Genomic DNA, 57,671 nt, shown 5'->3' with positions numbered 1-57,671 from the left:
ATTTTCTTCAACTAATTGTAATAACTTACGCTTAGAAACTACAGTATGTGACAAGTTTCTACGCGCAAACTCACGTTGTTTTGGACGTACTTTAGTTTCATCGTAAATTTGGTTTAAAAACCAATCGTATAATTCACGGTGTGGTAAAAATTCAAGTGTACAGAAAGAGTGCGAAACTTGTTCTAAATAATCACTTTCTCCATGCGCCCAGTCGTACATTGGATAAATGCACCAATCATTACCGGTACGGTGGTGATGTGCATGCATAATACGATACATAATAGGATCACGCATTAACATGTTATTCGCATTCATTGATATTTTAGCACGTAAAACGTGAGTTCCTTTTTCAAACTCACCCTTTTTCATACGTTCAAATAAATCTAAATTTTCTTCTATAGAGCGATTACGATAAGGAGAATCTGTACCAGGAGTAGTAGGCGTACCTTTTTGAACAGCCATATCTTCAGAGGATTGACTATCAACATAGGCTTTACCTTTTTTGATTAATTCAACAGCCCAATCATATAATTGTTGGAAATAATCAGATGCATAACATTCATTATCCCAATTATATCCTAACCATTCAACATCGCGCTTAATAGCATCTACAAATTCTTGTTCTTCTTTAGAAGGATTTGTATCATCAAAACGAAGGTTAACAGGTGCATTATAATCTATTCCCAAACCAAAATTTAAACAAATAGCACTGGCATGACCAATGTGTAAATAACCATTAGGTTCAGGTGGAAAACGAAAACGTAATTTATCTTTTGACAAACCATTTTTTAAATCTTGTTCTATGATTTGTTCTATAAAATTCAATGATTTCTCTTCAGTTGACATAAGAATTATTAATTTTGACAAAGATAAGTTTAATTAATCAATTATAAAATTTTCAAATTGGTTGTAATATTTAAAAATGGGAACAATAAAATTAAATAATATACGTACGTTTTCTTACCATGGATGTTTAATTGAAGAAGGTAAAATAGGTAGTGATTATAGTGTAGATTTAGAAATAAAAACAGATTTACGTAAATCTGCAAAAACAGATGATTTAGCTGATACTGTTGATTATGTGCATCTTAATAAAATTGTGTTTGAAGAAATGGCAATTAGGGCTAAATTATTAGAGCATGTTACACATAGAATAATTGTTAGAATTTTTAAAGAATTACCACAAATATCAAGAATAAAAATAGCTGTTTCTAAATTAAATCCGCCAATTGGTGGTGATGTAGCATCCGTAACAGTAGAAATGGAAGAATATAGAAATTAAAAAATAGAGTTATAAAAAGTAACTTAGTTTTAGATTTTTTAAAATAATTTTCTATATTTGCAATCCAATTGTAGGGCGTCGTGGCCGAGCGGCTAGGCACCGGTCTGCAAAACCGTCTACTCCGGTTCGAATCCGGACGATGCCTCAAAAAAAGAGCTACTGAAAAGTAGCTCTTTTTTATTTTTTAAATTTTTCTATAACCTCTTTAATTTTTTCTTTTTCTTTTGGAAAGAAACCTTGTAACATAAAAAACAATCCAAAAATTAAAATTACCATACTTATAACCCTTTTAATTTTATAAATATTCTGTGGTGTTAATTTATGTTTTAACTGCTTAGCTAATAAAATTTTTGCAGTATCAAATAGGAGATAAAAAAATAAAATAGCGGTAAAAAATAAAGATATTCTACTTGTATTCATTTCCATTTGAGGTCCATAAGTAATAATTATCATTAACCAAAAACCTAATACTCCTATATTTATAAAATTTAAAAGAAATCCTTTAAAGAAAAGTGCAAAATAATTATTCTTTTGAATATTATCTTCGTCATCTATTATTTCTTGTTTCTTTTTAAAATTTCTTTTTAATAAAATAAAAGATATTACTCCATAAGCTAACATAATAAATCCTCCAATAATAAATAAAAAAGGATTATCTTTTAATTGTTCAAGTAATTGATTAGTACTTAAATAAGCTATAAGTATAAAAATAATATCGGCAAAAACTATACCTAAATCTAAGGTAAATGCAGCGCGAAAACCTTTTGTTATACTAGTTTCTAGTAATACGAAAAAACCAGGACCTATTGAAAAAGCTAAAAGCAATCCCCAAGGAATTGCTGTTAATATATCATGCCACATAAAATATGTCGAAAATTAAAGTATTAGGAATACGAAGTTAATAAAAAAAAACTACTTCGCTTGTTCTATAGAACCTCCTGCAACTATTTTTTGATCTATTTGTCTTGGTTTACCATAAATTAAAATAGTTCCACCAGCTCTTACTTTTGCTTCTACAAAATCAGTAGCATTAATATCGGCTTCACCACCAGCATTTGCTGTAATTATAGTTTGTTTCGTAATTAAATTTTTTGCTTCAAATTTTCCTCCAGAATTAACTAAAACATCTGAATATTCAGCATTTCCTGTTAATTCTAAAATACTTCCTTGAGATGCTTTTGCAACTAATCTGTCTATATCTAGTTTTAATTTTACTTCTGAACCTTCTTTAGCAATAATATTAAAATTTATTCCTTCAAAAATTTCATTTGAAGCTACTCTAGATCCTTCATTAGCTTCAACTGCTTCTAATTTTGTATAATAAACTGTTGCAGAAATATTATCTCCTTTTAGTAAATTACCAAAACTCATTCTAATTTTTAATTCGCCATTTTTATTAACAAGTTCTACATCACTTGTTTTATCTCCTTTTAAAACTACTTTATTTTTATCTCCTTTAACTAAGATAACATCAATTTTATCAAAAGCGGTTACTTTTGAAAATTCACCAACAGTTTTTTCAACTTGAGAAAATGCTACTGAACTGATTAATAATAAACTAAAAACTATTTTTTTCATATTAAACTATTTTATTTATTGAATATATTTAGTACATCTCTTAAATAAAAAAATCTATTTATTCATTTTTTCTTATGTACCAAAAATCCAATTGTTTTTTAACTAAATCTGCATTTTTTACTTTAACGTAAACTTCATCTCCTAATTGTAAAATATTTTTAGAAACTTCACCTACTAATGCATATTGTTTGTCATCAAATGTATAATAATCGTCTTTTATTTCACGAATACGGCACATTCCTTCACATTTATTTTCAATAATTTCAACATAAATTCCCCATTCAGTTACACCAGAAATTACTCCTAAAAATTCTTCATCTTTATGATCCTGCATGTATTTAACTTGCATATATTTAATAGAATCTCTCTCTGCCTGAGCTGCTAAATTTTCCATATCAGATGAATGATGACATTTTGCTTCATAATCTTCTTCACTAACACTTTTCCCACCATCTAAATAATGTTGTAGCAAACGGTGTGCCATAACATCTGGATAACGACGAATTGGAGAAGTAAAATGACTATAATAATCAAAAGCTAAACCATAATGTCCTATATTTTCAGTAGAGTAAACTGCTTTACTCATAGTTCTAATTGCTAAAGTATCAACTAAATTTTGTTCTTTTTTACCTTGAACTTCTGTTAATAAACTATTTAGAGAACTTGAAATATCTTTTTTAGATTTAAAATTAATAGAATATCCAAACTTAGAAATTACAGCTTGAAGATTCATTAATTTATCTTCATTAGGTTCATCATGAATACGATATACAAATGTTTTTTTCTGTTTTCCAATGAATTCTGCTACTTTTCTATTAGCTAATAACATAAATTCTTCAATAAGATGATTAGCATCTTTAGCAACCTTAAAGTAAACACCTGTTGGCTCAGCTTCTTGATTTAAATGAAATTTAACTTCTACTTTATCAAAAGATATTGCACCATTAGACATTCTTTTTCTACGAAGAATTTTAGCTAATTCATCTTGTTTTAATGTTGCTTCTACAATTGGTTGAGGAACTTTATATTCTTTTCCTGTTAATGAAATTTCGGCTGGAATAATATCTGATTTACTTTCAATAATACTTTGCGCTTCTTCATAAGAAAAACGTTGATCAGAATAAATAACAGTTCTTCCAAACCATGAATCTATAACTTCCGCTTTATTATTTAACTGAAAAACGGCTGAGAAAGTATATTTTTCTTCATGTGGACGTAGTGAACAAGCAAAATTAGAAAGTACCTCAGGAAGCATAGGAACTACTCTATCTACAAGGTAAACAGAAGTTGCTCTATTATATGCTTCTTCATCTAAAATAGTTCCTTCTTGTAAATAATGTGACACATCGGCAATATGAACACCTATTTCATAATTCCCATTATCTAAAACTTGAAACGATAAGGCATCATCAAAATCTTTAGCATCTTTAGGATCAATAGTAAACGTTAAAACATTTCTCATGTCTCTTCGTTTTGCTATCTCTTCAGTTGTTATTGACGTATCAATTTTATTAGCATAAGCTTCTACTTCGATAGGAAAATCATAAGGTAAACCATATTCGGCTAAAATAGCATGAATTTCAGTATTATGTTCTCCTGGTTTTCCAAGTACTTTTATTACTTTTCCAAAAGGAGAATCGGCTTTTTTAGGCCAATCTTCCATTTCTACTAATACTACATCTCCATTTTGAGCTTCTCCTAATTTATTTTTTGGTATAAAAATATCAGTGTACATTTTAGCATTTGTAGTGGTTACAAATGCAAAATTCTTTTGAATATCGATAACTCCAACAAATTCAGTCTTTGCTCTTTCTAATATTTCTAATACTTCAGCTTCTGGCTTACGCGAACTTCTTCTGTTATACACATAAACTTTTACTTTATCTTTATCTAAAGCATGATTCAAATTTTGTTTAGGTACATAAACATCTTCTTCTAATTCATCACATACAAAATATCCTGATTTACGAGAATTCATATCTAAATATCCTTCATAATATTCTGCTTTAGAAATTACTTGATATTTACCTATTTCAGTTTCATGAATTTTATCTTGAGCCTTTAATACTTTTAGATCTCTAATAATTTCATTTCTACTTTTAGTATCTTTTAATTCTAAAGTAGCAGCAATTTGTTTATAGTTAAAAGACTTTGAAGGCTCTTTTGAAAGTATTTTAAAAATTTGTGCGGTAAAATCTTTACTTTTTTTACCCATTTTTCTTGGTTTCTTATTCATTATATCTTTTCAATTAATGCTGAAAGTTACAAAATAGTTATAAGTTACAAGTTTAAAATTATAAGTTTTAATATAAATCTAACATTAAGTATCTTTATACAAACCTTTTACTATGAAAAATTATATAACAGTTGCTATTTTTAATTTCCAACATGAAACTTATATTGTTAAAAATCTTCTAGAACAGGAAGATATTCAACACTTTTTTGAAAACGAAACATTAGTTTCAATAGATCCTTTTGCATCTATCGCTTATGGAGGAATAAAACTTAAAGTACATCCAAACGATATTAAAAGAACTAAAGAAATTTTAGATAGTCTAAAAAATGACAATCATTTAAAAATTGTTTAGTTTTAAAAATCAAAGTTTTCAACATATATTAAATACAACAAAAAAAGATTTAATTAAATTTTAAAAAAATGATCGTTATTATAGCTTGTTAATATGTACTATAAGTTTTTAAAAAATAGTGTTTTTTTTAAGTTTAAGTTTTTTATACAATTCTATTAACATTAATTTAAACTTATAAAAGCTTGATTTTAAACTTTAAACTTAATTTTATTTTTTACTTATTAACAGTTGTTAATTATTACTTTTCTATTAAAATTGTAAATAACTTAACCTGTTAGTTTCTGTTAATAACTCATAGATATATATTAATAAGTTTAGAATAAATAATCAAAACTAATTAGCTTTTATCCAATTCAATTTTTGCTTATAAAAAAACATGTATCATTATAAAAAAACTTCTCTTTTTTTGTCTTTACTTATTAACAAGTTATGTTAATTTAAAGTTAACTGATTATCAATGGATTGTAAAACATTGTTAACAATCTATAAATTTAATATTTGATTAACTTATAAGTGTTTGATAATTAATTAAATAAAGTAATATTCTATTTGAATTATTAAAGTAGTTTAACATGCTGAGTATTATTCCTTACTTTTGTAAAAATAATAACAACACAACACTTACATTATGATTATATCAATAGGAAACGATCATGCTGGTCCAAATTATAAAAATGCAATCGTTACATTTTTAAAAGAAAAAGGATATACAATTATTAATCATGGAACAGATACTTTTGATAGTGTAGATTATCCAGATTTTGGTCATGCAGTTGCAAATGATGTTGAAAGTAAAAAAGCAAATTTTGGAATTGTAATTTGCGGTTCTGGAAATGGAATTGCTATGACAGTTAATAAACATCAAGATATAAGAGCAGCACTTTGTTGGACAAAAGAAATTGCAGAATTAGCACGTTTGCATAATAATGCAAATATTTTAAGTATTCCAGCTCGTTTTACTTCTATAGAACAAGCAGTTCAAATGGTTGATGTATTTTTATCAACAGCTTTTGAAGGTGGAAGACATGCAAATAGAGTAAATAAGATTGCTTGTAAATAAATGAATGTAGAAAAATTATCAGACTATCAATTACTTATATTGTTAAAAAATGATAATTTAGATAAAGAGTTTAAATCAAGTATAATTTTAGAAAAAAATAAAAGAAAATTAAATCAGGAAATTATTTGTGTTAATTTTAAATTCTCTAATTATTTAAAACTTAAAATAATTATAACTAGTTTATTTCTTTTTATATATCATATAAAATTTTCTTCTACTTTTTTAATATATCAAGATAGAAATCTTATAAAAAATATTGGAAGTATTTTAATATTGGAATAGTTGTTTGGATATTTTTTCTTTTGTTAATTGCTAGGTATATAATTCAACCCTATTTTTATAAGGTAACATAATTATAAAGTTCAAGGAAAAGTACTTTTAAATTTTTAAAGGTTATATTGTATAAAATATAAAAATAAAAAAGTTTCTTTTTTTAAAGAAAATCAAATCATGAATGATAATAAACCACAATTTAAAAAGAAATATTATCCTATAAATAGCCAGTTATATACTTATTTAGAAAAATATAAAAGAGTAACTAGAACAAACGTATTTTACGACGATTTATTACGTTTTCAAGGTTCAATAGTTGTAAATGATAAAGATGATAAAGATACATTATGGGTTAGAGTTTTTTACAATGAATTTGAAAAAATTGAAATAGACAATAGTTTAAAAAAAATATATACTCTTTTACATTCAGATGGAGATGAAAGTAACATACAATTTTTAAATGTAGATTATATAGATTTTTGTACTTTCGGAAACTCTCAACCTTTTAGAGTTAAAATTAGAAATATATTAAATGATAATTATACTCATTTTTATATAAAAAAAGCCGACGCTTCGCGTATTTTCGGATTAGAATTAGAACATATTTTATCACCTAATAGAATTAATTTCTTAGTTTTTGAAGATACATTAATAGAAGAGCATATAGTAGGAATTCCAGGCGATATTTTTCTTGAACATAATTTAAAAGAATGTAATGAGCATGAAAAAGCTCAAATAGCAAAAGAATTTGTAAAATTTAATGAGCGATGTATGATAGGCTTATTAGGAGATATGCGTTCTTATAATTTTGTAATTATTCCCATTTATGATTTTGATCAAAGAGTATTTAAAATTAGAGCAATAGATTTTGATCAGCAAAGTTATGAAGGAAGATTTAAACTATATAAACCACATCTTTTTAAAGAAAATTTTAAGTTTTATCAGCTTGTACAAACAAAATTGAATCAAAATGCAATTGAGCAATATCAAAATGAAGAGCGCTCTATTTTAGTTAAAAGATTAATAGAATCTGAAACCAGGTTAAATAATTTATTAACAGCAATGAAATCAATAAAATTAGCACCAAACGAACATGTAAACCAATTGAGAGAAGAAGTTTATGAATTTACATTAGATATGGATTTTAAAAAAGCTAGCTCAATGGGAGAAATAGTAGAAGTTGCTTTAAATTTTATGAAACGAAATTTCAAATATGAAGATTATTAGTAAATATAATATTCAAAAATTGTATTTTAAAAAAATCACATTTATACTATTTTCTATTTTAATTATAGCTTGTAAAAAAGAAATAAAAGAAAACAAGAATAACTTAGAATTAGAAAAATCAGAAGATACTATTCTTAAATCATTTGAAATAAAAAAAGAAAAAACTATTCCATTTTTACATACTTTAAATGACACTTCATTCGTAAATATTAAAGATTATAGTTCCGATTTTATTTTAGACATGAAATATGCAACAACAGATAATTTTTTACATCAAAAAGTATATGATTGTTCAGATTGTTATTTACTAAAAAATACAGCTTTAGCACTTATAAAAGCCAATAGAGAATTTATAAAAAAAGGATATCGTATTAAAATTTTTGATTGTTATAGACCATTAGATATTCAAAAAAAAATGTGGGAAATTCTTCCAAGAACAAATTATGTAGCTAATCCAAAAAAAGGATCTAAACATAATAGAGGAGCTGCTGTTGACCTAACTTTAGTAGATTCATTAGGAAATGAATTAGATATGGGAACCAAGTTTGATTTTTTTGGCAAAGAAGCACATCATGATTATATAAATCATACCGAAGAAGTTTTACAAAATCGAAAGTTATTAAAAGAAACATTACTTAAGTACAATTTTAAATTTATTTATTCCGAATGGTGGCATTATGAATTTCGACCAGATAGACATTCAAAGAATGCTAATTTTAAATGGGAATGTGATTAATTTCGTTACTTAACAGAAAGAATTATCTAAATAAATTTAATTTTACGTTTCAATAAAGAACATCCTTTATAACTAAAAAATAAATAATGAACATTATACAATTTATACAAAAACAAGTTGATACAACTACAAAAAATATAGAAGCAACACTTCAATTGTTATCAGAAGATTGTACAATTCCTTTTATAGCTCGATATAGAAAAGATAAAACAGGAAATTTAGATGAGGTTCAAATAGAAGACATTTCTAAAGCTAAAAAACAATATGATGAAATTTGTAAACGAAAAGAAAGCATTTTAAAATCAATAGAAGAACAAAATGCATTAACCTTGGAATTAAAACAAAAAATTGAAGTAAGTTTTGATTTACAAGAATTAGAAGATTTCTATTTACCATACAAAAAAACACGCAAAACAAAAGCAGATACAGCTCGTGAAAATGGACTAGAACCTTTAGCAAAAATCATTATGGCGCAAAATGCAAATGATATAGACTATATAGCTTCTAAATATTTAAATGATAAAGTAAATAATGAAGACGAAGCTTTACAAGGAGCTCGTGATATTATTGCAGAATGGATTAATGAAAACATTTACATTCGAAAAAATCTTAGACGTGTATTTCAACGACAAGGAGAAATAACGACAAAAGTTATAAAAACAAAAAAAGATGAAGAAGGTGCACAAAAATTTTCACAATATTTTGATTGGTCAGAATCTATTTCAAAAGTACCTTCACATCGTTTATTAGCAATGTTAAGAGCAGAAACAGAAGGATTTATAAAATTTAAAATAGAAATAGACAAAGAAGAAGCCCTTTCTTTTATTGAAGAAACAATCATAAAAAATAAAAACGAAGCATCAAATCATTTAGAATTAGCTATAAAAGATAGTTATAAAAGATTATTAGAACCAGCTATTTCAAATGAAACATTACAAGAAGCAAAAACAAAAGCAGATATAAAAGCAATTGATGTATTTTCAGAAAATTTACGCCAACTTTTATTAGCACCACCATTAGGAGAAAAACGCATTTTAGCTATAGATCCAGGTTATAGAACAGGATGTAAAGTAGTCTGTTTAGATGAAAAAGGGGATTTATTAAATAATGAAACTATTTACCCTCATGCACCACAAAATGAGAGCGCTATGGCAATGAAAAAAATCCGTTCTATGGTAAATGCTTATGGAATTGAAGCTATTTCTATTGGAAACGGAACAGCATCTAGGGAAACAGAATTTTTTATTAAAAAAATTGCTTTTGACAAACCAGTACAAGTTTTTGTAGTTTCAGAAGCAGGAGCATCAGTATATTCCGCAAGTAAAATAGCACGTGAAGAATTTTCAAATTATGATGTAACAGTTCGTGGAGCTGTTTCTATAGGAAGAAGACTTTCAGATCCTTTAGCAGAATTAGTAAAAATTGATGCTAAATCTATAGGAGTAGGACAATATCAGCACGATGTAGACCAAACTAAATTAAAAGAAGAACTAGATAATACTGTAATTCGTTGTGTAAACTCCGTTGGAATTAATATCAATACAGCTAGTAAATCGTTACTGAGTTATGTCTCTGGAATCGGAGAAAAAATGGCAGAAAACATTGTTGCTTATCGTTCTGAAAATGGTCCATTTGAAGACAGAAAACAACTTAAAAAAGTGCCAAGGCTTGGAGAAAAAGCATATCAGCAAGCAGCAGCTTTTATTAGAATTAGAGATGGTAAAAATCCATTAGATAATTCAGCAGTACATCCTGAATCTTATGGAGTTATTGAAAAAATGGCCAAAGATTTAGGTATAAAAACTAACGAATTAATTGCAAATAAAGAAAAAATTAATCAAATAAAACCTGAAAAGTATATTACAGAAGAAATAGGAATTTTAGGTTTAAAAGATATTTTAAAAGAGTTAGAAAAACCAGGATTAGATCCAAGAAAATCTGCAAAAGTATTTGAATTTGATCCAAATGTTAGAACTATAAAAGATTTAAAAACAGGAATGATTTTACCAGGAATTGTAAATAATATTACGGCTTTTGGATGTTTTGTAGATGTAGGAATAAAAGAAAGTGGATTAGTCCATATTTCCCAACTAAAAGAAGGTTTTGTTTCTGATGTAAATGAAGTAGTAAAATTACACCAACATGTTCAAGTAAAAGTTGTTGAGGTTGATGAAGCCCGAAAAAGAATTCAATTGACGATGATATTGTAAAATAATAAAAACCCCTAATTTTATTTTAATAAAGTAAAATTAGGGGTTTGTGATATATAATTTATTCTTTAGTTTCGTCTTCTTTTTTAGAAACTTTTTGATCTTCGTCTTTTGCTGCGTTTTTGAATTCTTTAATTCCGCTTCCAAGTCCTTTCATTAGCTCAGGAATTTTTTTACCACCAAAAAGCAATAATAGAGCAACAATAATTAATATTATTTGTGGCCCACCAATAACACCTAAAAATATAGTTAATGCATTCATGATTTCAATAATTAATACGGCAAAGATAAAAAGAAATTAACAAACCTTTATTTTTTAACTAATAATTATATTGAATAACTTAAAAAAGCCGTTGTAATTAGTATATTTGTGACAATAACTAAAGGTAAAATGGCAAGAAAGAGAATAAAAAGACAATTACTTTTAAAAAAACTATTCAATAAGAGAAGATTAGTAATTCTCAATGAAGATACATTTGAAGAAACATTCTCTTTAAAGCTTAATTTGATGAACGTTTTTGTAGTTGTTACCTTGTCTGCTATTTTTTTAATAGGAATAACCACTTACATTATTGCATTTACACCTTTGAGAGAATATATTCCAGGTTATGCTTCTACACAATTAAAGAAAAATGCAATTGATTTAGCTATAAAATCAGATTCTTTAGAAAAATCATTTGAATTAAATAATGCATATATAGCTTCAATAAAAAAAGTTTTAGCGGGCGATTTAGAATATGCAAAGCTGAATAAAGATTCATTAATTATAACTGAGAAACAAGCTGTAGATGAAAAAGGATTAGCCGTTTCAGAAGTAGAAAAAGAATTAAGGGAAAAAGTTATAGAAGAAGACAAGTATAATGTTTTTGAAACCGCAAAACCAAAAGTAAATTTTATCTTATTTCCACCAGCTCAAGGAACTATAATTGAAAAATATAGTGCAAAAAATAATCATTTAGCTGTAAAGATTGCTTTAGCAAATAACACTCCTATAAAAACAGTAGGAACAGGAACGATAATTTTTTCAGATTGGACACCATCTCATGGATATGTAATTATAGTTGAACATCAAGAAGGCATTTTATCTGTTTATAAGAATGTTGCTTCAGTGACTAAAAAACAAGGAGATACTGTTAAATCAGGAGAAGTAATAGCATTAGCAGGTAATACTTCAAATCAAGATTCAAGTATAAGCCTTCATTTTGAATTATGGAAAGATGGCTTTCCTATAGATCCTACTCAGTTTATTAATTTTCAATAAATTATGTCAATAAAAACTTTTGCAGCAAAACTTTTTGCAAGGCAAGTTTACTACACTACTCAAAAATGGGTTAATAATCCAATAGAAACCCAAAAAAAAATCTTTCATGAGTTAATAACATTAGCACAAGAAACTCAGTTTGGGAAAGATCACCAGTTTAATAAAATTAAAAATTTCGAAGATTTTAAAAAACAAGTTCCAGTAAGAGATTATGAGCAGTTAAAGCCATATATTGATAAAGTAGTAAAAGGGGAAGAAAATGTACTTTGGAAAGGAAAACCACTTTATTTTGCTAAAACTTCAGGAACAACTTCAGGAGCAAAATATATTCCATTAACAAAAGAATCAATGCCTTTTCATATTCAAGCAGCTCGAAATGCTATTTTAAGCTATATTAATGAAACAGGCAAAGCTGATTTTGTTAGTGGTAAAATGATTTTTTTACAAGGAAGCCCTATTTTAGAAGAAAAAAATGGAATAAACCTAGGTAGATTATCAGGTATTGTAGCCCATTATGTTCCTAAATATTTACAAAAAAATAGAATGCCAAGTTGGGAAACTAATTGTATTGAAGATTGGGAAACAAAAGTAGACGCAATTGTTAAAGAAACAATTAATGAAAATATGTCAGTAATTTCAGGAATTCCTTCTTGGGTACAAATGTATTTTGAAAAATTACAAAAAAAGGCAAATAAACCAATAGGAGAAATTTTTAAAAACTTTAATTTGTTTATTTATGGAGGCGTTAATTATGAACCATATAGAGCAAAATTTGAAAATTTAATTGGAAGAAAAGTAGATTCAATTGAGTTGTTTCCTGCTTCAGAAGGTTTTTTTGCTTATCAAGATACACAAACAGAAAAAGGAATGTTACTTTTATTAAATTCAGGTATATTTTATGAATTTATAAAAGCAGATGAATTTTACACTGAAAAACCAAATCGATATACAATAGGAGAAGTAGAACTAGGTATAAATTATGTTTTAATTATTTCTACTAATGCCGGACTTTGGGCTTATAATATTGGAGATACAATTCAGTTTACAAGTCTTAAGCCTTATAGAATAATCGTTTCAGGGCGTATTAAACATTATATTTCTGCTTTTGGAGAACATGTTATAGGAAAAGAAGTTGAAAGTGCTCTTCAAGAAGCAATGCAAGGAACAAATATTCAAATAAATGAATTTACCGTTGCACCACAAATTTCTCCAGAAGAAGGATTACCCTATCACGAATGGTTTATTGAATTTGAAAAAGAACCTAATAATTTAGAAGAATTTGCATTACAAATAGATAATGCAATGAGAAAACAAAATGTTTATTATGACGATTTAATAGTTGGAAAAGTTCTAAGAACATTGGTTATTTCAAAAGTAAAGAAAAATGGATTCCAAGATTATATGAAATCTATCGGAAAATTAGGAGGACAAAACAAACTACCTAGATTAAGCGATAATAGAAAAATAGCAGATAAATTGAAAGAAATGTAAAGATAACATGAAACAAAAAAAGCTATTAGCCTTATTATTTTTATTAATAAGTATTTCTTTTTTAGCACAGGTAAGAGGAGTTGTAAAAGATAGTCTTACCGGAGAACCTATTCCTTTTGTAAATATTTGGGTAGAAAATGAAAACATAGGGACAACATCTGAAGAAGATGGAACATTTTCAATAAATATATTAGATATAAGCAAAAATATTATTTTCTCATCATTAGGTTTTGAAAGAAAAATCATAAAAGCTTCTAAAGTTAAAGAAGTAATTTTAAAACCATCTACAGTTGAATTAGATGAAATCATTGTTTTAAATAAGAAAGAAACAAAACAAATAGAAATAGGAAAAACAAAGAATGCTATTTTACAAACCTTTGATAATGGTCCAAAGATTGAAGCAAAATATTTTACGTACTTAGATATTTATAAGAAAACAAAGTTTATAAAAAAAGTAACGATTCAAACAGATAATAAGATTGAAGGAGCTACTATAAAAATTCATTTTTATAGTGTGAATGAAGATGGTTCTCCAGGAGAAAAACTTTTAAAGAAAGATTTGATTGTTTCTATTAAAAGTGGAGTAATGACAAGTAAGTTCGATGTTTCTAAATTCAATTTAATTATGCCAGAAAGTGGAATTTTCGTAGCGTATGAAAAATTAATTATAGAAAACAATAAAATTGAGAAAACAATCATAGACCCATATACTAAAGAACAAAAAATTCAAAAAAAGTATTATCCATTAGTGCTATATAATTATGTTGAAAGAGATTTTTTATATAGTTTTTATGGAGGAAAATGGCATAAAAGTGTAAATGAAGATAATTTTTCAGAGAAAATGACAATTTTTGAACCAGCAATTAACCTTACATTAACCAATTAAAAAATAAAAATTATACCTTTGTAGGTTAGATAAACAAAAATATTAATGAAGGACATTAAAAACATTTCGCGCTCAAGAGCGCAAGAGTCGTCAGCAGCTATTGAACGACTGTACATTACCATGAGACATTTATTTAATAGAGGTTTTTATAAACCAATGGGTGTGTCAGGTGAAACATTAAGAGAAGGACTTTTAGCACTTCGACCAGAAATTTATGGAAGTATTGCAGAAGAAAAAGTAGAACTTAACGGATTGTTATATGTAATAGAACGACTTCCAATAGGAATAGAAGAATGTCGTTATATTAATTTAACATCAGATGAAGGATACTCAAACTCACATTTTAAAGCAATTGTTCCTCCAAAAAGGAGACGTAATTGTTATAGAATTGATGATGAACAAATGAATGTTGAAATTACTCGAGGACGTTCAGATATTTATGATATTTTAACGCATTTAACATTCATTTTTATTGAATCGCATAAAATTAAAGATCGTGTTTTAATTGATGATGAAGGAAAAGTTTCTAGAGATTGGCAAAAATTAGAACAAGTAGTTAATATAACTAAAAAATTACCTTTAATAGAGCGTGAAAAAGCAATTTCCCATGCTGCAAATGTATTAGGAAGAACATTTGCAGAAGTTCAAGCAATATATGATGATTTTGCAACAACAGATGCTCCAGATCGATTTTTACACGTAATTTATTGGTTAGGAAAGTTAGCCATTGAAGAAATTGTAGATAATAATAAAAGAACAATTACTTTTAGTCCAATTTTAAGAGAAAGATTAGGACACCATATTTATGGAGATATATGGGCTACAAATATTAAAAACGTATTACAAGATAATAATTTAATTACTAGACCTATACATATTATAAGTGCTAATATGCATAGTGTGATGAATTCAATTTTTGCAGAACCTGTTTTAGGAAAAAAATATAAGGATTTAGCAGAGTATCAAATATTCGAAGATTTAAGTAGCTCAAGCAATAAAGACTTACGTAAAAAGGTTGAAGAATATGCTTTTAGACAAGGTATGATTTCATTGCCAGATACTTCAGGAACAAATATTGATGTTCAAATTTTTGATACTGCTAAAATTGATTTTAAGAAAACTGTTTTTTCAAATGCTAAATTAACACAAGAAAAACCAGTAATCATCGTTATGGATTATGCGTTTGGAGAACAAGCCTTTGAAACTATTGATGAATTATTAAAACCATTTAAATCAGATAAAAAAAATAAAATTCTTTTAAATGTAGAATCTGTTTCAATAATGGGTAAAGCGGGCATTTTACAAGGAGGAAAAGGAGATATTATGATTCCAAATGCTCATGTAAATGAAGGAACGGCAGATAATTATCCTTTTGATAATGAATTAACAAAAGAGATGTTTGATGGAAATGGAATTCCTGTTTTTGCAGGACCAATGATTACAGTTTTAGGAACATCACTTCAAAATAGAGATTTGTTGAAATTTTTTCATGAATCAACATGGGAAGCCATAGGATTAGAAATGGAAGGAGCTTATTATCAAAAAGCAATCCAATCGGCTTCAAAAATTAGAAAAAGTATCAATCCAAACGTAAAAGTAAGGTATGCATATTATGCGTCAGATAATCCATTAGAAACAGGAAGTACATTAGCTTCAGGAGGATTAGGAACAACAGGTGTAAAACCAACTTACTTAATTACAATGAAAATATTAGAACAAATATTTAACGTAAAATAATTTTTAATGAGTACAAATTCTCAAGATCAAGAGATTGATTTAGGTCAAGTTTTTAAGAAGATTGGAGATTTTTATCAACTAATTTTGGATAAAATTTTTGATCTTATTCTTTTTTTAAAAAGAAATATAATAGTAATAATTGTTTTATTCATTTTAGGTGCTGGACTAGGTTATTATTTAGATAAAGACTCTAAAATATATGATCATGAAATTATTGTTTTACCTAATTTCGGAAGTACAGATTATTTATACTCTAAAGTTAATTTATTAGAATCTAAAAGAAAAGAGAAGGATACATCTTTTTTAAACAAGTTGGGATTTATAGATAAAAATGATTTTAAAAAAATTGAAATAGAACCAATTATTGACGTTTATCAATTTATAGATTCTAAAGAAAGTAATTTTGGTTTGATAAAATTAATGGCAGAGGATGGAGATTTACAAAAAATCATTAAAGATGATGTTACGAGTAAGAACTATCCATTTCATGTTATTAAAATAAAAACAGCTAGTATAATTACAAGTGATAAAATAAAAACATCAATATTAAAATATTTAAATGATTCAGATTATTTTAAAGTTATTCAAAATCAATCAATAGAAAATTTAAAATCTAAGATTGTTGCAAATGACGAAACAGTAATACAAATTGATAATTTACTAAATGATTTTGCAAAGACTTCGTCAAGTAATCAAAAGAGTGATAAATTAGTATATTACAATGAAAATAATCAGTTAAATGACATTATAAAAACAAAAGAAGAATTAATAAAGGAGCAAGGTTATAATAAGATCAATTTAGTAAATAGTGATAAAATTATTAAAGATATTAATATATCTATTAATAGTAGAAATACTGATGGATTGAGTGGTAAAAATAAATTGATATTACCATTCTTATTTCTTTTAATTTTCATATTTGTTAGTAATTTCATCCGTTTTTATAAAAGACAAACAAATAAAAAAAAGAACATTTAGGTAACTATGAAAACTATTTTAATAACAGGTGGAGCAGGTTTTATAGGTGCTAATTTTATACCTTATTTTTTAGATAATAATTCAGAATATCATGTAATAAATTTAGATTTATTAACTTATGCTGGGGATTTAGAAAACTTAAAAGAGGTAGAAAACAATCAAAAATATACTTTTGTTCAAGGAGATATTTGTGATAGAGCTTTTATTGAAGGATTATTTCTTAAATATCAATTTCATGATGTTATTCATTTTGCTGCTGAAAGTCATGTAGATAATTCTATTTCCGGACCAGAAGCATTCATTAAAACAAATGTTTTGGGTACATTTAATTTATTAGATACTGCTAGAAATTTATGGATGAGTAGTCCAAATATATTTAATGAAGCATTTAAGAATTCTCGTTTTCATCATGTTTCTACAGATGAAGTTTATGGAACATTAGGAGAAACAGGTTTGTTTGAAGAAACAACATCTTATGCTCCAAATAGTCCTTATTCAGCATCAAAAGCAGGTTCAGATATGATCGTTAGAAGTTATTTCCATACCTATGGAATGAATGTCGTTACCACAAATTGTTCAAATAATTATGGACCAAAACAACATAATGAAAAACTAATACCTACAATTATTCGAAAAGCTCTAACAGGAGAAAAGATTCCTATTTATGGAGATGGAAAAAATGTACGTGATTGGTTATATGTATTGGACCATTGTAAAGGTATAGAATTAGCTTTTAAAAAAGGAAAAGTAGGGGAAACTTATAATATTGGAGGAAGAAATGAGCGTAATAATTTATATATCGTAGGTAAAATTTGCGATATATTAAACAATAAAGTACCTCGAAAGGAAGGAAATTATAAAGATTTAATTTCATTTGTAAAAGATAGACCAGGTCATGATAAGAGGTATGCAATTGATGCAACTAAAATTGAAAATGAATTAGGTTGGAAAGCAGATGAAAATTTTGAAACAGGTATAGAAAAAACAGTTGATTGGTATCTGAAAAAAATTCAAGTTTAAGTTGTTTTTATAGATCAAAAATTAAAGATAAAAGAGATGAAAGGAATAATATTAGCAGGTGGTTCGGGTACTAGATTACATCCATTAACATTAGCTGTAAGTAAACAACTAATGCCTGTTTATGATAAACCTATGATATATTACCCGCTTTCAACTTTAATTTGGGCAGGAATTAATGAGATATTAATTATTTCAACACCACATGATTTGCCTTTATTTCAAAAATTATTAGGAGATGGGGAAAAGTTAGGATGTCGATTTGAATATGCAATTCAAGAAAACCCGAATGGATTAGCAGAAGCTTTTATAATTGGTAAAGAGTTTATAGGAAAAGATAAAGTCGCTTTAATTTTAGGAGATAATATTTTTTATGGAACTGGTTTAGCAGAATTACTTCAAGCTAATAATGATCCAGATGGAGGAATTGTTTATGCGTATCACGTTCATGATCCAGAGCGTTATGGCGTAGTTGATTTTAATAAAGAAGGGAAAGTGTTATCTATAGAAGAAAAACCTTTAAAGCCTAAATCAAATTATGCTGTTCCAGGTATTTATTTTTATGATAATTCAGTTGTTGAAATAGCAGGAAATATAAAGCCAAGTGATAGAGGTGAGCTTGAAATTACTGATATTAATAAAGAATATTTAAGACAAGAAAAACTTAAAGTAAGTATCTTAGATAGAGGAATAGCATGGTTAGATACTGGAACTTTTAACTCATTAATGCAAGCTAGCCAATTTGTACAAGTCATAGAAGAACGTCAAGGATTAAAAATAGGATCTATTGAAGAAGCAGCATATAAAATGGGTTTTATTGATGATAGCCAATTAAAAGAATTAGCAAAGCCATTATTAAAAAGTGGTTATGGAACACATTTAATGAGTTTATTAAAAGAATAAATGGAATTTATTGAAACAAAATTAGAAGGATGTTTTGTTCTTAAACCTAAAGTTTTTAAAGATCAAAGAGGATATTTTATGGAAAGCTATAATGAAGAAGCTTTTCAAAATGCTATAGGACAGAAAATTAATTTTGTTCAAGACAATCAATCATTTTCAACTAAAGGAGTTTTACGTGGGTTGCACTATCAGTGTGAAAAACATGCTCAAGCAAAATTAGTTCGCGTGTTACAAGGTGAAGTTTTAGATGTTGCCATAGATATTCGTCCAGAATCTAAAACTTATGGACAATATATATCAGTTTTATTAACTGAAGAAAACCAAAAGCAATTATTTATTCCTAGAGGTTTTGCTCACGGATTTTTAGTTTTAAGTGATTCAGCTACATTCTTTTATAAATGTGATAATTTTTATAATGCATTATCAGAAGGAGGTATCATTTTTAATGATAAAACAATTAATATTGATTGGAATTTTCCAATTGATGAATTAATTATTTCTGAAAAAGATAGAGGATTACCAGCTATAGAAAAATCAAGGAAAGTATGGTAGTTCTAGTTACTGGAGCGAATGGACAATTAGGTCAAGCAATTCAATTTGTTGCAGGAAAATATTCTACAATCGATTTTGTATTTTGTACTTCATCGGAATTGGATATTACTAATTTAGTACAATGTAAAGTGGTTTTCGATCAATATAAACCTGATTTCTGTGTTAATACAGCAGCTTATACAGCAGTAGATAAAGCGGAAAGCGAACCAGAAAAAGCATTTGCAATCAATACAAATGGAGCTGAAAATTTAGCTTTAACGTGTAAAGAGTTTGATACAATTTTACTTCATATTTCGACCGATTTTGTCTTTGATGCTTATTTTTTAAATGGAAAAGCTTTTTATGATAGAGAATTACGTTTACCATTAAAAAGTGGGCTTGGTCTACGAGAAACTGACGTATCATTTCCAACTGGAATATACGGATTAACCAAATTACAAGGGGAACAGGCCATTCAAGGAACTTGGGAAAAACATTTCATCATAAGAACTTCTTGGGTATATTCACAATTTGGAAATAACTTCATAAAAACAATGTTACGATTAGCATCAGAAAAAGATTCATTATCTGTTGTAAATGATCAAATTGGAACACCAACGAATGCTGTGGATTTAAGCGAAGCATTAATAAAAATTATTCTTTCTTTTAATGTTGGACATTCTAAATTATTTGGAATCTATAATTTTAGTAATGAAGGAAAATGTACATGGTATGATTTTGCAAAGGAAATTTTCAGAATAAATAATATTCAAATAAATTTAAAACCAATTGAAACTAAAGAATACCCAACACCTGCAAAACGACCAAAATATAGTGTTTTAGATAAAACTAAAATAAAAGCAACATTTGGGATTAAAATTAATGACTGGAGAGATAGTCTTTCTGTATGTTTACAACAATTAAAAAAATATAATGAAATATAGTTTTTTATTTATTGTTTTTTTTAATGTGTTACTTTCCATCGCTCAGGATAAGAAAAATACAACATATTTTGATGCACAGTTATTTAGAGGAAATGTATATAAACATACTAATGATATTGGACATTTAATTTCTGGCCACCCTGACGGATTTATGTTAAGTTATAACTGGAAAACCTATGGTAAAAAAGAATGGCAACAAGTTTATAATTATCCAGATTATGGAATTTCTTTTCATTATTTAGATTTTAAAAACAAATACCTTGGTTATAATTTTGCTTTAGGGTTACATTATAATTTTTATTTTTTGAAAAGGAATTTAATGTTTCGTATTTCGCAAGGCATTGGAGTAACTTCAAACCCATATAATAAAGAAACAAATAACAAAAACAATGCATTTGGAACTAAAGTAATGGATAATACCTATTTTATGTTGCAATATAAAAAAGATAATATTCTAAATAGAATAGGTTTTCAAGCTGGCTTTATGTTAACACATTTTTCAAATGGAAGGTTTAAGGCACCAAATAGTGGAATTAATACTATCGCATTAAATGTGGGATTAAATTATAACTTTGATGAATCTCAAGAGTTTATAAAAGATACATTACCTAGTAGAGAAACATATAAAGAAAAAATAAAATATAATGTAGCATTTAGAACAGGCATTTCAGAAGGTTCTGTTCCTCATTTAGGACAGAGACATTTTTATCATATAGGTTTATATGCTGATAAGAGAATAGGCAGAAAAAGCGCATTACAATTCGGAACAGATGTTTTCTTTTCACGATATTTGCAAGATTATATCCAATTTGTTTCAGTTGCTTTTCCAAAAGGACACAAATCATATAGTGAAGCAGACGTTGATTATAAAAGAGTAGGATTATTTATTGGTCATGAATTATTTATAAATAAATTGTCAATTGAAACGCAATTTGGATATTATGTATATAAACCATTTAATTACGAAATTGATATTTATCAACGAGTAGGAGCAAAGTATTATATTACCAAAGAATTATTTTCTGGAGTTGGATTAAAAACACACGGAGGAAGAGCAGAAGCAATTGAAGTAACATTAGGAATTCGATTATAATGAAGAAAAAATCAAGTATATTATCCTTTTTATTACTATTTATAGTCACAAGTTGTGGTATTTCTGAGGATTGTTTTAAAGGTAATGGAAATAGAGTTTCACAAAGTTTCCCTTTAGAAGATTTTACTAAAGTTAAAGTTTATAGTGGAATTGGTCTAGTTGTTAAAGAAGGATCTGAATATGAAGTAAAGATTGAAACAAGTGACAATATAATTGATGATTTAGAAGTAAGATTATTTGATGATATGTTAATTGTTAAAGATAATTCAACTTGTAATATTGCTCGTGATTATGGATTGACGACTGTTTATGTAACTGTTCCAGATGGAATAAATAAACCTTTAATTCAAGAATTAGAATTACATTGTAAAACCGAACAAAAAATACAATCGAAAGGAACATTACATTCTACTATTGTACGTTTATTTGCAATAGGAGATGACGGAGACGGAGCAGGTACAGGCGATTTTTACATTACGGTTGATAATGGACAACTTGTAGTAGAAAGTAATAATGTTGCGAACTTTTATATTAATGGACATAGTGTAGAAATGTTGTTAAATTTCTATTTTGGAAATGGTCGTTTTTACGGTGAAAATTTAGTTGCAGAAAATATAAAAGTGTACCAAAGAGGTTCAAATGATATGATGGTATTTCCAGTTCAAAAAATAGAAGGAACAATTTTTGCAACAGGAAATGTTATTTTAAAAAATGTTCCACCAATTGTTGATGTGGAAGAAGTTTATACAGGTAGAGTAATTTATTAGTTTAAAACAAAATGGGCTCATATTTATACATATTAGGAACAATTTTTTTTACTGTTTATGGACAGATAGTGCTAAAATGGAGGTTAACAAATCTTCAGATTGCGTTGCCAGAAAATTTTTTAAGTAAAGGAATATATTTAACAAAATTAATATTTGATCCTTATATTTTTTCTGGTTTTGCTTCAGCATTTATTGCTTCTCTTTTCTGGATGGCAGCTATGACAAAGTTTGAAATAACTACCGCGTACCCGTTTATGAGTTTAGCACCTTCATTAGTTTTCTTAATAGGAATACTGTTTTTAGGAGAAACTTTTACGGTCGGTAAACTAATAGGGCTGCTATTAATTATTATAGGAACAATAGTAACAGTAAAATTTTAAAATAAATGACTATGAAACCTTACTTTTCAATTGTTAGTCCAGTTTATAAAGCTGAATTTATATTAGAAAAATTGGTTTTTGAGATACAAAAATCAATGAATGGATTAAGTGCAAGTTATGAAATAATCTTAGTTGATGACAGAAGTCCTGACAAATCCTGGGAAGTAATGCAGAAAATTTCATCTCAAAATGCGGAAGTAAAAAGCATTAGACTTAGCAGAAATTTTGGTCAACACCCAGCTATTATTGCTGGATTAAGTCAAGCTAAAGGAGAATGGATTGTAGTAATGGACTGTGATTTACAAGATCAACCAAAAGAAATAGAAAAATTATATAAAAAAGCACTAGAAGGTTTTAACATTGTATTAGCAAGAAGAGAGAAAAGAAAAGATGGTTTTTTAAAAAAAATGTCCTCGTTTTTATTTTCAAAAATATATAGTTTTTTTACAGATACAAAATATGATAATGAAATTGCAAATTTTGGAATTTATAATAAAAAAGTAATACAATCTATTCTTGAAATTTCAGATTACATAAAATTCTTCCCTTTATTTGTCCATTTCGTAGGTTTTACAACAACGTCTGTTAATGTTGAACATGCATCAAGAGATTCAGGAACAACAACGTATAACTTTTCAAAATTATTAAGTTTAGCTTTTAATACAATTATTTCATTTTCAAATAAGCCTTTAAAACTATTTGTAAAATTTGGAATGATAATTTCTATCTTATCATTTGGAGTAGGTATTTATTACGTATATGAAGCTTTTAACAACAAAATTGAAGTTTTAGGTTTTACTTCTATAATTGTTTCTATTTGGTTTTTATCAGGAATAATTATTACAGTTATAGGGGTAACGGGTATATATGTAGGAAAAATATTTGATCAAACCAAGAACCGACCTGTTTTTATAATTGATGAAATAAAATGATAAAGAGACTAGAATGGGATAGCAATTTCTTTGAAATGGAGATTGGAGAATTGTTTTATAAACAGCAATTAAATATTGAGGATGTCATAAAATATCATTTGTTATATGTAAAAGGCAATGAAGATTTTGAAGCTATAATACCTAATTTTACCAATTCTTTTTCGGAAATAAAAGTTGTTTTTGCTAAGAAATTAAAAACAAAAGGATACATGTTTAATAATATATTTTCATGTGATGAATTAACATACAATATAAAAGATTTATATAAATTAGCATTTGAAAGTGGGAAAAATAGCAGGTTTAATCTTGATAAAAAATTTAGTAGAAAAAAATTTGAAGAACTTTACACAAAATGGATTGATAATTCTATAAATAAAAAGTTTGCCGATGATGTGTTTATTTATCAAGAAAATAAAGTATCATTAGGTTTTGTTACGTTTAAGGTTTATGCAAATTTCGCAACAATTGGTTTAATTGCAGTTGACCCAAGCTCACAAGGAAAAGGCATAGGTAGTAAATTAATTGATGCGGTAGAAGAAAAGGTAATAGATTTAGGCATTAATATTTTACAGATACCTACACAGTTAGAAAACAAAAGCGCTTGTAGCTTTTATAAAAAAAAGGAATATTCAATAGAGAAAATTACATTTATAAAACATTTTTGGAAAAATTAAACATAATTATAACATGAAATTATTTAGCAAAAGAACTACAGTATTTGACATACTTATTTTAACATTATTAGTTTTAATTTATAGTTACTTAACCCTTAATACAAATTCAGATATTCCGGCACATGCCCAATTTATAAAAGATTATACTTATGGTATAAAAGCATTTCCTGTTAATTTTTTATATTACCTTGTTGTTTATATATTAAGTTTTTTTAGCAATAAAACATCAGCTCTATTACTTGTATCCATTTATGTATTGTCATTTATTTCTTTTTTTAAGTATAATTTAATTAAGCAAATTTTTATTAAAGAGTGTGAAAAACACTACAAAAAAGCATTTATAATTTCTTCTGTTTTTGCTGCATTATTGATTTTTGCATTTAGTCTTCCTTCTATTTTAGTATTAAAAGGTTATTATTATCTTTTGAGTTTTCCACCAAACGTTTGGCATAATTCAACAACGATTTTTGTTACTCCATTTGCTTTTTTACTTTTTTGGCTTTCGTATAAACAATTAGATGAATATAAAAAAAGTAGAATTTATTTCATAACTCTTTTAATAATTATAAATGTATTTATTAAACCGAGTTTTCTTTTTACCTACTTGTTAGTCTATCCGTTCTTTTTATTATACAAATATAAATTCACAAAGCTTTTTTGGGTAAACATAATGCCTTTAATTATTTCTTCAATATTAATAGTTATTGAGTTTTATTTTATTTTTATAAATTCGGACCCTAGCGTAGAGAAAAGTTCAGTAACTATTGATTTTTTCCATTTTTTAAATGTTTGGGCCAAGCCAGAGGGATGGTTTGATTATATTTTAATAATTTTTAGTACAATTATTTCAAGTTTTCTTTTTCCAATAGTTTTCTTATTAAAAAACAAGAAAGAATTAAAAACAACTATGATAAAATTTGCATTAAGCTGCTTAGTTGTTGGAATAATTATTTCAAATGTGTTTACAGAAACAGGACCTAGGGAATCAGATGGTAATTTTTTATGGCAAAACTATATTTGTTCATTCATATTGTTTTTTTCATGTACATTTTACCTTTTAAAATCCATTACTACAAGCCCTGAAGGAATAAAGCCATTTAGAATAGAGGTTTTTTTTTTACTATTGCATTTTATTGCATTTATATTTTATTTTCTAATAATCAAACAAACTTTATCTTATTATTAAATGATACAATTTAACAAACCCTACTTAACAGGAAAAGAGACTGAATATATAATGGATGCGGTTACTTCTGGAAAAATATCGGGTAACGGAAAATATACTCAAAAATGCCAAACTTTTTTTGAAACTAACTACGGCTTCAAAAAAAGTTTGTTAACCACTTCATGTACGGACGCACTTGAAATGGCTGCTATTTTAATAGACATTCAACCAAGGGATGAAGTAATTATGCCTTCTTATACTTTTGTATCAACCGCAAATGCTTTCATACTAAGAGGTGCTAAAATTATTTTTGCAGATAGTATGCCCAATCATCCTAATATGGATGTGACTAAAATAGAAGCGTTAATTACAAATAAGACCAAAGCTATTGTACCTGTTCATTATGCTGGTGTAGCTTGTGAAATGGATATTATTATGGAATTAGCGGCAAAGTACAATTTATATGTAATTGAAGATGCGGCTCAAGCAATTGATAGTTATTATACAGGAAAAGATGGAATAAAAAAAGCACTGGGTTCTATAGGTCATTTAGCTGCTTTTTCATTTCATGAAACAAAGAATATTATTTCTGGTGAAGGCGGAATGTTAGCTATTAATGACGAACAATTTATTGAAAGAGCCGAAATTATTTGGGAAAAAGGAACCAATCGTTCAGCCTTTTTTAGAGGCGAAGTAGATAAATACGGTTGGGTAGACTTAGGAAGTTCGTTTTTACCTTCAGAAATTATTGCTGCCTTTTTATGGGCACAATTAGAAAACTTAGAAGGCATTCAAACAAAAAGAAAATTACATTGGAAAAACTATGATTTAAGACTTAAAGAATGGGCGGATAAAAACAAGATTAAGTTACCAATCACACCAAGCTATGCAACCAATAATGCGCATATGTTTTATTTAATTTGTGATAGCTTTGAACAGCGTATAAAACTTATTAATCATTTAAAGCAAAATGAAATTATGGCTGTTTTTCATTATATAAGTTTACACAAAAGTAAATTTTATAAAGAAAAACATGATGGTAGAATTTTAAAGTGGACAGACTCTTACACTGATACCTTAGTAAGGCTACCATTGTTTTATGAATTAAATGTTGAGAATGTAATTAACACTCTTTTAGAATTTTAAAATGAAAAAATACAAAGACATTTTTATAAAAAATAAGTGGTTAGTAATAATATTAATCATAGCATCTATTCTAAGACTTTATAAATTGGATTTCCAAAGTCTTTGGATGGATGAAATTTATACTTTAAATGTTGCTAGTTCAAATCACTCATTTACTAAAATTATTAGTGAGGTTAATTTAAGAGAGAGTTTTCCTTATATGTATTTTTTTATTATGAATACAATGTTCACTATTTTTGGTAATACAGATATAGTTGCAAGGTTTCCATCCGCGATTTTTGGAATAGCTGCTGTTTTCATGATGTATAAATTAGGAAAGGAAGCATATTCGAAAAATGTAGGACTTATCTCAGCTTTATTGTTTACATTTAATGAATATGCAATTTATCATTCACAAGAAGCTAGAGCTTACTCTATGTACTTGTTTTTTTTACTTTTTTCCTATTATAGACTTATCAAATATTTAAAAAAAGACACAAGAAAAAATTTAATTTGGTATGCAGTTAGTGCTGGGTTATTACTAAACTCTAATTTTTTTAGTGTTATAAACGTTATAGCGCAAGGTGTAGTTTTGTTATTTTTATTTTTTACAATTGAAAAACAAGAAAGAATTCAATTTTTTAAAAAAATATTTATCATTATAAGTATAATATTTTTGTTTTTTTTACCAAATGCATATAAATTTTATTTATTAAGTCAATTTAACTCTAGTTGGATTCCAGCTCCTTCAGATGAAGGTTTAACAGGAATTTTAAAAGAATTTTTGAGCACTTCTGAAATTTTACTTTTTATTTATAGCTTTTTATTTACTTATTTTATGATTATTGTTTTTAGCGATAAAAAAACTAAAAATATTAAAAATATGCGTACTAATAAATTAGTATTTAATTATTGGATTGTTTTTTCATGGATATCATTTGTTTTGATAACGATTGTTATGAAGTCTTATTTAAGTTCCTCACTATATGTGTCAAGATACTTCATAAGCGTTATTCCTGCAATTATTTTAATAATCTCAATATCTTTAGATAAAATAAAAAATCAACAAATAAAAATTTCTTTTTTCTTCCTTTTACTTTTCTTTATGTTGTTTAATCTGGTAGTTGTTAAAAAATATTATAATAACCCATCAAAGACTCAGTTTAGAGAAGCCTCTCAATTAATAATTAAAAATAATAAAACAAAAGAAACTGTTTACACAAGTTTAAAGTATTGGTTTGATTATTATTTAAATGAAAAGGATTTCAATTTAGTTGAAAAAACAGACTTAGAAACACTAATTAATGAAATGAAATTAGATTCTACTAAGGTTAAACCTTTTTGGTACATAGATGCACACGGAAGACCTTTTAATTTAACAGAAGAGTCTCAACGTTTTATAAATGATAATTTTTATATTGAAAATAACTTTGATGGACTTGATGCTTGGTCTAAACATTTTATTTTGTTAAAAGATGTAAAAAAAGATGTTGACATATCTAGTTTTGGTGAACTTAAAGATTATAATGGATCTCCTTTTATGTTCAATATTGAAGTTTTTGAAACAACTGATGAATTAATTAAGGTTTCTGGATGGGCTTATTTTGACAAACAAAGTAGTGAGAAAAGTATAATTAAGCTAGTTTTAATTAAAGAAGGTAAGGCTACAATTATACCTTCACAAAAAGTTAGTAGACCAGATGTAACTTCATATTTTGAAAGTTTATTTGATTTATCTTATTCTGGATTTCAATCGAATTTTGATATAAAAAATCTCCCAAAAGGGGAGTATAAACTAGGAATTTTGATTGAAAATAAAGCAACAAATAAAAGAGGGTTAAATTTGACTAGTAAAAGCATAATTAAATAAAAAAATAATATAAATTTGTAAAAAAATTAACAAAATGAAATTTAAAATATTTACTATTATAGTAATAACATTATTAATGTTGTCTTGTAAAAAAGAGCTGAAAACTCAAAATAATGACCAAACAATTGAAATCAAAGATGACTTTTTTAGAGCTACTTTTGAATTAACTGTTTTGGAAGATGATAATATGCATTTATATTATAGTGTTGATGGGACTACAAATTTTGATGAAAAAAACTCACTTTGGGTTCCAGTAAAAGGGAGTAGTGATGTTCAGCCAGTAACTTTTGTCTTTCCAGAAGGTGTTATTCCATCGCTTTTTAGAGTTGATTTTGGCTTTGGAAAAAATGAAAAGCAATCAGATGTCTCAATTAAAGATCTTAAAATGAGCTTTATGGGTCTAGAGGAAAAGATTGAAGGAGTAGCCATAATGGAATATTTCACACCAAATACAGATGTTACAGAAGTTGTTCCAGGAACCTCTATTTTAAAGAGAGTTAAGAAAGATCAAGAAATTGGTCCTATTTTATACCCAAAAGCTATTTTATCTGAAAAAATTAACAAACTAACATTCGGAAATAGTCCAGAATAAAAATTAAAGTATAAAAAAAGTGAACTTAAGTTCACTTTTTTTATACTTTAATTTTACATCTTTGTACTCTAAGAATATAAATATGAAATACAGAATCTTTGTTAAATTATTTTTAATTTCTTTTGTTGTTGGTTGTAGTAATTCTAACACAACTAATAAATTTCTATTAAAAATAGATTCTGTAATTCAAGAAACAGATTCTATTCATGTTTTTTATACAACAAATTCTACAATAGAATTTAACGAAAAAGCATCTTTCTGGAAAAAAGTTAATGGTAGCTCTAAAAATCAAAAAATAGAGTTTTTATTTCCGGATACTATTCTCCCAAAACAAATTCGAATGGATTTAGGTAATAATATTAATCAACAAGAAATTGTTTTAAATAAAGTTGATTTTCAATACAAAAACAAGAGTTTTTCTCTACAAGGTAAAGAAATTTACTATTACTTTAGAATTGATGAATCTGTAACAGAGTTAGACAAGGAACTTGGCACTTTAAAAAGAAGAGATAGTTTACAAGCAAGAGGACCATCACTATACCCTAAAGGAGATAATTTATTTAATAAATTAAGTAAATTTCAAAATGATTAAGTTGTAATGATTAGAAAATTAAACCAATTATTACAAAACAATCATCAATTGGGAAAACTTTCCATTTATGGTTTTGGGCAATTATTTAATTTAGTTACTCCGTTAATAGTTGTTCCATATATAGTAAATATCTGTGGTGAAGAAAATTTTGGAAAAACAGCCGTAGGAATGGCAATTGCTTTTTTTTTAATTGTTTTTATTGATTATAGTTCTGATATTACTGGAGTAAGAGAGGTGTCTTTAAACCGAAACTCCAAAGCTAAACTAGAAGATATTTTTTTAACTACTTATACATTAAAATTTTTTATTCTCATTTTGGTAGTTATAGCTTTTTTATTTTTCATTTTTCATTTCAATTATTTTCAGTCAGAAAAATCTTTATTTTTATTTAGTTTAACGATTTTATTAGGGCAAATTGTTAGTCCTATCTGGTTTTTACAAGGTGTTGAAAATGTAAAGTGGATTACTGTTTATAACATAATTTCTAAAATTATTTATTTAGGATTAGTGTTTTTTTTCATAAAAAAAGAGAGCGATTATATTTATGTTAATTTATTTTGGGGAGTTGGAATGTTTTTGTCTGGAATTGTTTTTTTAATTAAAATTATAATAGAACATCAGTTTTCTGTTTTTAATATTAAAATAAAGAATGTAAAAAATCTATTAAAGAAAGATTTTTCAATGTTTTCATCACAAATATTTTTGTCTTTACATCTATATGCCCCAGTTATAATTATAAGTTATTTTGGAAATAATTTAATGGCAGGTCAGTATAAGATTGTAGATCAAATAATAGTAATATTTAAAACATACATCTTTTTATTTTTTAACTATGTTTTTCCTAAAGTTTGTTTTGAATTAGATTCAAATAGAAAAATGGGATTTAAAAACTGGAAAATATTTAACGGAGTAAATTTTGTTTTTATATTCATTTCTATGGTTTTTATTTATGTTTTTGCATATGAAATTATCTCTTATTTTAACCCTACAAATAGATATTTACTTACTAATTTATTACAAATTGCCGTTTTTATACCATTTCTTTTATCTATTTCTATACCTTTAAAACAATTAGTCTTAGCAGAAAATCATAAAAGATTTTATATTGCTACCACATATATTGTAGTATTAGTAAACTTAATGATAATATTGTTTTTATTACCTGTTTTTGAAGTTTATGGTGTTTTTTATTCTTTACTCTTTACAGAGCTACTAGTAATATTTTTTTATCTTTATTCCCTAAAAAAAGTCTTCAATAAAAATGATAAGAAACCTCTTTCAAAAATTATTAAATAAAGCGGGTAAAAACTACACCATTGATCCTAATATTCCGCAGAGTTTATTGGTAAACAGTTTGTTTGCAAGATTAATTCTATTACTTAGGGGTTATGTTTTTTTTCAAAGGAGAATTTTTTTAGGCATTGGGTGTACTATTTCTAATAAAAAAAACATAGTTATCGGTCAAAATGTAACTATCGATAAAAGATGTGATATAGATGGTTATGCTCAAAATAAATTAATATTTGGTAATAATGTAAAAATAGGAGCTTATTCTTTAATTACATGCACGAGTCATTTTTCTAAATATGGAAAAGGGATTTCAATTGGTAATAATTCTGCTTGTGGTAGATTTACAGAGTTTGGTGCAGCAGGAGGCATCCAAATAGGTAATGACGTTATAATGGGGTCTTATATAAGTTTTCATTCTGAAAATCATTTATTTTCAGATCCATCTAAACTAATTAGAGAGCAAGGGGTAAGTTCTATTGGAATAAAAATAGGGAATAATGTTTGGATAGGTGCTAAAGCTACGTTTTTAGATGGTTCATTTGTAGGAAACAATTGTGTTGTAGCAGCAGGTGCAGTAGTTACTTCTGTTTTTCCAGATAATGTTGTTATTGGAGGAATTCCAGCAAAGATTTTAAAAGAAATAAATAAATGAGAGTAAAGAGAGAGTTATTATACTTTTTTTTATTTACACTTTGTGTAATTGTTCCTTTTTTTAATAATTATGAACTTACATTTTTAATATGGGCAACAACTGTAATTTTAACAGTTAAAAAAATATATTCTAAGACATTTATAATATTACTTAGTTTGTTTATTGTCATTTTCTTTTTGGCAATGTTTATGGGAGTATTCTATCAACACAAGTTATATTTTGTAATTAGAGATATAACCTATCTTTTAAAACCAATTTTAGGTTTATTAATAGGGTATCAAATGTTTAAATCAAATAGTACAAAACCTCTTAATTATATTCTATATGCGGGTGTTATAATAGCTGTATACCACTTACTTTTAGTTATTTATGCTTTTTTAATAGTTAGAGTGTCTAATATGCATGTTTTAAGATTTATAGCAGGCTACTTTAATGATTATGAAGTTTATGTTTTGGTCCTTTTATTATTCTATAAAAAATTTAATATTGAGATTTCTAAGAAGAGAAGAATAACGTTTCTATTAATTTTAGGAGCATCAAGCTTTTTTTATTTAGCTCGAACAAATTTTATACAATTTTTGATTCTTGTTCTAGCATTAAAAGGATACTTTGTTATAAATAAAAGAAATATCATGATATTATCTTCTATTGTTTTATTAATAGGTATTTCATATACAGCAGTTTATTATTATAATCCAAGTAGGTATGGAAAAGGAGTTGAAGCTTTTCTGTATAAAGTTAAAAATTCACCATTAGAGGCTTTTAAAACAAAAATAAACAGGGAAGATTGGAAAGACTTTAATGACAATTATAGAGCTTATGAAAATATTAGATTATTTCAACAAATGTCAAGTAGAAAAACATTTCTATTTGGAGAAGGAGTTGGCTCTCAAGTAAATTTAAAGCAAAAAGTATTATTAGGTGATATGTATCTAAAATATATATCAATTCTTCATAATGGCTTTTCAACAGTATTATTAAAAACAGGAATAATTGGTTTAATAATATATTTAATTTCTATTTTATTAATGTTTAAAAATCCAATGTACAAAGATGAATTAGTACAAAGCATTAATTATGTTTTTGTTGGAACAGGTGTATTCTTATTTATTTCTAATTGGGTATTTATGGGTTTTTATAATTTAGTTGACACAAAGACAATTATTATAGGGTTTCTTATTGCTTATAGAGAGCAGTTAATTAAAAATTTAAAAAGTACTTAATGAAGAATATTCTCTTTATTCATCAATCTTCTGAATTGTATGGTTCAGATAAAACACTATTACTTTTTATTAAAAATATAGATAGGAACATTTTTTTTCCAGTAGTTGTATTACCAGATGAAGGACCTTTAAAAATGGAGCTAGAAAAATTAAATGTTATAGTTATAATTGCTCCCGTTCTTAAATTATATAGAGCAATGTTTAAACCTAAACATTTATTTCGATTTTTAAAAGATTATAAAAAAGGAGTTTCAATTTTAGATTCTATAAATCATAAATACAAATTTGATATCGTATATTCTAATACACTTGCTGTTTTATTGGGTTTATTTTTTTCTAACAAGAAAAAAATAAAGCATATTTGGCATGTTCATGAAATTATTGAGCACCCAAAAATTATAGCATGGATTTTTCCAAAATTTCTATATTATTTTTCAGATGTTATAATTTGTAATTCAGAAGCAACAAAAAAAAACATTATAAATCGAGAGTCTCGAAATCAAACTAAAACAATTGTTGTCCATAACGGAGTTGAACAAACTAATATTAGTAATATAGATAGAAAAGAAAATTATGGCTTTCACAAAAATGACATTGTAATAACGTTGATTGGAAGAATAAGTAGATTAAAAGGACATAAATTATTACTTGCCACTTATATAAATCAATTTAGTAATTCCGAAAATATAAAATTGTTATTTGTAGGCTCACCAGTTGTTGAACAAGAATTTTATTTAGAAGAAATTAAGCAGATCATAAAAAATAATTTCGTAGAAAATAAAGTTAAAATTCTTCCTTTTACTAAAACATTGGAAAATGTTTGGAATATAACAGACATAGCAATAATGCCTTCAACTGAAAAAGAATCATTTGGCCTAGTAGCAGTAGAAGCTATGTTTGCTAGAAAACCCGTAATTGCTGCAAATCACGGTGGTTTAACTGAAATAGTAATAAATAATGAAACAGGAATATTGTTTGAACCAAACGATCAAAGTAGTTTAGCTGATGCAATTCAAAAACTTATAGATTCAGAAAGTTTAAGGATAGAATATGGAAATAAAGGATATGAGAGAGCAGTAAAACAATTTTCTTTAGAAAAGTATTCAAAAAATATTCAAAATACCATTCAAAATTTATAAATAACTATATTTGCTTCAAGTTAAAAAACTATGAAGATAGCTATTCTTGGAACAAGAGGAGTTCCTAATTATTATGGAGGATTTGAACAATTTGCTGAATTTTTTTCTGTTTATTTAGTTGAAAAAGGTCATGAAGTATATTGTTACAATTCGCATAATCACAAATATCAAGAAAAAACATTTCATGGTGTAAACATCATTCATCAAAATGATCCTGAACATAAAATGGGAACTTTTGGTCAATTTATATATGATTATAATTGTATAATGGATTCTCGTAAAAGAGGTTTTGATATTATTTTGCAATTGGGTTATACAAGTAATTCTATATGGTTCTTTTTACTTCCTAAAAAATCAATTATCATTACGAATATGGATGGGATAGAGTGGAAACGTTCAAAATACTCAAAACCAGTACAACAATTTCTTCGCTTTGCAGAAAGATTAGCAGCAATTAGCAGTGATTATTTGGTTTCTGATTCATTAGGAATAAAAAAATTCTTAAAAGAACGTTATAGAAAGGAGTCAATTTACATTGCTTATGGAGCACATCCTTTTAATGATCCTAATGAGGATATAATAAAAGAATATAATGTAGAAAAAGGAAATTATAGCATGATTATGGCTCGTTTTGAACCTGAAAATAATCTTGATATGGTTTTAGAAGGAGTTGCCTTGAATAGTGAAGACAAAACTCCTATTTTAGTTGTGGGTAACCATGAGACAAAATATGGAAGTTATTTAAAAGATAAGTTTAAAGATTATTCCAATATAAGGTTTATGGGTGGAATTTACAATTTAGAACATTTAAATAACCTTCGTTATTATTCTAAATTTTATTTTCATGGACATTCTGTTGGAGGAACAAACCCTTCATTATTAGAAGCAATGGCTTCAAAAGCATTGATTTTAGCTCATAATAATGATTTTAATAAAGGAGTTTTAAAAGAGAACGCTTATTTTTTTTCGTCTCCTGAAGAAGTTAAAAAATTACTTCAAACTATCAAAAAAAATGATAACTTGCAGTTTATTGAAAACAACTTTAAAGCTATTATTAAAGATTTTAATTGGAATAAAATAAATGGGCAATATTTACAACTTTTTGAAGAATGTTTTAACCGACATAAAATCGGAAAATAGAGAAAATAATTCCTTCATTTTTTTGTTATTTTTTTTTGTTACAATTCCTCTTTCTTTAGGGTTAAATAATGTTTTTTTAATTCTTTTTTTAGTATCAATTTTTTTTCTTGCAGAGAGAAAAAAAATCAATTTTTCAGAAGAACTTTTTTTCCCAATACTTTTTTATATTATAATGTTGTTTTCTTATTTTTGGACTATAAATAAGAATACAACTTTAAATGCTATACCAAAAGAAATTGTATTATTATTGATTCCTCTTTCCTTTATGGTGTTACAGCCTATTACTGAAAGATATAAAAGTAAAATATTAAAATATTATAGTTATTCTATAGTTTTATTTGTTATCTATTTTTTAATAAGAGCAATAATCAGATTCTTTATTTTTAAAGATATAAGTTTTTTTTTTTATCACGGTGAATATGATAATGATATAGGATTAGTTCCAAAAGACTTAAATGCAATTCATGTTTCTGTTTTTGTAGCAATTGCTTTTTTTTATTTTTACACATCATCTACAAACCAAATATTCAATACTATTATTTTGATAGTTCTATTTGGGTTTATAGTATTGTTATCTTCTAAAAACATAATTTTAGTATTCATTATATTGATATTAATCCATTTTTTCTTTTTTTCTAAATCAGGCAATAAAATGCGATTAAGAAATATATTTCTTTTTCTAATTATTATTGGATTTGTATTTTCTTTTGGAAAAATAAAGGAAAGATTTCAATTAGAATTTCAAACAAATTCTGATAAAAGTTTGAGCAGCAACGTAATTAAAGGATTACCAGAAGGAGTCCATAATGTAAGTATTGCAGAAGCTTGGACAAATGAGAAATTCACTCCAAACCACTTTTTTCCAGGGACAGCATTTAGAGTTTATCAAGCAAGATTATTTTTCGAGTTTTTAAATGAAGAAGATATATTTTGGACAGGATTTGGGCTCAATGCATCGTATGAAAAAATAGAAGAAAAGGCAAAGTATTATGATGTTTTTCAAGGCAATAAAAAAATTGAAGGTTATCAGAAAAAAAACTTTCACAATCAATATATTCAAGTTTTTGCAGAATTAGGTTTTTTAGGTTTTTTACTTTTACTATTATTACTATTCTTAAATCTTAAAAGAGCTATTAAATATAAAGATTTTATTCATATTACTTTTGCAGTTCTAATGATAAGTGTATTTTTGACAGAGTCTTTTTTATGGAGGCAAAGAGGAGTAGTGTTTTTTACAATTTTTTATTGTTTATTCAATTCAAAAGAAATAAAGTTTAATTCAAAAGAAAATAAATGAAGAGAGTATTAATAACAGGTGCTGCAGGGTTTTTGGGTTCGCATTTATGTGATAGGTTTTTATCTGAAGGTTATTTCGTCATAGGAATGGATAACCTTATAACTGGGGATTTAAAAAACATTGAACATCTTTTCAAAGAAAAGAATTTTGAGTTTTACCATCATGATATTACGAAATTTGTACATATCCCAGGTAAATTAGACTATATTTTACATTTTGCATCACCAGCAAGTCCAATCGATTATTTAAAAATACCGATTCAGACTTTAAAAGTGGGATCATTAGGGACACATAATTTACTCGGATTAGCTAGGGTTAAAAAAGCACGTATTTTAATTGCTTCTACATCTGAAATTTATGGAGATCCTTTAATTCATCCACAAACAGAAGAGTATTATGGAAATGTGAATACTATTGGACCACGTGGTGTTTACGACGAAGCAAAACGTTTCCAAGAATCAATTACTATGGCTTATCACACTTTTCACGGTGTAGAAACTCGCATACTAAGGATTTTTAATACATATGGACCAAGAATGAGATTAAATGATGGGCGTGTAATTCCTGCATTTATTGGTCAAGCATTAAGAGGTGAAGACTTAACAGTTTTCGGTGACGGAAGTCAAACTAGATCATTCTGTTATGTAGATGATCAAGTAGAAGGTATCTGGAAATTATTACATTCGGATTACCATTTGCCTATAAATATTGGAAATCCAGATGAGATTACTATTAAAGATTTTGCAGAAGAAATAATTAAGTTGACAGGAACTTCACAAAAAATAATTTATAAGGATTTGCCAATGAATGATCCTCTGCAAAGACAACCAGACATTACAAAAGCTAAAGAAATTTTAAACTGGGAACCTAAAGTTGGAAGAGCAGAAGGAATGAAAATCACTTATGATTATTTTAGATCGCTTTCTACTGAAGAATTAGCAAAAGAGGAACATAAAGATTTTACTAAATACATTTATTAGTATGCCTAATAATAAGGGAAGATATTCAAAATATATAAGACCTATAAATATTTTTTTAGACGTTTTTATGATTATAATTTTATTTCCATTCTTTTTTAAAGAATTGGGAATAAACCGTTTTTATTTTAGTATCTATTTATTGTTAACGTGGTTTATAATTTCTTTTTCTACTAAATTTTATGAAGTATATCGATTTACAACACCTGTAGAAATTATATCTAAAATAGTTAAACAAGCTTTTTTCTTCTTATTATTAATAATTGTTTTTTTTCCGTTTAATAAGACATTAACTTTTAATGGTTTAGAAATAGTAAAGTATATTACAATTCTTTTTTTAGGTATTATAATTTTTAAAACGATATTTTTTTATTATTTAAAAAAGTATAGGATTGTTACTGGGAATAATTATAGAAATACAATAATTATAGGTTATACTGATCAATCTAAAGATTTAAAAGATCTCTTTGATAAAAGGCCAGATTATGGATATAAGTTTAAGGGTTTTTTTTCAGATAAGAAGAATAATGAAAATGTTATTGGAAAAATAGATGCAATAAAGAGCTACTGTATTGAACAAAAAATTGATGAAATATATTGTTCATTAAATGAAATATCTAATGATAAGCTTAAAAGTTTAGTTGAATTTTCAGATATTAATGAAATTGTGATCAAATTTATACCTGATACAAAGGCAATATTTTCTAAGAATTTAAAAATAGATTATTATGGATTATTTCCTGTATTATCTTTAAGGAAGACACCATTACATGATCCTTCTATAAAATTTTTAAAAAGAACATTTGATTTTTTGTTTTCAATGGTTATAGTAGTAGTTGTCCTATCTTGGTTAATGCCAATAATGGCAATTTTAATAAAATTAGAATCAAAAGGTCCTGTTTTTTTTAAACAAAGTAGACCAGGATTAGATGAAAAAGGCTTTGTCTGTTATAAATTTAGGTCTATGAGGCCTAATGGCACAACAGAACAAGAAGCATCTAGAAATGATCCTAGAGTAACGCGTATTGGTAGATTTATTAGAAAAACTAGTTTAGATGAATTACCACAGTTTTTTAATGTCCTTCTTGGAGATATGTCTGTTGTTGGTCCTCGTCCTCATTTATGGTCACAAAATATAAATTACGGGAAAAAAGTAAAAAAATATATGGTTCGTCACTATGTCAAACCAGGAATAACTGGTTTAGCACAGGTAAAAGGGTATAGAGGTGAAATTGAAACAGAAGAGGATATGATTAATAGAATTAGATATGATGTTTTTTATATCGAAAATTGGTCAATATTTTTAGATATTAAAATTATAATTCTTACTATAATTAATATTTTTAAAGGAGAAGAAAAAGCATATTAATGAATGAATTGGTATCCATAATAACTCCAACCTTTAATTCAGCTAAATTTATAGATGAAACTATTCAATCAGTTAGAAATCAAACCTATACTAATTGGGAAATGATTATTGTTGATGATGGTTCTACAGATAATACAGAAGAAATAATTTCACTTGTAGTTAAAAAGGATAATCGAATTAGATTTTATAAATTAGATAAAAACTCAGGTGCTGCTGTAGCTAGAAATAGAGGAATAGAAGATGCTAAAGGGCAATATTTAACTTTTATTGATGCAGATGATATTTGGTTTCCAGATTTTATTAAAAATAGTGTAAAGACAATAAAAGAAACAAAAATCTCTTTTGTGTTTTCTTCTTATAAAAGAGCAAATGAAGAATTAGAGTTTATATATTCTGATTTTATTGTTCCTAAAAAAGCTACATATACTGATATTTTGAAATCCAATTCCATTAGTTGTTTGACAGCATTCGTAGATATAAAAAGGCTAGGAAAAAAATTCATGCCATTAATTAGAAAACGTCAGGATATGGGATTATGGTTACAATATTTAAAAGCAATTCCTTATGCTTATGGTATTCAAGAAACACAGGCAATTTACCGTATTCGCAAAAACTCCCTTTCTAGAAAAAAAGGAGATTTAATAAAATACCAATGGCAGTTTTATAGAGAAGTTGAAAATCTAAACTTTTTACAATCAGTATATTATATGTTGCACTGGATGTATAGAGGTTTTATGAAATATAGGAATTAAAGTAAAGATTCAAATTGTTTTAATTTTCCTCTTGCAGTTCGTTTTAAAACGTCTTTTCGATTGTACGTAAAATACAATCCAGATTCTAAATATGTAGCAATTGCTTTTTCAATTTTTTGAATTTGTAGTGAAGTTAATTTAGTAGAACTAACATAATCTATTTCAAAGGTGTCTAGTTTAGTTTGACGAATAATAAATTCTTTTACATTTCCATCATCTTCAATGATACTTTTGGTAACATAGTAAAAAGTTAAACCAGGAGACTTTTTTCCACTTGGGAGAATAGCAATATCACTTGTGCGTCCTATTAATTTTTTTAAAATTGGCATTTTCGAAGTGCTGGCCTCATCTAAAATTCCAATATCACCTATTTCATAGCGAATAAAAGGATGTGCTTTGTTAAATAAAGATGTAATAACTATTTTCCCTTCTGTACCATTTGCAACTGGTTGATTGTTTTCATCTAATATCTCTACAAATAAGGTTTCACTGTTCACTTGCCATTCTCCTTGAGGATTTTGAAATGCAATCAAATCCAATTCTGAAGCACCGTATTCATTTACAATGGGAACACCTAAATATTTTTCTAATAGTATTTTATCTTCTTCAAATAACATTTCAGAGGTTACCATACAAACTTTTAATGTTGGACAAACATCAGTTAAAACAATGTTTTTCTTTTTAAGATATTTTCCAAATAAGACAATCGAACTAGTATAGCCATTGATGTAATCAAACTTTTTTTCTTGAAATTTTTGAAGAATTTTAGCTAAGACGACATCTGATAGATCGAAAATAGGGAAACGATATCGCTTACTTAAAATATCTTTTAATCTTTCTTTTCTATATCCTAAGAAATCTAAAGGGATTCCATAAAAACGAGCTTGATAAGACGAATTGAAATTAATATTATACCACCCAAACCTATAGATAATTGAAGCCCAAGTTATAGCATGAGCTTCTTTGTCTTTTGCAAAAATGAATGGATCACCACTAGAACCAGATGTTTTATTTATAAAAACAGTTTTTTTTATATAGTCTTTCGATAACCTTTCGTGTAATGGTTTTTGTAAATCATTTTTAGTAATAACAGGTAAGTCATTCCAATTTTTAAATGTATTAGTTCCAACAAGATTTTGATAGAAAGAGTTATTTTTTAAGTGATAAACAGCAATTTCTCTTTTTTTATTTTCAATATATCCTTGATAATTTTCACCAGGAATTTTTAAAATTTTATTTAGTTCAATTCTAGCTTTTTCAATAGGAAAGCCATTTAGTTTCAAAGTAAGATTAAATAAATTGAACATATCAGAAATTTAATTTCAAAAATATAAAAAGCAGAATCGATAAACTATTCTATTGAAACTTTTTTTTCTATTGAAAACGAAGTATTTTTGCGAAATACTAAATAGAATCTGAATCGTATTCGGATAAAAACAACACAACACAATGAAAATTTTATTATTAGGTTCTGGTGGACGTGAACATGCTTTAGCTTGGAAAATGCTTCAAAGCACAAAATGTTCTTCTTTATTTGTAGCTCCTGGAAATGCAGGAACAGCTTCAATAGCAACAAATATTAATATTAATCCAAATAATTTTGATGAAGTAAAGGAATTTGTTTTATCTGAAAAAATTGAAATGGTTGTTGTAGGTCCTGAAGATCCATTAGTAAAAGGAATTTATAATTATTTTAAAGAAGATAATTTATTAGAAAACATTTCAGTAATTGGACCATCAAAAATAGGAGCTCAACTTGAAGGAAGTAAAGAATTTGCAAAAGAATTTTTAGTTAAACATAATATCCCAACAGCAAAATATGATAGTTTTACCGCTGAAACAGTTGAAAAAGGATGTTTGTTTTTAGAAACATTACAAGCACCTTATGTTTTAAAAGCGGACGGATTAGCAGCAGGGAAAGGAGTTTTAATTCTTCAAGACTTAGAAGAAGCTAAAAGAGAATTAAGGAGTATGTTAGTTGATGCAAAATTTGGACAAGCATCTTCAAAGGTAGTTATTGAGGAATTTTTAGATGGAATTGAATTAAGTTGCTTTGTATTAACAGATGGGAAGTCGTATAAAATTCTTCCAACGGCTAAAGATTATAAAAGAATAGGAGAAGGTGATACAGGTTTAAATACGGGTGGAATGGGAGCTGTTTCCCCAGTTCCATTTGCAGACAAAGTACTTTTAGATAAAATTGAAAATAGAATTGTAAAACCTACAATTGAAGGATTACAAAAAGATAATATTGAATATAAAGGTTTTGTTTTTATAGGTCTTATTAATGTAAAAGGAGAGCCTATGGTTATTGAATATAATGTTAGAATGGGTGACCCAGAAACAGAAGTTGTAATGCCAAGATTAAAAAGCGATTTAGTTGAAATTTTTGAAGCTATTTCGAAACAAGAATTAGATAAGATAAGTCTAGAAATAGATGAAAGAGCCGTAACAACAATTATGGTGGTTTCTGGTGGATATCCTGAAGATTATGAAAAAGGAAAAGAAATTACAGGAATAGAAACAATTACGGATTCTATTGTTTTTCATGCAGGAACAAAATTAGAAAATGAAAAAGTGCTAACAAACGGAGGAAGAGTTATTGCGGTTACATCTTATGGAGATAATTACGAAGAAGCCATAAAAAAATCTTATCAAAGTATAGCTAAACTACAATTTGATAAGATGTATTATCGTAAAGATATTGGTTTTGATCTATAAATAAAGTTCCTCTTAATTGAGGAATTTTTATTTTAAGAATGAATGAGCTGTTGTATCTTGCTCATCTTCATTGTTAGCTTTGAATATATTTAATTGTTTAATCCAATATACCATAGCTCCACAACAAATTAAAATAAATATCCAATTTAACGTATTTGCTGCCCACCAGTTTGACAATTCTAATTTTCTTAATCCATCGAACGGAACAAATAAAAAATCAACAAATAGTGATGCAATTCCTTCAAAAAATGATTTCATTTTGATAAAGTATTATATTTACATCACAAAAATATAAAATATCCTGATGATAGCAAGTGTTTTTAATAAAACAAGACCATTTAATTATGTAATTATTGGAACATTACTTTTAATAGCTTTTGTTTCGTACACATTTTCGCATTCCATATTTAAAGGATGGCAAGGCTTTTTATATGGAACTATGTATTTTGTTTCCATTGTAGCATCTTGTTTTCTAGTTAATTTTATTTCGCTAAAGAATACTTTAACAAGAAATGATAATTATGCTATTTTACTATTTTTCATTTTTTTATTATTCTTTCCTTCTATTTTTAAAAATAAAAATATATTAATTTCAAATTTTTTCCTGTTACTTTCTTTAAGAAGATTAATTTCTCTGAAATCAATGAAAAGTACTCAAGAGAAGTTTTTTGATGCTTCATTTTGGATTTTTCTTTCTGCACTATTTCATTTTTGGAGCGCTCTATATATTGGATTAGTTTTTATATCTATAATTCTACACGGATCAAGAGATTATAAAAACTGGTTAATACCAGTTATAGCATTTTTGAGTGTAATAATATTGTTTTTCATGTTTAATTTCATGAATGATAATACTTTATTAGAGAGTTTATTAAATAAAGCATATATCAGTTTTGATTTTACATATTTTGAAAATATATATCAAAATATTGCATTAGCTGTTTTTTCATCAATAGCAATATTGTTTTTTGTAAGCATGATAATGACAATTAATGCTACACCATTAAACATGCAATCGTCATACAAGAAAATATTATTTTCATTTCTTTTAGGAGTAGGAATTTATATCCTTTCAGCAGATAAGAATAATAGTTGTTTAATATTTTGTTTGGCACCATTATCAATTATGGGAGCTAATTTCATTGAAAATTTAGAAAATAAAATTTTAAAAGAAGTAACATTGTACTCTCTCTTAGTTATAGGCTTATTTTTCTTTATAATGCAATTATAGTTTAATTCCGTAAGCTAAGTCTCCAGCGTCACCTAATCCAGGAATAATGTAATTTTTTTCGTTCAGTTTTTCATCAAGAGCGGCAACCCATAAATGGCAATTTTCAGGAAGATTATCTTGTAAATATTGAACACCTTCTGGAGCAGCAATTGCAACAGCGATGTGTATCTCCTTTGGCTTTTGTTCAGCGTTTAATTTTTCAAAAACAGCAACAATAGATTGGCCTGTTGCAAGCATTGGATCAATAAGAAGTAATGTCTTTCCTTCTAAATTTGGAGCAGCTTGATATTCTACTTTTATAATAAATTCATCATCATTATTAGGATGATGTCTGTAAGCAGAAACAAAACCATTATCAGCATTATCAAAAATGTTCATAAAACCATTATGAAGTGCTAAACCAGCTCTCAAAATAGAACATAAAACAATTTTGTTTGTTATTTCAGTGGTTTCTTTTGTTCCAAGTGGCGTAATAACAGATTTATCTTTATAGTCTAATACTTTACTTAATTCATAAGCCATTATTTCTCCTATTCGCTCTATATTTCTTCTAAAACGCATACTATCATTTTGAACTGAAACATCTCTAATTTGAGCTAAAAAATGATTTAAAATGCTGTTTTCTTCAGAAAGATAATGAATATACATAGGATTAGTTTTTAATTTTCAGGCTAAAAGTACAAAAAAACGTTATTTTTGTAGAAATTTTAAACAACTTAATCATGTTTGCAGAATTTGCATTTCCAATATTTGAGCGTTCTATTAAAGAATATCACGTTATTGACGACGTGTACCAACCTGTACAAAATCCTTATGAAAAAGGATCTATAGAACATTTGCTATTTGCAAAAAACTGGGTTGATACAGTACAATGGCATTATGAAGATATCATTCGTGATCCACAAATTGATCCTATTGCAGCATTAGATTTAAAACGTAAAATTGATGCTTCTAACCAAGTGAGAACAGACATGGTAGAATATATAGACAGTTATTTTCTTCAAAAATATGCAGATGTTCAAGTAAAACCAAACGCAAAAATAAATACAGAAAGTCCAGCGTGGGCAATTGATAGACTATCTATTTTAGCTTTAAAAATTTATCACATGAGTGAAGAAGCAAATAGAGCAGAAGCTTCACCTGAACATAGAGCAAAATGTCAAGAAAAATTAAATGTCTTATTAGATCAAAAAAATGATATGTTTGCTTCTATTAGTCAATTAATTGAAGATATCGAAAATGGGGATAAATACATGAAAGTGTATAAACAAATGAAAATGTACAACGACGAGGAATTAAACCCTGTATTGTATCAAAATAAAAAATAGTCATCAATTAAGATGTCTAAACCAAAACATATTTTAGTAATAAGGCTCTCAGCCATGGGTGATGTTGCAATGACAGTTCCTGTGTTGAGAGCTTTTTCTATACAATATCCTGAAATTAAAATTACAGTAATTTCAAGACCTTTTTTTGAACCTTTTTTTAGAGATATTTCTAATATTGATTTCTTTGCAGTTGATTTAAATAAAAGACACAAAGGTTTTTTTGGTTTATTGAGATTATTTAAAGATTTAAATAAACTAAAAATCGATTTTGTTGCTGATTTGCATAATGTATTACGTTCCAAAATCATTCGAATCTTATTTTTATTTTTTGGAAAAAAAGTGGCAGCAACTGACAAAGGCAGGAAAGCAAAAAAAGAATTAACAAGACTTGAAAACAAGGTGTTTAAACCAGTGAAATCTATGTTTGAACGTCATGTTGATACATTTAACAAATTAGGTTTCTCAGTCGATTTAATTCATCCTGTTTTTCCAGAAAAAGCAATTTTATCAGAAGCAATTTTGAAAGCGATTCCTTTTTCAAAGGAAATAAAAATAATTGGAATTGCTCCTTTTGCTCAATATGAAAGTAAGGTATATCCTTTAGATTTAATGCAAAAAGTAATTGATGATTTGGCTATGAAATCCACTTATTCAATTTATCTCTTTGGAGGTGGAAAAAAAGAAATAGAATTACTAAATCAATTACAAAACAATCATGAAAATGTTGTTGTTTTAGCGGGTAAATTAAAATTAAATCAAGAATTAGATATAATATCAAATTTAGATGTGATGTTATCAATGGATTCTGGAAACGCACATATTGCAGCTATGTTAGGAATAAAAGTAATTACACTTTGGGGAGCAACACATCCTTATGCTGGTTTTAAACCTTTTAACCAGCCTAGTGATTATTGTATTACTGCTGACAGAGAACAATTCCCTTTATTACCTACTTCAGTTTATGGAAATAAAAAAGTAGAAGGATACGAAGATGCTATGCGAACTATTTTACCTGAAACAGTAGTTGCAAAAATTGAAAGTATTATTACTTAGAATAAGATTCAAGCTCTTCCAAAATAATTGCTCTTGTTTTTTTCTTTATTTCTTGTCGGTTTTCAAGAGTTAATCCATTAGTTTCAATAAAAGAGTGCACTTTTACACGCATTCTTCCAGTTGACCCACTAAAAAAACGAAATGGAAAACGTTTTTTGTTATCTACAAAAGTCATTGGAACAATAGGAATTTGATGTTCTATTGCTAAACGAAAAGCACCATCTTTAAATTCGTCTAAAACAATACTTTCATCATCAGGAACTCCACCTTCTGGAAAAATACAAATACTTAAACCTTGGTGTAATCGTTTTTGAGCCAACTCAAATACTTTAAATCTACTTTTGCTACTGCTTCTATCAACCATGATACAAACTCGCTTAAAAAAGAAACCAAAAACAGGAATTTTAGCTAATTCTTTTTTCCCAACAAAAACAAACGGATTGTTTTTCACAACCAAAAGCATTAACATAATGTCAGTCATCGAAGTATGATTGGCAACTAACATATAACTTTTCCCTTTTTCTAGTTTTTGTTCAAACTCTATTTTGTGATAAAACCCCATTCCATACAAAATAATTTTCGCCCAAAATCGTGCTAAAAAAAAGAACTGAGGATACGTTTTTTCACTAAGAATAGTAAGGAATAATATTGGAAATAAGATAAGAATAGGAATAATTACTAAAAGGTAAAACCAAATTCTCCAGATTATCCAAAAAGCATATTTTAGTATTTTCATATATTAGGAACCAAACATTAGTAAATTGTTTAAACCATTTTCCTGCTATTCGTTTTATCTTTTAAACTTAGTTTAAAAGGATGTCACTACTATCAGGAGTAGACTCAAACAATATGCATTTTAAAAACTTTGTGCCAAAAATAACAATATTATTCAACCTTTTGTTAAGAACCTTTTACCATTTCTGTAAAAGTGCTATTTTTGTGGCAAACAATAAAGAAAAATGTCAAAAATCTTAACCGGAATTCAAAGTACAGGAACTCCACATTTAGGTAATTTATTAGGTGCGATTTTGCCTGCTATAGAAATGGCAAATAATCCTACTAATGAATCTTTTCTTTTCATTGCTGATTTACATTCAATCACGCAAATAAAAGATGGAAAAACTTTAAGAGCTAATACATATAGTGTAGCTGCAACTTGGCTTGCTTGTGGTTTAGATGTTAATAAAGTTGTTTTTTATCGTCAGTCAGATGTACCTCAAACAACGGAATTAGCTTGGTATTTAAGTTGTTTTTTTCCATACCAAAGGTTAAAATTAGCACATTCTTTCAAAGATAAAGCCGATAGATTAGAAGATGTAAATGCGGGTTTATTTACTTATCCTATGTTAATGGCTGCGGATATTTTATTATATGATGCGGAACTAGTTCCAGTAGGAAAAGATCAAGAACAACATTTAGAAATAACTAGAGATGTTGCGTCAAAATTTAATAATCAAATGGGAGAAACTTTTGTTCTGCCAGAAGCTAAGATTGATGAAGAAATAATGATTATACCTGGTACAGACGGACATAAAATGAGCAAGTCTAGAAACAATATAATTAATTTGTTTGTTGATGATAAAGCTTTACGCAAACAAATAATGACTATTCAAACGGACAGTACACCATTAGAAGATCCCAAAAACCCAGATACCTGTAATTGTTTTGCTTTATATAAATTATTAGCAACATCTGAACAAACAGAAATCATGCGTACTAATTATTTAGGAGGAAATTACGGTTACGGTCACGCAAAACAAGCGTTGTTTGAATTGATAGTTGAAAAATTCGAAACAGTAAGAGAGAAATACAATTACTATATCAACAACCTAGAAGAAGTAGATGCTTTACTTAAAGAAGGAGCAGCAAAAGCAAGTATAGTAGCTAATGGTGTTTTAGAAAGAGTGAGAGAGAAGTTAGGATACTAAAATAACTAGAAGTTAGAAACTAAAAATAAGAAAGCCTTGAAATTCTGTTCACTTTGGTGATTCAGAACTTCAAGGCTTTTTATTTAGATGCTGATTTTAGTATGACAAAATTATTTTAAGCCGAATTTCGACTGGCATTGATATTTCCAAACAACGATCGGGTTACGATTTTTTCATAGACTGCAATTTGCTTTTCATTTGGGTTGTCACTTTCTTTTAAAGTTTTTATTTTTAATAAAGCATATTGTTGAATCGTTAACAAAGGCAATACAATTTTCTCACGCATCGCTACGGAGGCTTTTCCATCAGGATAGTTCTCCATTAATTCTGTGAAACCTGATATTTTTAATAATAAACGTTTGGTTTCTAAATATTCAGTGTGTATTATATTCCAAAAAACACCATATTCTGGATCATTTTTCATGTAAGCTGTTAATGGGAAGAATGATTTACTTAAAGCCATCATGCTGTTTTCTAATAGTGTTTTGAAGAAAAGAGAGTTGTTGTATAGGTTTTGGACATCGTCCCATTTTTCATTCTGTTCAAAATACTTTAAAGCGGTTCCAACCCCAAAAAAACCAGGTACATTTTGTTTTAATTGGCTCCATGAACCTACAAAAGGAATTGCTCTTAAATCATCTAAATTTAATTGTGATGATTGTTTCCTTTTAGATGGACGACTTCCAATATTAGTCTTCGCATAATAATTTAGTGTACTCATATTTTCCAAATAGGGTACAAATTTGGGGTGACTTTTAAAATCGATATATTTTTGATAACTAATTTCAGAAAGCTTTTGCATAACTTCTTTTTCTTTAGTTGTCAAATGATTTTCTTCATGATGAAATACTTGATTGTTAGCACCAGCACTTAATAAGTTTTCTAAATTGTAACGACAAGAGTCAAGAGTGCCAAAATTAGAACTAATGGTTTGTCCTTGTACAGTTAATTGAATTTGTTTGTTTTCTATTTCTGGTCCAAGAGAAGCATAAAATTGGTTAGTTTTTCCACCGCCACGAGCAGGTGGTCCACCACGACCATCAAAAAAGACAACGTTGATATTGTGTTTTCGTGACATATTTGAAATAGCTATTTTTGCATTATAAATTCCCCAGTTTGCCATTAAATAGCCACCATCTTTTGTTCCATCAGAAAAACCCAACATAATGGTTTGTATGTTCTTTCTGTTACTTAGATGATTTTTATAAATAGGGTTTGTATATAATTGTTCCATTACTTTATCCGCTTTTTGTAAATCTTCAACACTTTCAAAAAGAGGAACAATATCAACAGATGGATTTTTCCAATTAGTTAATTGAAATAATGATAGCGCTTCTATAACATTTAAAGCATTTTCATTATTACTAATGATATATCGATTACAACCTAATTCTCCATTTCTTTCTTGAATAGATTTAATTGCTTTTATAGAACTTAGCGTTTTTTTGGTAACATCATTTTCAAAATCTTTTTCATTTAAGTCAGCTTTTATATTTGACAAAATATTGATTTTTGAAATTTCATCTAATTCATTATAGTTTGAAGGAAATAATTCAGGTTTTGTGTTAATTATATCTTGAAAAACGGTTTGATGCATTTTACTATTTTGTCTAATATCTAATGTTGCAAAATGATAACCAAAAACATTGAGTTTACTAATCAAGTTTTCTATTTCATCAAGATATAAAGATTGGTGTTTTTTAATTAGTAGTGATTTAATCAATTGTAAATCGTTAGCTAATTCATCTTGGCTAATAAAAATAGTTCCTTCAGAATAGAAAACAGAGCGATATAGTTTATTTTCAATAGAACTGATTAATTCTTCTACACCAGCAAAAGTGAGTTTGCGTTTTAATTTTCGAATGTCTAAATAATAACATTTTAAAATAGCGGTTCGCAATCTATCAGCAACTTTTAAAGTAATTTCTGTAGTTACAAAAGGATTTCCGTCTCTATCGCCTCCTGGCCAAAAACCAAGATTGAAAATATCATTATCCAATGAGGTTTTATTTTTAAAAATATTTTTTTGCACATATTGCATCATTTCTCCAATAGTGTGATAAAATACATTTTCTAAATACCAAATAATACTTACTGCTTCATCAAAAGGAGTTGGTTTTTCTTTTTTTATAAAAGGCGTTTTTCCTAATTGAGCTAATAGTTCTTTAATTGTATTTAAATCATTAATTTTAATTGCTTCAGTTAAGTCGGTAATAATTCCTAAAACGGAACCAGGATAAAACTGTGTAGGATGAGCAGTTAAGACAGTTCTTACTTTGAAAGTATTTAAGAAAGTAATGAGTTCGTCTTTTTTAAAACGTTGCTCAGCTCTTTCTTTCATGTTTCTTAGAGAACCTCTTCCTTCCATATTATTTACAACGTCAAAAGAAGCATCTTCAATGGCATCAAATAAAACAACCTGTCTTTCTACATATTGAATAAATCGAAACATTAAGCTTGTTTTTTCGTCTTCTGTTGGATTTTCTAAATATTTAGTAACAAATGTGTCAAAAATTTCTTCTGGGCTTTGATTTTTTTTATATCCATGTTCACAGATATCTGCAAATAATGGTAATAAAACACCAGTATTATTTATTTCATCAAAAGGGAGTGTTATAAAAATACTATTATAAATATTAAATTTTGAAGCTACGTTTTGTTCAAAGCGTTCTAGTTTCGGTAGTGAATACATTTTGAAAAATTTGTTACTAATTTACGGCTTTTATTCTTAAAATTTGGGCACAAAGGATGTTATAAATTAATTAATTTTAATACTTTGTTATGATATAATATTGATTTTATCGTTTAGTTTTAAATTAAATAACTTCAAATAATTTTCCTGGTAAAGGACGAATGACTCCTTTTAATTCCATGCTTAATAAAATAGATGATGTTTTAAAAATAGGTATTTCACAATCTAAAGAAATAATATCTATTCCTTCGTTTTCTTTATTTTGAAGATAGTTATAAATTTTTTGTTCTTCCTCTGTTAAAGTAACAAAAAGTTGTTTTTGAATGGTTTTTTGTTCCTTTTTTTGAAGCTCCCAATTTAGGATATATATCAAATCCGCAGTAGATGTTAGAACATGAGCTCGTTGTGTTTTGATGAGATTATTGCATCCTTGACTATACTTATCGGTTGTTCTACCTGGAACAGCAAAAACTTCTCTGTTATAGTCATTAGCAATTTGTGCCGTTATTAAAGAACCTCCTTTTTCGGCACTTTCAATAACAATTGTGGCTTCACTTATACCTGCTACAATTCTATTTCGTTTAACAAAATTTTCTCTATCAGGTTTTGAATGACTCCAAAATTCGGTAAGAAAACCACCATTTTCTTCCATTTTCGCCATGTATTTTTTATGTGTTTTAGGATAAATTTGGTTTAGACCATGCGCTAAAACTCCAATTGTTTGTAATTTAAAATCGATTGCAGTTTGGTGTGAAACAATATCTACACCATAAGCAAATCCGCTTACTATTATAGGATTTAGTGGTGCTAATTCTTCAATAAGCTTTTTTGTGAATTCGTTTCCGTATGTTGTAATTTGTCTGGTTCCAACAATACTTATAATTTTCGGATTGGTTAAATCAATATTTCCTGATTGAAAAAGTAAAACAGGAGAATCAAAACAATGTTTTAGTTTTTCAGGATAATTCTGATCTTGGTAAAAAAGAGTAGTTAAATTTTCTTGTTCAATGAAAAATAATTCTTTTTCTGCTTTTTGGAAAATAGTTTTGTTTTGAAGGTTTTTAAGTAGTGATTTTCCAACACCATCAATTCTAGCAAGAGATGTGTTTTTTGACTTGAATATTTCTTCTGCTGAACCGCATTGTTGAATGAGTTTTTTGGCTAAAATATCACCTACTCCTTCTACTTGCAATAACGCAAGCGTGTAGTATAATTCGTTTTGTAACATGGCGTGTAATAAAAAATAATGGCTTATATATTACACAAATGTAGGTTTTATTTTGGAATTTGCAAAAAGAAGAAAAATTTATATAGAAGTTTAATAGTATAATATTTAGGACTTTATAATTGTTTTTTCTTATTCAAAGGAATTGTTACCAACCTACATATTTAGGTGGTTTTATATTGTTTAAATTTAGATATACAATTAACTGCCCGCGATGATGCGTAACATGATCTTGTAATAGATTTAATATTTGTAATTTAGTTTTTGGACCTGCAAAAAAATCAACTATTTCTTTTAATTCTTCTTTTGGGGTTTGTTCTATTATTTTATAAACAGTATTGAAAGAAGTTTCTAATTGCATAATTATCTCTTCTTTTGAGAGCTCCTTTTTTTCTTCTTTTTCTTTCTTTATAGTAGAAAAATAAGTTGAACTTAGCCAGTCCATATTACTTTTTATGTGTAATAACTGATCTCCAAAAGTCATTTCTCTTTCTGTGGGTTTGTAACTGTAGTTTTCTTCTGGCATTGCTTTAGCCATTTCCAAGAGATATTCTTTTGAATTTTTCCATTTCTCAAGAAAAGCACTTATAGGTTCTTCTTGAGCATTAGCTGTTATTGAAAATAAAGTTAGGATTAATAAGAAAGATTTCATACTTAAATAAGTTATGGTTAGTATCTTGGATACTTGTTTTTAAGTATCCAAGATAGATTTTTTACTTTAGTAGACGAACAATGTCTTTTGCAAAATAACTAGCAATGATATCTGCACCAGCTCTTTTAAACGCAGTGGTTTGTTCTAGCATAATAGCATCATGATTTAACCAACCTTTTTCTGCGGCCGCTTTTATCATAGCATATTCTCCAGAAACCTGATAAGCAGCAACAGGAACTTCTGACATGTTTTTTATATCTCGAATTATATCTAAGTAAACAATTCCTGGCTTTACCATTACAATATCAGCACCTTCTTCAATATCCATTCTAGTTTCTCTTATTGCCTCTTCACGATTGTGATAATCCATTTGATAGGTTTTTTTATCTTTTGGAATATTTACTAAGTCTACAGGTGCAGAATCTAATGCATCTCGAAATGGTCCATAAAGAGCTGAAGCATATTTAGCACTATAACTCATGATTCCAGTATTTGTAAAGTTCTCTTCTTCTAACAATTCTCTCATTTCTAATATTCTACCGTCCATCATATCACTTGGAGCAACAAAATCAGCACCCGCTTTTGCATGTGATAATGCCATTTCTGCTAAAATTGAAGAAGAGATATCGTTTAAAACGATTCCGTTTTCAATAACACCATCATGTCCGAAAGAAGAATAAGGATCTAAAGCAACATCAGTCATAACAATCATTTCTGGAACAGCATTTTTAACAACTTTTATAGCGCGTTGCATTAACCCATTATGGTTTAAAGCTTCTGTACCTTTATTGTCTTTTAAATTGTCGGGAACTTTTACAAAGAGTAAAACAGATTTTAAACCCATTGCCCAAAGTTCTTTTACTTCTTTTTCTAGTAAATCTAAAGTATATCTGAAATAATTAGGCATAGATGGAATTTCTTCTTTAATTCCTTTGCCTTCTATTATAAATAATGGGACTAAAAAATCATTAGGAGTTAATATATTTTCACGAACTAAACTTCTCATTGATTCATTTGTTCGCAGTCTTCTATTACGTCTAAGTGGAAACATGGTATATTTATTTAAAGCGTTTATTTAGAGTATTTTTTGAAAAAAAATTCAGTAGGCAAAGTTAACGAATTTCGAGTAAAAAGAGGATATTGTATTGTAAGTAATATAAGATAAAATTATAAAATATTAAATTATTAATCTTAAGTTTGCAATATGAAAAGAATTATGATTTTAAGCTTATGTTTACTCTTAACAAGTTGTTTTGAAATAACAGAAAGAATTAAACATAATAGTGACCAAAGTGGTGATTATAGTCTTGTTATTGATTTTTCTAAATCATGGTTTAGAACAAGGTCTGCTATTTGGTTAGAAGAAGTTGATGGTGTAAGTATTCCAAGTGAGGAAGATATTAAAAAGAAATTATCTGATTTTAGAATACAAGCGTCTAAAATAGACGGAATTTCGGATATTTTGACAAAGCATGATTTTAAGAATTATATTTTTACATTAAAATTTAAGTATACTAATTTAAATGCGCTTAATGCTGTTTTAAATAGCATGAATAAAGAGAATCCTATAATACATTTTAATGAATCGAAGACAACTGCTTTTGAAAGATTTGCATCATATCCTATTCCTAAAAATTTAATAAAGAATGATGATAAAAAGGAAGACTTAGAAGCAGCAAATATTACTTCGATTTATACTTTTGATAAAGAAGTTACGAATATTAAAAACCCAAAAAGTAAAATTTCTAAAAATAAACGTACTGTTTTTTTAAAACAAAATGTGTATAATGTTTTAAAAAACAATACTTTAATGAATAATACAATTTATTTTAACCCTTGATTATGAAAAAACGTTTTAATGTTTTATTACTATTGGCTAGTGCATTTGCTTTTGGTCAATTGACGCCTAATGAGTTTGATTATTTTGTTCAGTTTAATGGAAGTCAATTTTCTGAAAAAATAAGTTTAGATGAAATACTAAATCATGATGCTATAAAAAAGATTTCAAAAACAGATAAAGATTTTAATATTAAAGATTATACATCTTTAATAGATATGAATAAGAATATTAGTATTCATGGAAATTTTACGGATAGTGTTCCTTTTTATCAAATTACAATTCCAATTAGAAACAGAGATGAGGTAAAAGCATTATTCATGAAGAATATTAAGCAAAATCATCAAGAAATAACGGATTCTGTTAAAAAGGATATAGTTGATTATGATACTTATTCTGTTTATAATGCTTCAAATTCATCCATTTCTACAGCATGGAATGACGATTATTTGATTATTTTGGAATTTATTAAACCAACAATGAGAAATGATAGTTACTCTCAATTTTATGATGTTTCACCAATTTATGATGAAGAAGCTGTTGAAGTAGTAGAAGCAGAGGATTCAGATGAATATGTTGTTGAAGAGTATGTTGAAGAAGAAGAATATGTTGAAGAGGAGTCTTTAGAAGTTCCTCCAGCTCCTGTAGAAGAAGAAATTGAATGGGCAATAGAAACAGATGATTCTTACGAATATGATTATGATTCTTACGATAATGAGTATTTAAAAGAAATTGAAGAAGCTGACTTAAAGAGAAAAGAGATGCAAAATCAGCATATTAATTTTCTTTTTAAAAATGGATTTACGCCTCCAGTTTCAGAAAAAATAAATCCTAAAGCAGATATTTCTTCATGGGTAAATTATCAGTCTTCTTTTAATTATTTAAAAACATTAACAGGAGTTATTAAATCGATATTTAGCAGAAACTCAAATATTAATGATGATAGAATATTAAAAAACTATATTAAGGGAGTAAATTTTAATTTTTATTTTGAGAATGATAATGCAAGGATTGAACAATCTGTAGAATATTCTAGTTCTTTAGCAGAAATCATGAATAAGGTTGTAAATCGAAAAATAAACAATAATATTTTTAATTATTTTCCTAATGAAAACCCATTAGGTTACATGACATATCATATTAATTCAAAAGAATTATTAACTAATTTTCCTGCAATTACGGAACAATTATATTCTGTTTCAAATCCATATTTAGAACAAGAAGATATGGAAATAATTACAGATCTTATTTCTACATTTATTGATGAAGAAGCAATTTCTACACTTTTTGATGGTGATGTTACAATGTTTTTACATGATTTTCAAAAATATGAATCAACTTATACTACTTATGAATATGATGAAAACTATGAAGAAATTGAAGTAGAAAAAACAATTAGTAAAACAATTCCTGTTTTTACAACATTATTTACATCAACACATAAAACAATGGGGAATAAACTTTTCGATTTAGGTGTTAGAAAAGGAGTGCTTATTCAGAGAAATGGATATTATGAAGTTAAAGGAGCGAATAAAGAAATGGGGAATTTAAAGTTTATTAAAAAGGGAGATGTAATTGTTTTTACTAATGGAATGAATTACATTACTAACGGAAGTAACTCTGATTTTTCTAGAGATTTGAAAAAAGACTTGAAGAAAAATTATATGAAAGGAAGTGTAAATTTGAAAGATCTTATTATTAAATATGTTTCAAATGAAGATTTAGGAAAAGACACAACAAAGATGTTGAAAGTAAGCCAACAGTTTGAAAAGATAGATTTTAAATCTTCAAAAAAAATAGAAAATAATAAACACAGCATGGAAATGAGTTTACACTCTTCTAATGATGATAAAAATATTATTTTACAAACGTTAGATTTAATAGAATTTTTAAGCAATAAAAAGTAGATTTAATATTTTGAAAAGCTAGGTAAAAAAAGCTCAACTTAAGTTTAATGAAAAACCCTGCAAATAATTTATTTGCAGGGTTTTTTGATTTTAATATTGCTAAGATTATTTTCTTCTTATAAACTACTTCCATACTGTTTCTATACACTATCCTCCCTTTATCCTAACCTTTAAGTAACCTTTAATATGGAGTAGTAGGTTTTAGAAAGAGTTTGTTTTTGGTTTAAAATATTAGATTTTTTTCTTTATTTTATTTGATTATTTTCAAATAGTTTTTATATTTGTACTCTAAACATTTAAACAAATATAATTATGGCAAAATCGAATGGTATTTTGAAAATTGAAGGGACAATTGAGGATTTAACTTTCTACAAAAAAGATGGTAAAAACTTTGTAAGAAGAAAAGGGGGTGTTTCTAGGGAACGTATTCTAAATGATCCGAGTTTTATTAGAACTAGAGAGAATGGGGCGGAGTTTTCTCATAGTGCTAGTGCTGGAAAATTATTGCGCTTAGCGTTAGGTGGTTTAGTTTTTAAAGCAAAAGACAGTAAATTATCTAGTAGGATGTTGCAGTTGATGTCTAAGATTAAAAATTTAGATACGGTTTCTTTGAGAGGACAAAGAAAAGTGAGTGAAGGGGTTTCAACTGCTCAGGGGAAACAAATTTTAAAAGGGTTTGATTTTAATGCTAATGCTCCTTTAAACAATGTATTGTTTGCTCCTTTTGTTTTTGAAAGTAGCAATGGAGTGATTTCTTTTACTGATTTTATTCCTGCGGAACAATTGCAGTTTCCACAAGGAGCTACTCATTTTAGTATGCAATCTGCTGTTTTGCATTTGGATTTTGAAACAGGAGAGTCGGAAATGGGTTATAGTAATGTGGTAAACTTACCTATTTCTTTTACTCCTAATGCTAGTGTATTAACTCCTGCTAGTGTTCCAACAGGGAATGGTTGTCAGTTGTTTTTAATGCTGATTTCTTTTTATCAGGAATTAAATGGCGTGCAGTATTCTTTAAAAAACGAAGAGTTTAATGTTCTAAGTATTATTGAAGTTCTTTAAGAACCAGTAATCTATAGACACTTCTTGTTGCTATATGTCAACAAGAAGTGTTTTTTAACACAATTTACAGTTTTTCTGTAACCTTAGTTAAAATTTAAAAATAATTAAAAATCAATATAATTTGGTTCTATTTTTGAGCCTAAAAAAATAAAAGGCTATTAGTCAAACTTTTACTATTTTTCGAACATTAAATCGTATAAAAAGTATAGAACAGTTAAAAAGTACGTATTTATACGTACAAAAAACATTGAAAAATACGTATTTATACGTATTGACCGGTATCTTTTTAAAAACTAGCTTTGAC

The 57,671-nt window shown here is 27.1% G+C and carries 55 protein-coding genes and 1 tRNA gene (1 of these 56 cut by a window edge); 43 read left to right on the top strand and 13 right to left on the bottom strand.

Annotated features, from left to right (window positions below):
- Positions 1-846 carry the 5' portion of a glutamine--tRNA ligase/YqeY domain fusion protein gene (locus SY27_RS11450; RefSeq protein ID WP_045970407.1) on the bottom strand. Its footprint begins 837 nt before the window's first position, so only the first 846 of its 1,683 coding nucleotides appear in the window; it begins with the start codon at positions 844-846; its stop codon lies off the left edge, out of view.
- 76 nt (positions 847-922) lie between these two features.
- On the opposite strand from SY27_RS11450, the gene folB reads away from it, so the two are divergent.
- Together folB and SY27_RS11440 are read left to right on the top strand one after the other, a co-directional pair.
- Positions 923-1,282, top strand: coding sequence for a dihydroneopterin aldolase (gene folB / locus SY27_RS11445; protein ID WP_045970406.1), 360 nt, complete (start codon positions 923-925; stop codon positions 1,280-1,282).
- 74 nt (positions 1,283-1,356) lie between these two features.
- Positions 1,357-1,427: transfer RNA gene (locus SY27_RS11440), tRNA-Cys, on the top strand.
- A 32-nt stretch (positions 1,428-1,459) separates the two neighbouring features.
- Here SY27_RS11440 and SY27_RS11435 read toward each other — a convergent pair.
- From SY27_RS11435 to rnr, 3 genes are read right to left on the bottom strand one after another with little or no spacing between them, the layout of a single operon-like run.
- On the bottom strand, positions 1,460-2,143 hold the full coding sequence (locus SY27_RS11435) for a LysE family translocator (RefSeq protein ID WP_045970404.1): 684 nt from the start codon (positions 2,141-2,143) through the stop codon (positions 1,460-1,462).
- Positions 2,144-2,194: 51 nt separating this feature from the next.
- Positions 2,195-2,860: a head GIN domain-containing protein gene (locus SY27_RS11430; protein ID WP_045970402.1), complete on the bottom strand. Its 666-nt coding sequence runs from the start codon at positions 2,858-2,860 to the stop codon at positions 2,195-2,197.
- Between the two features lie 58 nt (positions 2,861-2,918).
- Positions 2,919-5,096: a ribonuclease R gene (gene rnr, locus SY27_RS11425; protein ID WP_045970400.1), complete on the bottom strand. Its 2,178-nt coding sequence runs from the start codon at positions 5,094-5,096 to the stop codon at positions 2,919-2,921.
- A 112-nt stretch (positions 5,097-5,208) separates the two neighbouring features.
- Here rnr and SY27_RS11420 point away from each other — a divergent pair, with 112 nt between their 5' ends.
- The 5 genes from SY27_RS11420 to SY27_RS11395 all read left to right on the top strand — a co-directional run bounded on the left by SY27_RS11420 (position 5,209) and on the right by SY27_RS11395 (position 10,954).
- A complete protein-coding gene (locus tag SY27_RS11420) occupies positions 5,209-5,448 on the top strand; it encodes a hypothetical protein (RefSeq protein WP_045970398.1) in 240 nt (79 codons plus the stop codon).
- Between the two features lie 628 nt (positions 5,449-6,076).
- Positions 6,077-6,508: a ribose 5-phosphate isomerase B gene (rpiB, locus tag SY27_RS11415; RefSeq protein ID WP_045970396.1), complete on the top strand. Its 432-nt coding sequence runs from the start codon at positions 6,077-6,079 to the stop codon at positions 6,506-6,508.
- Positions 6,509-6,958: 450 nt separating this feature from the next.
- Positions 6,959-8,008 (top strand): hypothetical protein, encoded by a 1,050-nt coding sequence (locus SY27_RS11405; RefSeq protein ID WP_045970392.1) that lies wholly within the window; start codon positions 6,959-6,961, stop codon positions 8,006-8,008.
- Positions 7,995-8,744, top strand: a complete 750-nt coding sequence (locus tag SY27_RS11400) for a M15 family metallopeptidase (protein WP_082084352.1) — start codon at positions 7,995-7,997, stop codon at positions 8,742-8,744. The genes SY27_RS11405 and SY27_RS11400 overlap by 14 nt, the downstream gene beginning before the upstream one ends.
- A gap of 86 nt (positions 8,745-8,830) precedes the next feature.
- Positions 8,831-10,954, top strand: a complete 2,124-nt coding sequence (locus SY27_RS11395; protein ID WP_045970390.1) for a Tex family protein — start codon at positions 8,831-8,833, stop codon at positions 10,952-10,954.
- Between the two features lie 61 nt (positions 10,955-11,015).
- Here SY27_RS11395 and tatA read toward each other — a convergent pair whose 3' ends face one another.
- Positions 11,016-11,216, bottom strand: coding sequence for a twin-arginine translocase TatA/TatE family subunit (tatA, locus tag SY27_RS11390; protein WP_045970388.1), 201 nt, complete (start codon positions 11,214-11,216; stop codon positions 11,016-11,018).
- Between the two features lie 129 nt (positions 11,217-11,345).
- On the opposite strand from tatA, the gene SY27_RS11385 reads away from it, so the two are divergent.
- From SY27_RS11385 to SY27_RS11250, 28 genes are all read left to right on the top strand, one after another.
- Positions 11,346-12,215, top strand: a complete 870-nt coding sequence (locus SY27_RS11385; RefSeq protein ID WP_045970386.1) for a murein hydrolase activator EnvC — start codon at positions 11,346-11,348, stop codon at positions 12,213-12,215.
- A 3-nt stretch (positions 12,216-12,218) separates the two neighbouring features.
- Positions 12,219-13,706 carry a GH3 auxin-responsive promoter family protein gene (locus SY27_RS11380; RefSeq protein WP_045970384.1) on the top strand — a complete coding sequence of 496 codons (1,488 nt, stop codon included), beginning with the start codon at positions 12,219-12,221 and terminating at the stop codon, positions 13,704-13,706.
- Positions 13,707-13,713: 7 nt separating this feature from the next.
- Positions 13,714-14,592 carry a carboxypeptidase-like regulatory domain-containing protein gene (locus tag SY27_RS11375; protein WP_045970382.1) on the top strand — a complete coding sequence of 293 codons (879 nt, stop codon included), beginning with the start codon at positions 13,714-13,716 and terminating at the stop codon, positions 14,590-14,592.
- Positions 14,593-14,637: 45 nt separating this feature from the next.
- Entirely contained in the window at positions 14,638-16,329 is a 1,692-nt protein-coding gene (locus SY27_RS11370; RefSeq protein WP_045970380.1) for a hypothetical protein, read from the top strand.
- 6 nt (positions 16,330-16,335) lie between these two features.
- Positions 16,336-17,307, top strand: a complete 972-nt coding sequence (locus tag SY27_RS11365; RefSeq protein WP_045970378.1) for a hypothetical protein — start codon at positions 16,336-16,338, stop codon at positions 17,305-17,307.
- A 6-nt stretch (positions 17,308-17,313) separates the two neighbouring features.
- Positions 17,314-18,327: a dTDP-glucose 4,6-dehydratase gene (gene rfbB, locus SY27_RS11360; protein WP_045970376.1), complete on the top strand. Its 1,014-nt coding sequence runs from the start codon at positions 17,314-17,316 to the stop codon at positions 18,325-18,327.
- A gap of 36 nt (positions 18,328-18,363) precedes the next feature.
- A complete protein-coding gene (gene rfbA / locus SY27_RS11355) occupies positions 18,364-19,227 on the top strand; it encodes a glucose-1-phosphate thymidylyltransferase RfbA (protein ID WP_045970374.1) in 864 nt (287 codons plus the stop codon).
- Positions 19,228-19,779 (top strand): dTDP-4-dehydrorhamnose 3,5-epimerase, encoded by a 552-nt coding sequence (rfbC, locus tag SY27_RS11350; protein WP_045970371.1) that lies wholly within the window; start codon positions 19,228-19,230, stop codon positions 19,777-19,779.
- Positions 19,773-20,702, top strand: coding sequence for a dTDP-4-dehydrorhamnose reductase (rfbD, locus tag SY27_RS11345; RefSeq protein ID WP_045970369.1), 930 nt, complete (start codon positions 19,773-19,775; stop codon positions 20,700-20,702). Before rfbC ends, rfbD begins: the two co-directional genes overlap by 7 nt.
- Positions 20,692-21,795, top strand: a complete 1,104-nt coding sequence (locus tag SY27_RS11340; RefSeq protein WP_045970367.1) for an acyloxyacyl hydrolase — start codon at positions 20,692-20,694, stop codon at positions 21,793-21,795. Before rfbD ends, SY27_RS11340 begins: the two co-directional genes overlap by 11 nt.
- Positions 21,795-22,562 carry a GIN domain-containing protein gene (locus SY27_RS11335; RefSeq protein ID WP_052705302.1) on the top strand — a complete coding sequence of 256 codons (768 nt, stop codon included), beginning with the start codon at positions 21,795-21,797 and terminating at the stop codon, positions 22,560-22,562. Before SY27_RS11340 ends, SY27_RS11335 begins: the two co-directional genes overlap by 1 nt.
- A gap of 11 nt (positions 22,563-22,573) precedes the next feature.
- Positions 22,574-22,942 carry an EamA family transporter gene (locus tag SY27_RS11330; protein WP_045970365.1) on the top strand — a complete coding sequence of 123 codons (369 nt, stop codon included), beginning with the start codon at positions 22,574-22,576 and terminating at the stop codon, positions 22,940-22,942.
- Positions 22,943-22,953: 11 nt separating this feature from the next.
- Positions 22,954-23,874, top strand: a complete 921-nt coding sequence (locus SY27_RS11325; RefSeq protein WP_045970363.1) for a glycosyltransferase family 2 protein — start codon at positions 22,954-22,956, stop codon at positions 23,872-23,874.
- Positions 23,871-24,548, top strand: a complete 678-nt coding sequence (locus SY27_RS11320; RefSeq protein ID WP_045970361.1) for a GNAT family N-acetyltransferase — start codon at positions 23,871-23,873, stop codon at positions 24,546-24,548. Before SY27_RS11325 ends, SY27_RS11320 begins: the two co-directional genes overlap by 4 nt.
- A 13-nt stretch (positions 24,549-24,561) precedes the next feature.
- Positions 24,562-25,734, top strand: a complete 1,173-nt coding sequence (locus SY27_RS11315; RefSeq protein WP_045970359.1) for a hypothetical protein — start codon at positions 24,562-24,564, stop codon at positions 25,732-25,734.
- The gene (gene rffA, locus SY27_RS11310) at positions 25,735-26,859 is read left to right on the top strand and encodes a dTDP-4-amino-4,6-dideoxygalactose transaminase (RefSeq protein ID WP_045970357.1); all 1,125 of its coding nucleotides are present in this window, start codon (positions 25,735-25,737) and stop codon (positions 26,857-26,859) included. It begins immediately after the preceding gene.
- 1 nt (position 26,860) lies between these two features.
- Positions 26,861-28,708, top strand: a complete 1,848-nt coding sequence (locus SY27_RS11305; RefSeq protein WP_045970355.1) for a glycosyltransferase family 39 protein — start codon at positions 26,861-26,863, stop codon at positions 28,706-28,708.
- A 34-nt stretch (positions 28,709-28,742) separates the two neighbouring features.
- Entirely contained in the window at positions 28,743-29,300 is a 558-nt protein-coding gene (locus SY27_RS11300; protein WP_045970353.1) for a hypothetical protein, read from the top strand.
- 82 nt (positions 29,301-29,382) lie between these two features.
- Entirely contained in the window at positions 29,383-29,892 is a 510-nt protein-coding gene (locus tag SY27_RS11295) for a hypothetical protein (protein ID WP_045970351.1), read from the top strand.
- Positions 29,893-29,898: 6 nt separating this feature from the next.
- Positions 29,899-31,188: an oligosaccharide flippase family protein gene (locus SY27_RS11290; RefSeq protein ID WP_045970349.1), complete on the top strand. Its 1,290-nt coding sequence runs from the start codon at positions 29,899-29,901 to the stop codon at positions 31,186-31,188.
- Positions 31,154-31,834 (top strand): DapH/DapD/GlmU-related protein, encoded by a 681-nt coding sequence (locus SY27_RS19095; RefSeq protein WP_045970347.1) that lies wholly within the window; start codon positions 31,154-31,156, stop codon positions 31,832-31,834. Before SY27_RS11290 ends, SY27_RS19095 begins: the two co-directional genes overlap by 35 nt.
- Entirely contained in the window at positions 31,831-33,057 is a 1,227-nt protein-coding gene (locus tag SY27_RS11280) for an O-antigen ligase family protein (RefSeq protein ID WP_045970345.1), read from the top strand. The genes SY27_RS19095 and SY27_RS11280 overlap by 4 nt, the downstream gene beginning before the upstream one ends.
- Complete coding sequence (locus SY27_RS11275) at positions 33,057-34,196, top strand: glycosyltransferase family 4 protein (protein ID WP_045970343.1); 1,140 nt, start codon at positions 33,057-33,059, stop codon at positions 34,194-34,196. The genes SY27_RS11280 and SY27_RS11275 overlap by 1 nt, the downstream gene beginning before the upstream one ends.
- 30 nt (positions 34,197-34,226) lie before the next feature.
- On the top strand, positions 34,227-35,336 hold the full coding sequence (locus SY27_RS11270; protein WP_045970341.1) for a DUF1972 domain-containing protein: 1,110 nt from the start codon (positions 34,227-34,229) through the stop codon (positions 35,334-35,336).
- A gap of 172 nt (positions 35,337-35,508) precedes the next feature.
- On the top strand, positions 35,509-36,633 hold the full coding sequence (locus tag SY27_RS11265) for an O-antigen ligase family protein (RefSeq protein ID WP_161794150.1): 1,125 nt from the start codon (positions 35,509-35,511) through the stop codon (positions 36,631-36,633).
- A complete protein-coding gene (locus SY27_RS11260) occupies positions 36,630-37,613 on the top strand; it encodes a UDP-glucuronic acid decarboxylase family protein (RefSeq protein WP_045970337.1) in 984 nt (327 codons plus the stop codon). Before SY27_RS11265 ends, SY27_RS11260 begins: the two co-directional genes overlap by 4 nt.
- Before the next feature lies 1 nt (position 37,614).
- Positions 37,615-38,979: an undecaprenyl-phosphate glucose phosphotransferase gene (locus tag SY27_RS11255; protein ID WP_045970334.1), complete on the top strand. Its 1,365-nt coding sequence runs from the start codon at positions 37,615-37,617 to the stop codon at positions 38,977-38,979.
- Positions 38,979-39,731: a glycosyltransferase family 2 protein gene (locus tag SY27_RS11250; RefSeq protein ID WP_045970332.1), complete on the top strand. Its 753-nt coding sequence runs from the start codon at positions 38,979-38,981 to the stop codon at positions 39,729-39,731. The genes SY27_RS11255 and SY27_RS11250 overlap by 1 nt, the downstream gene beginning before the upstream one ends.
- Here SY27_RS11250 and SY27_RS11245 read toward each other — a convergent pair.
- A complete protein-coding gene (locus SY27_RS11245; RefSeq protein ID WP_045970330.1) occupies positions 39,728-41,038 on the bottom strand; it encodes a phenylacetate--CoA ligase family protein in 1,311 nt (436 codons plus the stop codon). The two genes, SY27_RS11250 and SY27_RS11245, sit on opposite strands and share 4 nt — an antisense overlap.
- A gap of 142 nt (positions 41,039-41,180) precedes the next feature.
- Between SY27_RS11245 and purD the strand changes: the two genes are divergently transcribed.
- Positions 41,181-42,452, top strand: coding sequence for a phosphoribosylamine--glycine ligase (purD, locus tag SY27_RS11240; protein WP_045970328.1), 1,272 nt, complete (start codon positions 41,181-41,183; stop codon positions 42,450-42,452).
- A 27-nt stretch (positions 42,453-42,479) separates the two neighbouring features.
- On the opposite strand, the gene SY27_RS11235 is transcribed toward purD, so the two are convergent.
- Positions 42,480-42,710: a hypothetical protein gene (locus tag SY27_RS11235; protein ID WP_045970326.1), complete on the bottom strand. Its 231-nt coding sequence runs from the start codon at positions 42,708-42,710 to the stop codon at positions 42,480-42,482.
- A 46-nt stretch (positions 42,711-42,756) separates the two neighbouring features.
- Here SY27_RS11235 and SY27_RS11230 point away from each other — a divergent pair, with 46 nt between their 5' ends.
- Complete coding sequence (locus tag SY27_RS11230; protein ID WP_045970324.1) at positions 42,757-43,683, top strand: DUF6427 family protein; 927 nt, start codon at positions 42,757-42,759, stop codon at positions 43,681-43,683.
- Here the strand turns inward: SY27_RS11230 and upp are convergent.
- Positions 43,678-44,331 carry a uracil phosphoribosyltransferase gene (upp, locus tag SY27_RS11225; RefSeq protein ID WP_045970322.1) on the bottom strand — a complete coding sequence of 218 codons (654 nt, stop codon included), beginning with the start codon at positions 44,329-44,331 and terminating at the stop codon, positions 43,678-43,680. The genes SY27_RS11230 and upp overlap by 6 nt on opposite strands.
- 74 nt (positions 44,332-44,405) lie before the next feature.
- Between upp and SY27_RS11220 the strand changes: the two genes are divergently transcribed.
- Together SY27_RS11220 and SY27_RS11215 are read left to right on the top strand one after the other, a co-directional pair.
- Complete coding sequence (locus tag SY27_RS11220) at positions 44,406-45,011, top strand: DUF4254 domain-containing protein (RefSeq protein WP_045970320.1); 606 nt, start codon at positions 44,406-44,408, stop codon at positions 45,009-45,011.
- A gap of 12 nt (positions 45,012-45,023) precedes the next feature.
- Entirely contained in the window at positions 45,024-46,064 is a 1,041-nt protein-coding gene (locus SY27_RS11215; protein ID WP_045970318.1) for a glycosyltransferase family 9 protein, read from the top strand.
- Here SY27_RS11215 and SY27_RS11210 read toward each other — a convergent pair.
- Complete coding sequence (locus SY27_RS11210; protein WP_045970316.1) at positions 46,057-46,800, bottom strand: 1-acyl-sn-glycerol-3-phosphate acyltransferase; 744 nt, start codon at positions 46,798-46,800, stop codon at positions 46,057-46,059. The genes SY27_RS11215 and SY27_RS11210 overlap by 8 nt on opposite strands.
- 223 nt (positions 46,801-47,023) lie before the next feature.
- Here SY27_RS11210 and trpS point away from each other — a divergent pair, with 223 nt between their 5' ends.
- Positions 47,024-47,992: a tryptophan--tRNA ligase gene (gene trpS / locus SY27_RS11205; RefSeq protein WP_045970314.1), complete on the top strand. Its 969-nt coding sequence runs from the start codon at positions 47,024-47,026 to the stop codon at positions 47,990-47,992.
- 115 nt (positions 47,993-48,107) lie between these two features.
- Here trpS and SY27_RS11200 read toward each other — a convergent pair whose 3' ends face one another.
- The 4 genes from SY27_RS11200 to hemB all read right to left on the bottom strand — a co-directional run bounded on the left by SY27_RS11200 (position 48,108) and on the right by hemB (position 53,612).
- Positions 48,108-50,684, bottom strand: coding sequence for a phosphoenolpyruvate carboxylase (locus tag SY27_RS11200; RefSeq protein ID WP_045970312.1), 2,577 nt, complete (start codon positions 50,682-50,684; stop codon positions 48,108-48,110).
- A gap of 124 nt (positions 50,685-50,808) precedes the next feature.
- Complete coding sequence (gene dprA, locus SY27_RS11195; protein WP_045970309.1) at positions 50,809-51,912, bottom strand: DNA-processing protein DprA; 1,104 nt, start codon at positions 51,910-51,912, stop codon at positions 50,809-50,811.
- 145 nt (positions 51,913-52,057) lie between these two features.
- A complete protein-coding gene (locus SY27_RS11190; protein ID WP_045970307.1) occupies positions 52,058-52,561 on the bottom strand; it encodes a DinB family protein in 504 nt (167 codons plus the stop codon).
- A 61-nt stretch (positions 52,562-52,622) separates the two neighbouring features.
- Positions 52,623-53,612 (bottom strand): porphobilinogen synthase, encoded by a 990-nt coding sequence (gene hemB / locus SY27_RS11185; protein ID WP_045970305.1) that lies wholly within the window; start codon positions 53,610-53,612, stop codon positions 52,623-52,625.
- Positions 53,613-53,765: 153 nt separating this feature from the next.
- Here hemB and SY27_RS11180 point away from each other — a divergent pair, with 153 nt between their 5' ends.
- From SY27_RS11180 to SY27_RS11170, 3 genes are all read left to right on the top strand, one after another.
- Complete coding sequence (locus SY27_RS11180) at positions 53,766-54,401, top strand: hypothetical protein (protein ID WP_045970304.1); 636 nt, start codon at positions 53,766-53,768, stop codon at positions 54,399-54,401.
- Positions 54,402-54,403: 2 nt separating this feature from the next.
- Complete coding sequence (locus SY27_RS11175; protein WP_045970302.1) at positions 54,404-56,305, top strand: hypothetical protein; 1,902 nt, start codon at positions 54,404-54,406, stop codon at positions 56,303-56,305.
- A gap of 312 nt (positions 56,306-56,617) precedes the next feature.
- Positions 56,618-57,367, top strand: coding sequence for a hypothetical protein (locus tag SY27_RS11170; protein ID WP_045970300.1), 750 nt, complete (start codon positions 56,618-56,620; stop codon positions 57,365-57,367).
- Positions 57,368-57,671 lie beyond the last annotated feature (304 nt).

The sequence above is a fragment of the Flavobacterium sp. 316 genome, from assembly GCF_000967805.1.
In the GTDB taxonomy this organism is placed as follows: domain Bacteria; phylum Bacteroidota; class Bacteroidia; order Flavobacteriales; family Flavobacteriaceae; genus Flavobacterium; species Flavobacterium sediminilitoris.
Note: the sequence above shows the minus strand (reverse complement) of the source record. Positions and strands in the feature narration are given on the sequence as shown.

What these genes read in the sequence shown, in the direction of transcription:
- rfbD (WP_045970369.1), top strand. Translation starts at nt 19,773, where the DNA reads ATGGTAGTTCTAGTTACTGGAGCGAATGGACAATTAGGTCAAGCAATT.
- SY27_RS11265 (WP_161794150.1), top strand. Translation starts at nt 35,509, where the DNA reads ATGTTGTTTTCTTATTTTTGGACTATAAATAAGAATACAACTTTAAAT.
- SY27_RS11210 (WP_045970316.1), bottom strand. Translation starts at nt 46,800, where the DNA reads ATGAAAATACTAAAATATGCTTTTTGGATAATCTGGAGAATTTGGTTT.
- SY27_RS11300 (WP_045970353.1), top strand. Translation starts at nt 28,743, where the DNA reads ATGAAATTTAAAATATTTACTATTATAGTAATAACATTATTAATGTTG.
- tatA (WP_045970388.1), bottom strand. Translation starts at nt 11,216, where the DNA reads ATGAATGCATTAACTATATTTTTAGGTGTTATTGGTGGGCCACAAATA.
- SY27_RS11180 (WP_045970304.1), top strand. Translation starts at nt 53,766, where the DNA reads ATGAAAAGAATTATGATTTTAAGCTTATGTTTACTCTTAACAAGTTGT.
- SY27_RS11270 (WP_045970341.1), top strand. Translation starts at nt 34,227, where the DNA reads ATGAAGATAGCTATTCTTGGAACAAGAGGAGTTCCTAATTATTATGGA.
- SY27_RS11335 (WP_052705302.1), top strand. Translation starts at nt 21,795, where the DNA reads ATGAAGAAAAAATCAAGTATATTATCCTTTTTATTACTATTTATAGTC.
- SY27_RS11230 (WP_045970324.1), top strand. Translation starts at nt 42,757, where the DNA reads ATGATAGCAAGTGTTTTTAATAAAACAAGACCATTTAATTATGTAATT.
- SY27_RS11405 (WP_045970392.1), top strand. Translation starts at nt 6,959, where the DNA reads ATGAATGATAATAAACCACAATTTAAAAAGAAATATTATCCTATAAAT.
- dprA (WP_045970309.1), bottom strand. Translation starts at nt 51,912, where the DNA reads ATGTTACAAAACGAATTATACTACACGCTTGCGTTATTGCAAGTAGAA.
- rffA (WP_045970357.1), top strand. Translation starts at nt 25,735, where the DNA reads ATGATACAATTTAACAAACCCTACTTAACAGGAAAAGAGACTGAATAT.
- SY27_RS11255 (WP_045970334.1), top strand. Translation starts at nt 37,615, where the DNA reads ATGCCTAATAATAAGGGAAGATATTCAAAATATATAAGACCTATAAAT.
- rnr (WP_045970400.1), bottom strand. Translation starts at nt 5,096, where the DNA reads ATGAATAAGAAACCAAGAAAAATGGGTAAAAAAAGTAAAGATTTTACC.
- SY27_RS11170 (WP_045970300.1), top strand. Translation starts at nt 56,618, where the DNA reads ATGGCAAAATCGAATGGTATTTTGAAAATTGAAGGGACAATTGAGGAT.
- SY27_RS11175 (WP_045970302.1), top strand. Translation starts at nt 54,404, where the DNA reads ATGAAAAAACGTTTTAATGTTTTATTACTATTGGCTAGTGCATTTGCT.
- SY27_RS11305 (WP_045970355.1), top strand. Translation starts at nt 26,861, where the DNA reads ATGAAAAAATACAAAGACATTTTTATAAAAAATAAGTGGTTAGTAATA.
- SY27_RS11330 (WP_045970365.1), top strand. Translation starts at nt 22,574, where the DNA reads ATGGGCTCATATTTATACATATTAGGAACAATTTTTTTTACTGTTTAT.
- purD (WP_045970328.1), top strand. Translation starts at nt 41,181, where the DNA reads ATGAAAATTTTATTATTAGGTTCTGGTGGACGTGAACATGCTTTAGCT.
- hemB (WP_045970305.1), bottom strand. Translation starts at nt 53,612, where the DNA reads ATGTTTCCACTTAGACGTAATAGAAGACTGCGAACAAATGAATCAATG.
- SY27_RS11200 (WP_045970312.1), bottom strand. Translation starts at nt 50,684, where the DNA reads ATGTATTCACTACCGAAACTAGAACGCTTTGAACAAAACGTAGCTTCA.
- SY27_RS11275 (WP_045970343.1), top strand. Translation starts at nt 33,057, where the DNA reads ATGAAGAATATTCTCTTTATTCATCAATCTTCTGAATTGTATGGTTCA.
- SY27_RS11280 (WP_045970345.1), top strand. Translation starts at nt 31,831, where the DNA reads ATGAGAGTAAAGAGAGAGTTATTATACTTTTTTTTATTTACACTTTGT.
- SY27_RS11420 (WP_045970398.1), top strand. Translation starts at nt 5,209, where the DNA reads ATGAAAAATTATATAACAGTTGCTATTTTTAATTTCCAACATGAAACT.
- SY27_RS11435 (WP_045970404.1), bottom strand. Translation starts at nt 2,143, where the DNA reads ATGTGGCATGATATATTAACAGCAATTCCTTGGGGATTGCTTTTAGCT.
- SY27_RS11325 (WP_045970363.1), top strand. Translation starts at nt 22,954, where the DNA reads ATGAAACCTTACTTTTCAATTGTTAGTCCAGTTTATAAAGCTGAATTT.
- rfbA (WP_045970374.1), top strand. Translation starts at nt 18,364, where the DNA reads ATGAAAGGAATAATATTAGCAGGTGGTTCGGGTACTAGATTACATCCA.
- SY27_RS19095 (WP_045970347.1), top strand. Translation starts at nt 31,154, where the DNA reads ATGATAAGAAACCTCTTTCAAAAATTATTAAATAAAGCGGGTAAAAAC.
- SY27_RS11220 (WP_045970320.1), top strand. Translation starts at nt 44,406, where the DNA reads ATGTTTGCAGAATTTGCATTTCCAATATTTGAGCGTTCTATTAAAGAA.
- trpS (WP_045970314.1), top strand. Translation starts at nt 47,024, where the DNA reads ATGTCAAAAATCTTAACCGGAATTCAAAGTACAGGAACTCCACATTTA.
- SY27_RS11400 (WP_082084352.1), top strand. Translation starts at nt 7,995, where the DNA reads ATGAAGATTATTAGTAAATATAATATTCAAAAATTGTATTTTAAAAAA.
- SY27_RS11370 (WP_045970380.1), top strand. Translation starts at nt 14,638, where the DNA reads ATGAAGGACATTAAAAACATTTCGCGCTCAAGAGCGCAAGAGTCGTCA.
- rfbC (WP_045970371.1), top strand. Translation starts at nt 19,228, where the DNA reads ATGGAATTTATTGAAACAAAATTAGAAGGATGTTTTGTTCTTAAACCT.
- SY27_RS11340 (WP_045970367.1), top strand. Translation starts at nt 20,692, where the DNA reads ATGAAATATAGTTTTTTATTTATTGTTTTTTTTAATGTGTTACTTTCC.
- SY27_RS11315 (WP_045970359.1), top strand. Translation starts at nt 24,562, where the DNA reads ATGAAATTATTTAGCAAAAGAACTACAGTATTTGACATACTTATTTTA.
- rpiB (WP_045970396.1), top strand. Translation starts at nt 6,077, where the DNA reads ATGATTATATCAATAGGAAACGATCATGCTGGTCCAAATTATAAAAAT.
- SY27_RS11235 (WP_045970326.1), bottom strand. Translation starts at nt 42,710, where the DNA reads ATGAAATCATTTTTTGAAGGAATTGCATCACTATTTGTTGATTTTTTA.
- upp (WP_045970322.1), bottom strand. Translation starts at nt 44,331, where the DNA reads ATGTATATTCATTATCTTTCTGAAGAAAACAGCATTTTAAATCATTTT.
- SY27_RS11365 (WP_045970378.1), top strand. Translation starts at nt 16,336, where the DNA reads ATGAGTACAAATTCTCAAGATCAAGAGATTGATTTAGGTCAAGTTTTT.
- SY27_RS11430 (WP_045970402.1), bottom strand. Translation starts at nt 2,860, where the DNA reads ATGAAAAAAATAGTTTTTAGTTTATTATTAATCAGTTCAGTAGCATTT.
- SY27_RS11260 (WP_045970337.1), top strand. Translation starts at nt 36,630, where the DNA reads ATGAAGAGAGTATTAATAACAGGTGCTGCAGGGTTTTTGGGTTCGCAT.
- SY27_RS11245 (WP_045970330.1), bottom strand. Translation starts at nt 41,038, where the DNA reads ATGTTCAATTTATTTAATCTTACTTTGAAACTAAATGGCTTTCCTATT.
- folB (WP_045970406.1), top strand. Translation starts at nt 923, where the DNA reads ATGGGAACAATAAAATTAAATAATATACGTACGTTTTCTTACCATGGA.
- SY27_RS11250 (WP_045970332.1), top strand. Translation starts at nt 38,979, where the DNA reads ATGAATGAATTGGTATCCATAATAACTCCAACCTTTAATTCAGCTAAA.
- SY27_RS11290 (WP_045970349.1), top strand. Translation starts at nt 29,899, where the DNA reads ATGATTAGAAAATTAAACCAATTATTACAAAACAATCATCAATTGGGA.
- SY27_RS11375 (WP_045970382.1), top strand. Translation starts at nt 13,714, where the DNA reads ATGAAACAAAAAAAGCTATTAGCCTTATTATTTTTATTAATAAGTATT.
- SY27_RS11295 (WP_045970351.1), top strand. Translation starts at nt 29,383, where the DNA reads ATGAAATACAGAATCTTTGTTAAATTATTTTTAATTTCTTTTGTTGTT.
- rfbB (WP_045970376.1), top strand. Translation starts at nt 17,314, where the DNA reads ATGAAAACTATTTTAATAACAGGTGGAGCAGGTTTTATAGGTGCTAAT.
- SY27_RS11395 (WP_045970390.1), top strand. Translation starts at nt 8,831, where the DNA reads ATGAACATTATACAATTTATACAAAAACAAGTTGATACAACTACAAAA.
- SY27_RS11320 (WP_045970361.1), top strand. Translation starts at nt 23,871, where the DNA reads ATGATAAAGAGACTAGAATGGGATAGCAATTTCTTTGAAATGGAGATT.
- SY27_RS11385 (WP_045970386.1), top strand. Translation starts at nt 11,346, where the DNA reads ATGGCAAGAAAGAGAATAAAAAGACAATTACTTTTAAAAAAACTATTC.
- SY27_RS11380 (WP_045970384.1), top strand. Translation starts at nt 12,219, where the DNA reads ATGTCAATAAAAACTTTTGCAGCAAAACTTTTTGCAAGGCAAGTTTAC.
- SY27_RS11190 (WP_045970307.1), bottom strand. Translation starts at nt 52,561, where the DNA reads ATGAAATCTTTCTTATTAATCCTAACTTTATTTTCAATAACAGCTAAT.
- SY27_RS11215 (WP_045970318.1), top strand. Translation starts at nt 45,024, where the DNA reads ATGTCTAAACCAAAACATATTTTAGTAATAAGGCTCTCAGCCATGGGT.